Source organism: Variovorax sp. M-6, from assembly GCF_052114385.1.
Classification (GTDB): Bacteria; Pseudomonadota; Gammaproteobacteria; order Burkholderiales; family Burkholderiaceae_C; genus Variovorax.
Window position 1 is genome coordinate 54,037 of sequence record NZ_JBFREQ010000015.1, and the last position, 54,858, is coordinate 108,894.

At 67.8% G+C, this 54,858-nt stretch carries 54 protein-coding genes (1 of these 54 only partly in view); 28 read left to right on the forward strand and 26 right to left on the reverse strand.

The genetic code is table 11. The features are described 5' to 3' along the window. The 4 genes in view from AB4Z46_RS17930 to AB4Z46_RS17945 are tightly spaced (at most 16 nt apart) and all read right to left on the reverse strand, a layout consistent with a single transcriptional unit that may run on beyond the window. On the reverse strand, positions 1 to 501 hold the 5' portion of the coding sequence (locus AB4Z46_RS17930) for an aldolase (protein ID WP_442284964.1). It extends 282 nt beyond the left edge of the window; only the first 501 of its 783 coding nucleotides appear in the window; the start codon lies at positions 499 to 501; its stop codon lies off the left edge, out of view. After that, positions 498 to 1,139 (reverse strand): 2-dehydro-3-deoxy-6-phosphogalactonate aldolase, encoded by a 642-nt coding sequence (locus AB4Z46_RS17935; protein WP_442284873.1) that lies wholly within the window; start codon positions 1,137 to 1,139, stop codon positions 498 to 500. The genes AB4Z46_RS17930 and AB4Z46_RS17935 overlap by 4 nt, the downstream gene beginning before the upstream one ends. Beyond that, on the reverse strand, positions 1,136 to 2,032 hold the full coding sequence (locus AB4Z46_RS17940) for a 2-dehydro-3-deoxygalactonokinase (RefSeq protein ID WP_442284874.1): 897 nt from the start codon (positions 2,030 to 2,032) through the stop codon (positions 1,136 to 1,138). The genes AB4Z46_RS17935 and AB4Z46_RS17940 overlap by 4 nt, the downstream gene beginning before the upstream one ends. 16 nt (positions 2,033 to 2,048) lie before the next feature. Next, positions 2,049 to 2,441 carry a RidA family protein gene (locus AB4Z46_RS17945; RefSeq protein WP_442284875.1) on the reverse strand — a complete coding sequence of 131 codons (393 nt, stop codon included), beginning with the start codon at positions 2,439 to 2,441 and terminating at the stop codon, positions 2,049 to 2,051. Positions 2,442 to 2,552: 111 nt separating this feature from the next. Between AB4Z46_RS17945 and AB4Z46_RS17950 the strand changes: the two genes are divergently transcribed. The 14 genes from AB4Z46_RS17950 (at position 2,553) to AB4Z46_RS18015 (ending at position 17,848) form a co-directional block, all read left to right on the forward strand. Then, on the forward strand, positions 2,553 to 4,145 hold the full coding sequence (locus AB4Z46_RS17950) for an ABC transporter substrate-binding protein (RefSeq protein WP_442284876.1): 1,593 nt from the start codon (positions 2,553 to 2,555) through the stop codon (positions 4,143 to 4,145). A 17-nt stretch (positions 4,146 to 4,162) separates the two neighbouring features. Then, a complete protein-coding gene (locus tag AB4Z46_RS17955) occupies positions 4,163 to 5,113 on the forward strand; it encodes an ABC transporter permease (RefSeq protein ID WP_442284877.1) in 951 nt (316 codons plus the stop codon). Beyond that, complete coding sequence (locus tag AB4Z46_RS17960) at positions 5,110 to 5,976, forward strand: ABC transporter permease (RefSeq protein WP_442284878.1); 867 nt, start codon at positions 5,110 to 5,112, stop codon at positions 5,974 to 5,976. Before AB4Z46_RS17955 ends, AB4Z46_RS17960 begins: the two co-directional genes overlap by 4 nt. Beyond that, positions 5,973 to 7,013: an ABC transporter ATP-binding protein gene (locus AB4Z46_RS17965; RefSeq protein ID WP_442284879.1), complete on the forward strand. Its 1,041-nt coding sequence runs from the start codon at positions 5,973 to 5,975 to the stop codon at positions 7,011 to 7,013. The genes AB4Z46_RS17960 and AB4Z46_RS17965 overlap by 4 nt, the downstream gene beginning before the upstream one ends. Next, positions 7,010 to 7,999 (forward strand): ABC transporter ATP-binding protein, encoded by a 990-nt coding sequence (locus AB4Z46_RS17970; protein ID WP_442284880.1) that lies wholly within the window; start codon positions 7,010 to 7,012, stop codon positions 7,997 to 7,999. Before AB4Z46_RS17965 ends, AB4Z46_RS17970 begins: the two co-directional genes overlap by 4 nt. Before the next feature lie 16 nt (positions 8,000 to 8,015). Beyond that, complete coding sequence (locus AB4Z46_RS17975) at positions 8,016 to 9,287, forward strand: amino acid deaminase (protein WP_442284881.1); 1,272 nt, start codon at positions 8,016 to 8,018, stop codon at positions 9,285 to 9,287. A gap of 8 nt (positions 9,288 to 9,295) precedes the next feature. After that, positions 9,296 to 10,198, forward strand: a complete 903-nt coding sequence (locus AB4Z46_RS17980; protein WP_442284882.1) for a MurR/RpiR family transcriptional regulator — start codon at positions 9,296 to 9,298, stop codon at positions 10,196 to 10,198. After that, positions 10,198 to 11,685 (forward strand): N-acyl-D-amino-acid deacylase family protein, encoded by a 1,488-nt coding sequence (locus AB4Z46_RS17985; protein ID WP_442284883.1) that lies wholly within the window; start codon positions 10,198 to 10,200, stop codon positions 11,683 to 11,685. The genes AB4Z46_RS17980 and AB4Z46_RS17985 overlap by 1 nt, the downstream gene beginning before the upstream one ends. 155 nt (positions 11,686 to 11,840) lie before the next feature. Continuing rightward, the gene (locus AB4Z46_RS17990; protein WP_442284884.1) at positions 11,841 to 12,794 is read left to right on the forward strand and encodes a 2-hydroxyacid dehydrogenase; all 954 of its coding nucleotides are present in this window, start codon (positions 11,841 to 11,843) and stop codon (positions 12,792 to 12,794) included. 11 nt (positions 12,795 to 12,805) lie between these two features. After that, positions 12,806 to 13,552 (forward strand): FadR/GntR family transcriptional regulator, encoded by a 747-nt coding sequence (locus tag AB4Z46_RS17995; RefSeq protein WP_442284885.1) that lies wholly within the window; start codon positions 12,806 to 12,808, stop codon positions 13,550 to 13,552. A gap of 79 nt (positions 13,553 to 13,631) precedes the next feature. Further along, positions 13,632 to 15,008: an ABC transporter substrate-binding protein gene (locus tag AB4Z46_RS18000; protein WP_442284886.1), complete on the forward strand. Its 1,377-nt coding sequence runs from the start codon at positions 13,632 to 13,634 to the stop codon at positions 15,006 to 15,008. A gap of 19 nt (positions 15,009 to 15,027) precedes the next feature. Continuing rightward, on the forward strand, positions 15,028 to 15,903 hold the full coding sequence (locus AB4Z46_RS18005) for a carbohydrate ABC transporter permease (RefSeq protein ID WP_442284887.1): 876 nt from the start codon (positions 15,028 to 15,030) through the stop codon (positions 15,901 to 15,903). Next, entirely contained in the window at positions 15,900 to 16,757 is an 858-nt protein-coding gene (locus tag AB4Z46_RS18010) for a carbohydrate ABC transporter permease (protein ID WP_442284888.1), read from the forward strand. Before AB4Z46_RS18005 ends, AB4Z46_RS18010 begins: the two co-directional genes overlap by 4 nt. 20 nt (positions 16,758 to 16,777) lie before the next feature. Beyond that, a complete protein-coding gene (locus AB4Z46_RS18015; RefSeq protein WP_442284889.1) occupies positions 16,778 to 17,848 on the forward strand; it encodes an ABC transporter ATP-binding protein in 1,071 nt (356 codons plus the stop codon). A gap of 7 nt (positions 17,849 to 17,855) precedes the next feature. Here the strand turns inward: AB4Z46_RS18015 and AB4Z46_RS18020 are convergent, their stop codons facing one another. The 8 genes from AB4Z46_RS18020 to AB4Z46_RS18055 all read right to left on the reverse strand — a co-directional run bounded on the left by AB4Z46_RS18020 (position 17,856) and on the right by AB4Z46_RS18055 (position 27,749). Then, entirely contained in the window at positions 17,856 to 18,689 is an 834-nt protein-coding gene (locus AB4Z46_RS18020; RefSeq protein WP_442284890.1) for a hypothetical protein, read from the reverse strand. A 74-nt stretch (positions 18,690 to 18,763) separates the two neighbouring features. Further along, complete coding sequence (locus AB4Z46_RS18025) at positions 18,764 to 20,578, reverse strand: DEAD/DEAH box helicase (RefSeq protein ID WP_442284891.1); 1,815 nt, start codon at positions 20,576 to 20,578, stop codon at positions 18,764 to 18,766. 203 nt (positions 20,579 to 20,781) lie between these two features. Continuing rightward, on the reverse strand, positions 20,782 to 22,854 hold the full coding sequence (locus tag AB4Z46_RS18030) for a peptidase domain-containing ABC transporter (protein ID WP_442284892.1): 2,073 nt from the start codon (positions 22,852 to 22,854) through the stop codon (positions 20,782 to 20,784). 698 nt (positions 22,855 to 23,552) lie between these two features. Next, positions 23,553 to 24,719, reverse strand: a complete 1,167-nt coding sequence (locus AB4Z46_RS18035; RefSeq protein ID WP_442284893.1) for a JmjC domain-containing protein — start codon at positions 24,717 to 24,719, stop codon at positions 23,553 to 23,555. A gap of 43 nt (positions 24,720 to 24,762) precedes the next feature. Then, positions 24,763 to 25,179 (reverse strand): hypothetical protein, encoded by a 417-nt coding sequence (locus tag AB4Z46_RS18040; RefSeq protein WP_442284894.1) that lies wholly within the window; start codon positions 25,177 to 25,179, stop codon positions 24,763 to 24,765. A gap of 11 nt (positions 25,180 to 25,190) precedes the next feature. Then, the gene (locus AB4Z46_RS18045) at positions 25,191 to 26,453 is read right to left on the reverse strand and encodes an HlyD family secretion protein (RefSeq protein ID WP_442284895.1); all 1,263 of its coding nucleotides are present in this window, start codon (positions 26,451 to 26,453) and stop codon (positions 25,191 to 25,193) included. Between the two features lie 365 nt (positions 26,454 to 26,818). Next, positions 26,819 to 27,142: a hypothetical protein gene (locus AB4Z46_RS18050; RefSeq protein ID WP_442284896.1), complete on the reverse strand. Its 324-nt coding sequence runs from the start codon at positions 27,140 to 27,142 to the stop codon at positions 26,819 to 26,821. After that, positions 27,126 to 27,749: a tetratricopeptide repeat protein gene (locus tag AB4Z46_RS18055; protein WP_442284897.1), complete on the reverse strand. Its 624-nt coding sequence runs from the start codon at positions 27,747 to 27,749 to the stop codon at positions 27,126 to 27,128. Before AB4Z46_RS18055 ends, AB4Z46_RS18050 begins: the two co-directional genes overlap by 17 nt. A 580-nt stretch (positions 27,750 to 28,329) precedes the next feature. Between AB4Z46_RS18055 and ettA the strand changes: the two genes are divergently transcribed. The 6 genes from ettA to AB4Z46_RS18085 all read left to right on the forward strand — a co-directional run bounded on the left by ettA (position 28,330) and on the right by AB4Z46_RS18085 (position 35,880). Continuing rightward, on the forward strand, positions 28,330 to 29,991 hold the full coding sequence (gene ettA, locus AB4Z46_RS18060; RefSeq protein WP_442284898.1) for an energy-dependent translational throttle protein EttA: 1,662 nt from the start codon (positions 28,330 to 28,332) through the stop codon (positions 29,989 to 29,991). 50 nt (positions 29,992 to 30,041) lie between these two features. Then, entirely contained in the window at positions 30,042 to 31,355 is a 1,314-nt protein-coding gene (locus tag AB4Z46_RS18065) for a PQQ-dependent sugar dehydrogenase (RefSeq protein ID WP_442284899.1), read from the forward strand. Positions 31,356 to 31,540: 185 nt separating this feature from the next. Continuing rightward, positions 31,541 to 32,626 (forward strand): hypothetical protein, encoded by a 1,086-nt coding sequence (locus AB4Z46_RS18070; protein ID WP_442284900.1) that lies wholly within the window; start codon positions 31,541 to 31,543, stop codon positions 32,624 to 32,626. After that, entirely contained in the window at positions 32,617 to 33,768 is a 1,152-nt protein-coding gene (locus AB4Z46_RS18075) for a hypothetical protein (RefSeq protein ID WP_442284901.1), read from the forward strand. Before AB4Z46_RS18070 ends, AB4Z46_RS18075 begins: the two co-directional genes overlap by 10 nt. Positions 33,769 to 33,812: 44 nt before the next feature. Continuing rightward, positions 33,813 to 34,457 (forward strand): hypothetical protein, encoded by a 645-nt coding sequence (locus tag AB4Z46_RS18080; protein WP_442284902.1) that lies wholly within the window; start codon positions 33,813 to 33,815, stop codon positions 34,455 to 34,457. A gap of 4 nt (positions 34,458 to 34,461) precedes the next feature. Further along, complete coding sequence (locus tag AB4Z46_RS18085) at positions 34,462 to 35,880, forward strand: CsgG/HfaB family protein (protein ID WP_442284903.1); 1,419 nt, start codon at positions 34,462 to 34,464, stop codon at positions 35,878 to 35,880. 38 nt (positions 35,881 to 35,918) lie between these two features. Here AB4Z46_RS18085 and AB4Z46_RS18090 read toward each other — a convergent pair whose 3' ends face one another. After that, positions 35,919 to 37,292 carry a TAXI family TRAP transporter solute-binding subunit gene (locus tag AB4Z46_RS18090; RefSeq protein ID WP_442284904.1) on the reverse strand — a complete coding sequence of 458 codons (1,374 nt, stop codon included), beginning with the start codon at positions 37,290 to 37,292 and terminating at the stop codon, positions 35,919 to 35,921. Positions 37,293 to 37,494: 202 nt separating this feature from the next. Between AB4Z46_RS18090 and AB4Z46_RS18095 the strand changes: the two genes are divergently transcribed. Further along, positions 37,495 to 37,773: a hypothetical protein gene (locus AB4Z46_RS18095; protein ID WP_442284905.1), complete on the forward strand. Its 279-nt coding sequence runs from the start codon at positions 37,495 to 37,497 to the stop codon at positions 37,771 to 37,773. Here AB4Z46_RS18095 and AB4Z46_RS18100 read toward each other — a convergent pair. Next, positions 37,743 to 38,756 (reverse strand): P1 family peptidase, encoded by a 1,014-nt coding sequence (locus AB4Z46_RS18100; RefSeq protein ID WP_442284906.1) that lies wholly within the window; start codon positions 38,754 to 38,756, stop codon positions 37,743 to 37,745. The two genes, AB4Z46_RS18095 and AB4Z46_RS18100, sit on opposite strands and share 31 nt — an antisense overlap. A 90-nt stretch (positions 38,757 to 38,846) precedes the next feature. On the opposite strand from AB4Z46_RS18100, the gene AB4Z46_RS18105 reads away from it, so the two are divergent. Next, positions 38,847 to 39,320: a Cd(II)/Pb(II)-responsive transcriptional regulator gene (locus AB4Z46_RS18105; RefSeq protein WP_442284907.1), complete on the forward strand. Its 474-nt coding sequence runs from the start codon at positions 38,847 to 38,849 to the stop codon at positions 39,318 to 39,320. Between the two features lie 23 nt (positions 39,321 to 39,343). On the opposite strand, the gene AB4Z46_RS18110 is transcribed toward AB4Z46_RS18105, so the two are convergent. The 6 genes from AB4Z46_RS18110 to AB4Z46_RS18135 are packed head-to-tail and all read right to left on the reverse strand — an operon-like array spanning position 39,344 to position 43,893. After that, positions 39,344 to 40,360 (reverse strand): glycerophosphodiester phosphodiesterase, encoded by a 1,017-nt coding sequence (locus AB4Z46_RS18110; protein WP_442284908.1) that lies wholly within the window; start codon positions 40,358 to 40,360, stop codon positions 39,344 to 39,346. Then, the gene (locus AB4Z46_RS18115; RefSeq protein ID WP_442284909.1) at positions 40,357 to 40,932 is read right to left on the reverse strand and encodes a DUF1439 domain-containing protein; all 576 of its coding nucleotides are present in this window, start codon (positions 40,930 to 40,932) and stop codon (positions 40,357 to 40,359) included. Before AB4Z46_RS18115 ends, AB4Z46_RS18110 begins: the two co-directional genes overlap by 4 nt. Before the next feature lie 46 nt (positions 40,933 to 40,978). After that, positions 40,979 to 41,773 carry an amino acid ABC transporter ATP-binding protein gene (locus AB4Z46_RS18120; protein WP_442284910.1) on the reverse strand — a complete coding sequence of 265 codons (795 nt, stop codon included), beginning with the start codon at positions 41,771 to 41,773 and terminating at the stop codon, positions 40,979 to 40,981. Next, positions 41,757 to 42,410 (reverse strand): amino acid ABC transporter permease, encoded by a 654-nt coding sequence (locus tag AB4Z46_RS18125; protein WP_442284911.1) that lies wholly within the window; start codon positions 42,408 to 42,410, stop codon positions 41,757 to 41,759. Before AB4Z46_RS18125 ends, AB4Z46_RS18120 begins: the two co-directional genes overlap by 17 nt. Positions 42,411 to 42,417: 7 nt before the next feature. Beyond that, entirely contained in the window at positions 42,418 to 43,080 is a 663-nt protein-coding gene (locus tag AB4Z46_RS18130) for an amino acid ABC transporter permease (RefSeq protein WP_442284912.1), read from the reverse strand. 15 nt (positions 43,081 to 43,095) lie between these two features. Next, on the reverse strand, positions 43,096 to 43,893 hold the full coding sequence (locus tag AB4Z46_RS18135) for a transporter substrate-binding domain-containing protein (protein ID WP_442284913.1): 798 nt from the start codon (positions 43,891 to 43,893) through the stop codon (positions 43,096 to 43,098). A gap of 306 nt (positions 43,894 to 44,199) precedes the next feature. Here AB4Z46_RS18135 and AB4Z46_RS18140 point away from each other — a divergent pair, with 306 nt between their 5' ends. Continuing rightward, positions 44,200 to 44,358, forward strand: coding sequence for a hypothetical protein (locus AB4Z46_RS18140; RefSeq protein WP_442284914.1), 159 nt, complete (start codon positions 44,200 to 44,202; stop codon positions 44,356 to 44,358). Between the two features lie 219 nt (positions 44,359 to 44,577). Here the strand turns inward: AB4Z46_RS18140 and AB4Z46_RS18145 are convergent, their stop codons facing one another. The 4 genes from AB4Z46_RS18145 to AB4Z46_RS18160 form a co-directional block, all read right to left on the reverse strand. Further along, a complete protein-coding gene (locus AB4Z46_RS18145) occupies positions 44,578 to 45,036 on the reverse strand; it encodes a guanylate cyclase (protein WP_442284915.1) in 459 nt (152 codons plus the stop codon). A 20-nt stretch (positions 45,037 to 45,056) separates the two neighbouring features. Further along, positions 45,057 to 46,079 carry an NAD(P)H-dependent flavin oxidoreductase gene (locus AB4Z46_RS18150; protein WP_442284916.1) on the reverse strand — a complete coding sequence of 341 codons (1,023 nt, stop codon included), beginning with the start codon at positions 46,077 to 46,079 and terminating at the stop codon, positions 45,057 to 45,059. 120 nt (positions 46,080 to 46,199) lie between these two features. Then, the gene (locus AB4Z46_RS18155) at positions 46,200 to 47,165 is read right to left on the reverse strand and encodes a Bug family tripartite tricarboxylate transporter substrate binding protein (protein ID WP_442284917.1); all 966 of its coding nucleotides are present in this window, start codon (positions 47,163 to 47,165) and stop codon (positions 46,200 to 46,202) included. Between the two features lie 56 nt (positions 47,166 to 47,221). After that, entirely contained in the window at positions 47,222 to 47,662 is a 441-nt protein-coding gene (locus AB4Z46_RS18160; protein WP_442284918.1) for an OsmC family protein, read from the reverse strand. Positions 47,663 to 47,848: 186 nt separating this feature from the next. Here AB4Z46_RS18160 and AB4Z46_RS18165 point away from each other — a divergent pair, with 186 nt between their 5' ends. After that, positions 47,849 to 49,540, forward strand: a complete 1,692-nt coding sequence (locus AB4Z46_RS18165; RefSeq protein ID WP_442284919.1) for a long-chain fatty acid--CoA ligase — start codon at positions 47,849 to 47,851, stop codon at positions 49,538 to 49,540. 3 nt (positions 49,541 to 49,543) lie between these two features. Here the strand turns inward: AB4Z46_RS18165 and AB4Z46_RS18170 are convergent, their stop codons facing one another. Continuing rightward, positions 49,544 to 50,026 carry a RidA family protein gene (locus AB4Z46_RS18170; RefSeq protein WP_442284920.1) on the reverse strand — a complete coding sequence of 161 codons (483 nt, stop codon included), beginning with the start codon at positions 50,024 to 50,026 and terminating at the stop codon, positions 49,544 to 49,546. Further along, on the reverse strand, positions 50,023 to 51,384 hold the full coding sequence (locus AB4Z46_RS18175; protein ID WP_442284921.1) for an NAD(P)/FAD-dependent oxidoreductase: 1,362 nt from the start codon (positions 51,382 to 51,384) through the stop codon (positions 50,023 to 50,025). Before AB4Z46_RS18175 ends, AB4Z46_RS18170 begins: the two co-directional genes overlap by 4 nt. A gap of 166 nt (positions 51,385 to 51,550) precedes the next feature. Between AB4Z46_RS18175 and egtB the strand changes: the two genes are divergently transcribed. Genes egtB through AB4Z46_RS18195 form a run of 4 tightly spaced genes read left to right on the forward strand, consistent with a single transcriptional unit; the run spans position 51,551 to position 54,847 of the window. Then, a complete protein-coding gene (gene egtB / locus AB4Z46_RS18180; protein WP_442284922.1) occupies positions 51,551 to 52,798 on the forward strand; it encodes an ergothioneine biosynthesis protein EgtB in 1,248 nt (415 codons plus the stop codon). Then, positions 52,798 to 53,787: an L-histidine N(alpha)-methyltransferase gene (egtD, locus tag AB4Z46_RS18185; RefSeq protein WP_442284923.1), complete on the forward strand. Its 990-nt coding sequence runs from the start codon at positions 52,798 to 52,800 to the stop codon at positions 53,785 to 53,787. Before egtB ends, egtD begins: the two co-directional genes overlap by 1 nt. 41 nt (positions 53,788 to 53,828) lie before the next feature. After that, positions 53,829 to 54,110: a DUF427 domain-containing protein gene (locus tag AB4Z46_RS18190; RefSeq protein ID WP_442284924.1), complete on the forward strand. Its 282-nt coding sequence runs from the start codon at positions 53,829 to 53,831 to the stop codon at positions 54,108 to 54,110. Then, on the forward strand, positions 54,107 to 54,847 hold the full coding sequence (locus AB4Z46_RS18195) for a 2OG-Fe dioxygenase family protein (protein ID WP_442284925.1): 741 nt from the start codon (positions 54,107 to 54,109) through the stop codon (positions 54,845 to 54,847). The genes AB4Z46_RS18190 and AB4Z46_RS18195 overlap by 4 nt, the downstream gene beginning before the upstream one ends. The last annotated feature ends 11 nt before the right edge of the window (positions 54,848 to 54,858 follow it).

Below are 54,858 nucleotides of genomic sequence, written 5' to 3' on the forward strand. Positions count from 1 at the left end.
CTCGCCCTCGCGGTCGTCGAGCGCCAGGCCGTTGTAGTCGGCATCGATCGCGATGCGGTCCATGAAGCGCATCGCGTTCTGGCTCAGCGTCGGGTCGAGCGCGCGATCGACCGTCAGCGTGAGCGCGGTGGCATAGGGCATGTGGCAATGCAGCACCACCGCGTGCCCCGTGAGGCGATGCACCGCGCCATGGATGAAGAGGGCGGTGGGCTCGACCCGGTGGCGGCCGGCCAGCACCTCGCCATGGACGTCGATCAGGACGATGTCGTCGGCGCCGATCTCGCTCCAGTGCAGGCCGCGCGGGTTGATCAGGTAGCGGTCCTGGGCGCCGGGCAACAGGACGCTGAAATGGTTGCACACGCCCTCGGACAGGCCGTGGTGCGCGGCGGCACGGAGGGCGAGCGCGAGGTCCTCGCGCAGGGTGCGGATGGCAGGGCTGGCGTAGTCGGAATCTGCGGACATGGCGGGGCTCGTGAGAGAGTCGAGGGAAGGCGGCGTCAGGCGCGCTGGCTGCCCGAGAAGGCGGCCACGAATCGCAGCGCGTCCTCCCGCACCGCCGCGGCGCTCTTGCCCGGCTTGTAGAGCGCCGAGCCGATGCCGAAGCCGGCCGAGCCGGCCGCGCGCCAGCTGTCCATGTTGTCGGGCGTGATGCCGCCGACCGGCATCAGCGGCGTGCCCTTCGGCAGCACCGCGAGCAGCGCCTTGACCACCGCCGGCGAGGCCAGTTCGGCGGGAAACAGCTTGAGCCCGGTGGCGCCCGCGGCCAGGGCGCCGAAGGCCTCGGTCGGCGTCAGCACGCCGGGCAGGCTCACGAGGCCGAGCCGCGCGGCCTCGGCGATCACCTCGGCGTTGAAGTTCGGCGCCACGATCAGCTCGCCGCCGGCGGCATGCACCTCGCGCACCTGCTGCGCGCCGAGCACCGTGCCGGCGCCCACCAGCGCCTGCGGAAAGCGCCGCCGCAGCAGCGCGATGCTTTCGAGCGGCTGCGGCGAGTTCAGCGGCACCTCGAGCAGGCGGAAGCCCGACTCGACGATCGCGTCGCCCACCGCGGGCGCTTCGGCCGGCGTGAGCCCGCGCAGGATCGCCACCAGCGGCAGCGCCTGCATGGCGGCCGAGAACTTGGACGTGGGTGTGCTCATGGTCTTCTGTGGTTCGATGAATGGAGTGCATGCAGGCCGGCCCAGGTCGCTTCGGCGCCGAGCGTGCGGGCCTGGATGCCGGACGCCTGCAACGCCAGCAGGTAGCGCTGGGTGAGYGCGGGCGCGCCGATCAGCACCACCTCGACGGCGGCATGGACCGACTGGGTGCGCAGTTCCTCGCCGATCAGGAGACCCGAAAGGTAGCTCGACAGTTCGCGCGTCGGCATGCGGTCGAACAGGGCCAGGGTGCGCGCGCCGAACGCGTTGTGCAGCAGGCCCTGGCCGTTGTCGGACTGCGTCACGCCCTGCAGGAAGGCGGCCTCGTCGAGCGGCGCGGAGGCATCCAGCGTGCGCGCGAGGATCGAGTGCTGGCTCAGGAGCGCAAAGAACTCGCCGGTCATGAAGGTGCGGAAGCCGGTCACCATGCCGTTCTTCACGCGGGCCCACTTGTTGTGCGTGCCCGGCAGCACGAACAGGCCGTCGTGCAGGCCGGTCAGCGCCATGGCGCCGAAGATCTGCACCTCCTCGCCGCGCATCACGTCGGGCACGCCGTCGTGGGTGTCGCTGAGGCCCGGCACGATCGAGATCCGGCCGGGCTCGATCTCGAGGATCTTGCCGCGCACCTCGGCCAGGCCCGCGGGACAGGCGCAGTAGGGCGCCTCGACCCAGCCCTGCTTGCTGCCGGCCATGCCCGAGATCAGGCAGCGCGTTCCGGACGGGCGCAACCAGTCGGCGAACAGCGTCTCGAACACCTCGGTGAAGCCGCCGGGCTTGACGTTGAGGATGCCGCGCGGATGGGCCTGCTCGTCCAGCACCCGGCCGTCGGCGTCGAGCAGCGCACCGCGCAACGAACTGGTGCCCCAGTCGACGGCGACGAGTCGGTGGTGTGCCATGGATGTCTGCTCCGGCTCAGCCGCGCGGCTTGTAGGCCGTGACGTCGATCTCGACCTTGGCATCGATCATCAGCCGCGATTCGACGGTCGAGCGCGCCGGACGGTGGTCGCCCAGGCATTCCATGTAGACCCGGTTGAAGCTGCCGAAGTCGCGCGCGTCGTTGAGCCAGACGCTGACCTTGGCGATGTCGGCCAGCGTGCAGTCGGCCAGCGCCAGGGCCTGCTCGATGCGCTTGAAGACCTGGCGCGTCTGGGCTTCGATGCCGCCGACGATGACCTGGCCCTGGTCGTCGGTAGGGACCTGGCCGGAGACGAAAACGAAGTCGCCGGCGCGGGTGGCGGGGGACAGCGGACGGGCCTGGCGGTCCGAGGCGATGGGCGCTTGGCCGAGCATTTCAACGTGAGACATGGCGATGAGTGTGTAATAAATTTACAAATAAGATAAGGACAAACCCGGATTCGACCTCAATACGGCTGCAAATACGATCGTCGATGTAATGTTATTACTCACGGAGCCACGATGCAATCTCTCGCCCTCACTGTAGCGACATCTGCTTTGTTCAGGCGTGCGCCGGTCTGGCGCCACGTGGCGGGCGCCATCGCCGCCACGCTCGCGCTGGGCCTGGCCGCATCCGTGGCGTCGGCCCAGCCCGCCAGGGGCGGCGCCGCCAATCTCGCGATGGTCGGCGAGCCCCAGGGCCTGGACCCGATGGTCAGCACCGCCGACCTGGTCGGCACGATCATGCAGCACGTCTACGAGCCGCTCTACACCTTCGATGCCAACTGGAACGTGGCGCCGATGCTGGCCGAAGGCCTGCCGGTGGTGTCGAAGGACGGGCTGAGCTACACCATCGCGCTCCGCAAGGGCGTGAAGCTGCACAACGGGCGCGACCTCACGGCGGAGGACGTCGTGGCCTCGCTGCAGCGCTGGATGGAGCTGTCCCCGCGCGGCAAGGCGGTCGGCAAGGAAGTCGAGTCGCTGAGCGCCAAGGGCCCGCTCGCCGTGGAGCTCAAGCTCAAGAGCCCCTATGCGCCGCTGCTGGCGCAGCTCGCGCTGCCGAGCGGCATGGCGGCGATCATGGCCAAGGAGAGCATCGCGCCGCAGCTGAAGGAGTTCATCGGCACCGGACCCTACAAGTTCAAGGAGCGCCGTCCCGACCAGTTCACGGTGCTGGTGCGCCACGATGGCTACACCTCGCGCAAGGAGGCGCCGAGCGGCTATGCGGGCCGCCGCGAAGCCCTGCTCGACGAACTGCGCTTCGTGCCGGTGCCCAATGCCAACACCCGGGTCGAAGGTTCGCTCTCGGGCCAGTTCCAGTACGCCGACCTGCTGCCGGTCGAGGCCGTGGGCCGGATCGAGAGGGGCGCGCCGGCCGTGGTGCCGATCGTGACCAAGAACTTCGGCTTCCCCTACATCGTGTTCAACACCAAGGAAGGCGTGCTGGCCTCGCAGCCGCTGCGCCGCGCGGTGCAGACCGCGGTCGGGCAGGGCGAGCTGATGGCCGCGGGCTTCGGCGACAACCGCTTCTTCGTGGTCGAGCCGAACTTCTTCCCCAAGGGCACGCCCTACTATTCGGCCGCCGGCAGCAATGCCTACAACACGCGCAATCCTCAAACGGCCAAGGAGCTCGCGGCCAAGGCCGGCTACAACGGCCAGCCGATCCGGATCATGGCGAGCCGGCAGTACGAGTTCCACTACAACATGGCGCTGGTGATGGCCGAGCAGCTCAAGAAGGCCGGCTTCAAGACCGACCTCCAGGTGGTCGACTGGGCCACGCTGGTGCAGCGCCGCAACGACGCCAAGCTGTGGGATGTGTACTTCACGCACTCGGGCCTGTTCCCCGAGCCGATGCTCTCGCCGCCGCAGCTGGGCGACGGTGCGCCGGGCTGGTGGGAAACGGCGGCCAAGAAATCGACGCTGACGGCCTTCAACCAGGAAACCGACAGCGCCAAGCGCGGTGCGCTGTGGGGCCCGGTGCAGCAGACCGTGTATGACGAGGTGCCGTTCATCGAGGTCGGCAAGTTCAACAGCCTGTCGGCGCGCTCGGCCAAGCTGGAGGGCTACACGCCCGCGATCTGGCCCTTCTTCTGGAACACGGGCCTCGGCAAGTAAGAGAAGAGCGGATTCCCATGCTGCGCTTCCTGCTCACCCGCCTGGCCGGGGCCCTGGTGGTGCTCGCCATCGTCGCGGTGCTGGTCTTCGCCCTGACCCGGCTGGCCTCCGGCGACCCGGTCGCACTGCTGCTCGGCGACCAGGCGACCACCGAGGACATCGTCCAGGCCCGCATCCGGTACGGTCTGGACAAGCCGCTGCCGACCCAGTTCGTGCTGTGGGTGGGCGAGCTGCTGCAGGGCAACCTCGGGCAGTCGCTGTTCCTGCAGCGCCCGGTGGCGCAGGCGCTGCTGGAGCGCGCCGAGCCGACGCTGTTCCTGGCGCTGTTCGCGGTCGGCATCGCGGCGCTGATCGGCATCCCGGCCGGCATGGCGGCCGCCGTCTGGCGCGGCAGCGCGGCCGACCAGGCGGTCAGCGGCGTGGCGATGCTGGGCGCCAGCATCCCGAGCTTCTGGCTCGGCCTGATCCTGATCCAGTTCTTCGCGGTCAAGCTCGGCTGGTTCCCGGCCTCGGGCTATGGCGACCCCAGCGCCTCCTTCGCCGAGCGGCTGCAGCACCTGATGCTGCCGGCGCTGGTACTGGGCCTGCTGAACTCGGCGCTGATCATCCGCTTCACGCGCGCCTCGATGCTCGACATCCTCGGCGAGGACTATGTGCGCACGGCACGCGCCAAGGGCCTGCCCGAGGGCGTGATCATGGTCAAGCACGTGCTGCGCAACGCGCTGGTGCCGATCGTCACCGTGCTGGGCCTCACGCTGGCGCTGATGATCGGCGGCACCGTGGTGACCGAGACCGTCTTCAACCTGCCGGGCGTCGGCAACCTGGTGGTGCGCGCGGTGCTCCGGCGCGACTATCCGGTGATCCAGGGCACGCTGCTGGTGATCGCCGCGATCTACGTCTTCATCAATCTCGGCGTCGACTTCGTCTACACGCTGGTCGATCCGCGCATCCGGCTGGAGGGCAAATGAGAGCCGCAGTCGTGTCCTGGCTGTCCGGCGCGATGCCGGTCGCACGCCGCCTTTTCGGGCGCAGGATCGTGCTGGCCGCCGCGCTGGTGCTGCTGCTGGTCGTGGGCGTCGCCGTGCTCTATCCGCTGCTCTCCGACGCCGACCCCGGCGCCATCGAGATCGGCCAGCGCCTGCACGCGCCCTCGTGGACGCACTGGGCCGGCACCGACGAACTGGGACGCGACGTGATGCTGCGCATCGTGCACGGCGCGCGCTATTCGCTCTTGATCGGCTTCGTCACGGCCGCGGGCGCGGTGCTGTTCGGCACGCTGATGGGCATGCTCGCCGGCTTCTTCCGCCGGCTCGATGCGCCGCTGATGCGCGTGGTCGACGCCATGATGTCCTTCCCCGACATCCTGCTGGGCATCGCGCTGGTGTCGATCCTCGGTGTCTCGCTGTGGAACGTGATGCTGGCGCTGGTCATCGTCTACACGCCGCGCGTGGCCCGCGTGGTGCGCGCCACCACGCTGGTGCTGCGCGAACTGCTGTTCGTCGATGCGGCCCGCGCGCTGGGTGTGCGCACGCCTCGCATCCTGTACAGGCACATCCTGCCGAACCTGATGTCGCCGATCCTGGTGCAGGTGACCTTCATCTTCGCCTACGCCATCCTGGCCGAGGCGGGCCTGTCGTTTCTCGGCGTCGGCGTGCCGCCCGACATCCCGACCTGGGGCACCATGATCGCGGGCAGCCTCGACTATGCCGACAAGGCCTTCTGGACCATCTTCTGCCCCGGCCTCGCGATCGTGCTGACCGCGCTGTCGCTGCAGATGCTGGGCGACGGCGTGCGCGATCTGCTGGATCCCAAACTGAGGAAGGCCGCATGAACGCGAACGCCATGGCATCGCCGCGGCTCGAGGTGCGCGGCCTCTCGACCTCCTTCGCGACCGAAGCCGGCCGCATCCAGAGCGTGGCCGACGTCTCCTTTGCGATCCGCCCCGGCGAGACGCTGGCGCTGGTCGGCGAATCGGGCTCGGGCAAATCCGTCACCAGCCTCACGCTGATGGGCCTGCATGCCAAGACCTCGAATGCGCAGGTCGAGGGCGAAGCGTGGTTCGTGCGGCGCGACGGCCGGCGCGTGAACCTGCTCGACATGCCGGAATCGGAGAAGCGCGCGCTGCGCGGCAACGAGCTGGGCATGATCTTCCAGGAGCCCATGACCAGCCTCAACCCGGTGCTGACCATCGGCGAGCAGATCGCCGAATCGGTGCGCCTGCATCTGAAGCTGGACCGCAAGGCGGCCCATGCCCATGCGCAGCGGATGCTCGAACTGGTCGAGATTCCGGCCGCCGCGCAGCGGGTCGACGAATATCCGCACCAGCTCTCGGGCGGCATGCGCCAGCGCGTGATGATCGCGCTGGCAATGGCCTGCAACCCGACGCTGCTGATCGCCGACGAACCGACCACCGCACTCGACGTCACGATCCAGGCCCAGATCCTTGCGCTGATGGGCCGGCTGCAGAAGGAGACCGGCATGAGCATGCTGTTCGTCACGCACAACCTCGGCGTGGTGGCGCAGTACGCCGATGCGGTGGCCGTGATGTATGCCGGGCGCATCGTCGAATCGGCGCCGGTGCACGATCTGTTTGCGCGGCCCGAGCATCCGTACACGCGCGGCCTGCTGGCCTGCCTGCCGGGCGTGGCGCGGCGGCGCGGATCGCCAGTGCATGCCGGCGGGCGTCCGCAACTCGTGGCCATCCCGGGCCAGGTGTCGAGCCCGTTCGCGCCGCCGCCGGGCTGCGCCTTCGCACCGCGCTGCGGCTTCCGCCGCGCGGCCTGCGATGCGCGCATGCCGCTGCTCGAAACCACGGGCGGCGAGCGCATGGTGCGCTGCATCGGGTTCACAGAGGAGGTGGCCGCATGACAACCGAGACATTGGCGAGCGACCCCCTGCTCGAGATCCGCAATCTCAAGAAGTACTTCGGCAAGGGCAGCCATCCGGTGCGCGCGGTGGACGACGTGAGCTTCACGATCCGCAAGGGCGAGACACTGGGCCTCGTCGGCGAGTCGGGATCGGGCAAGAGCACCATCGGGCGCCTGCTCACGCGGCTGGTCGATCCGACCGGCGGCCAGATGCTGTATCAGCCGCAGGGCTCGGACGCGGCGCCGCAGGATCTGGCGCATCTCTCGCAGTCGCAATTCAGGCCGCTGCGCTCCAAGGTCCAGATCATTTTCCAGGACCCCTACGCCAGTCTGAACCCGCGCATGCGCATCCGCGAGGTGCTCGCCGAAGCACTGGACACCCACGGCCTGGCCAGGGGCGCGGCGCGCAAGCCGCGCATCGAGCAGTTGCTGCAGCAGGTCGGCCTTCGCCCCGAGCATGCCGATCGCTTTCCGCACGAGTTCTCGGGCGGCCAGCGCCAGCGCATCGGCATCGCGCGCGCCTTGGCGGTCGAGCCGCAGTTCATCGTGGCCGACGAGCCGCTGTCGGCGCTCGACGTGTCGATCCAGGCCCAGGTGGTCAACCTGCTGGGCGAGCTCAAGGATCAGCTCGGCCTCACGCTGCTCTTCATCTCGCACGACCTCGACGTGGTGGAGTACCTCTGCGACCGCGTGGTCGTGCTGTACCTCGGCCGCGTGATGGAGATCGCGCCGACCGAGGCGCTCTACGCCAGTCCGCGACACCCGTACACGCGTGCGCTGCTGGCGGCGGCGCCGATTCCCGATCCGGCCCAGCGGCGCGTGGTGCCGCTGCTGCAGGGCGATCTGCCCAGCCCCGCGAACCCGCCGTCGGGCTGCGTGTTCCGCACCCGCTGCCCGCTGGCGGAGGCGCGCTGCGCGAGCGCCGACATGCAGCTGCGCGAGGTGCAGCCCGGCCACTGGCACGCCTGCTGGCGCAGTGATCTTTGAGTAACCTCCACACACCATGACCCAAGATCTGATCCTCGATCACCGCAGCAAGAGCTATCCGCTCACGGCGGCGCCGTGCCGCGCCGCCGACATCGGCAGGAACAAGTGGAACCTGCTGGCCGACGACCTGGCCTATCCGCTGGCCGTGATCCGGCGCTCCGCGCTGGCCCACAACATCGCCTGGATGCAGGACTACGCCGAGCGCAAGGGCGTCAGCCTGGCGCCGCACGGCAAGACCACCATGTCGCCCGAGCTGTTCGCGCAGCAGCTGGCGGGCGGCGCCTGGGGGCTCACCTTCGCGACGATCTTCCAGCTGGCGGTCGGCGTGGAAGCCGGCGCCCGACGCGTCATCATCGCCAACCAGGTGGTCTGCGATGCCGACCTCGATGCGCTCGACCTGCTGCTGACGCGCCACGACGGCCTGCGGGTCTGGTTCCTGGTCGACTCGCTGGCGCAGCTGGCCCTGATCGAAGACTGGGCGGCGCGGCGCGGGTCGGGCCGTCGCTTCGACGTGCTGGTCGAGATCGGCATTCCGGGCCAGCGCACCGGCTGCCGCACGCGCGAAGAGGCCCTGGCGCTGGCCGCCGCCATCGCGCGCTCGACCGCCGCGCAGCTGGGCGGCATCGAGTGCTACGAGGGCGGGCTCGCGACCTGCGACAGCGCGCATGACGCGCGCGAAGTCACGGCGCTCGTGAACCGCGTGCTGGAAGTGGCGCAAGCCTGCGATGCGCAGCAGTTGTTCTGCGACCCCACCGTGATGCTGACCGCAGGCGGCTCGGCCGTGTTCGACCTGGTGCTGCCGCTGCTGCGCGCGCAGGGCCTGTCGCGCCCGGTGCAGGGTGTGCTGCGCTCGGGCTGCTACATCACGCACGACCACGGCAACTACGCGCGCTTCCTGAAGCAGGTCGAGCGGCGCGAGGGGCTGGATGCCTCGCTGCGCGCGGCGCTCGAAGTCTGGGCCATGGTGCAGTCGGTGCCCGAGCCCGGCCTGGCCTTGCTGACCTGCGGCCGGCGCGACATCTCCTACGACCTCGAGATGCCGATCCCGGTGCGCCATGCCCCGCGCGGCGCGCGCAGCCCGGACGCCGCACCGTCGGGCTGGAGCATCAGCGCCCTCAACGACCAGCACGCCTACCTGCGCTTCGACCCCGCGGGGCCGGCGCCGCGGGTCGGCGACCGCGTGGCCCTGGGCATCTCGCACCCGTGCACCACCTTCGACAAGTGGCGCTGGCTGGCGCTCGTCGAGGACGACGGCGCCGTCACCGGTGCGGTCAGCACCCGCTTCTGAAGGACGCAATGAACGGTTCCTCCGCTCAATTGTTGCAGCGCCTGCGCGAGCGCCTGCCCGAGCTGCCGGCCGCCCAGCGCAGCGTGGTGCAGTGTGTGCTCGAAGACCCGCGCGCGGCCGTGGCCGCCACCGTCGAGCAGCTCGCGCAGCAGGCCGGCGTCTCGATGCCGACCATCGTACGCACCTGCCGCAGCTTCGGCTTCGAGTCGGTGCGCGAGTTCATGCTGGCGCTGGCGCAGGACCTCGCGGTCACCGGCTCCTACCTGCACCGCAGCGTGCTGGCCGAGGACAGCGCGGGCGACGTCGCCAGCAAGATCATCCACGCGGCCGTCTCCTCGCTGACCGAACTGGGCCGCCGCATCGACGTCGACGTGCTCGACCAGGTCGCGAGCCGGCTGGCCGAAGCCAAGCGCATCGACTGCTACTCGGTGGGCGCGGCATCGACCTTCATGGCGAACGAACTGCAGAGCCGGCTGTTCCGGCTCGGCTGCACGGCCAACGCCTTCTTCGACTTGCACCAGCAACTGGTCTCGGCCAGCACGCTGGGGCCCGACGGCGTCGCCTTCGTGATTTCGCACGTGGGCCGCATGCCCTACACGCTGGAGGCTGCGCGGTTCGCGCGTTCGCAGGGTGCCACCGTGGTGGCGCTGACGCAGCCCGACACGCCGCTGGCCGAGATCGCCGACCTGGTGCTCGCGGTGTCGGTGCCGCAGGACGCGGTGATGCGCGTCGGCACCGAGGCCTACCTGGCGCACCTGGTCGTGCTCGAGATCCTGATGGTGCGGCTGGCGCAGAAGCTCGGGCCGGTCGCCACGCGCGGGCTGCAGCAGTTCAAGCATCTGCTGCACAAGCACGGCTTCGACAGTGCCGAGTTCTCGGGCGCCACGGAAAAACGCGACGATCGTTCATGATGAACAAGGACTTCGGTTGCCCCACGCTGCTCAAGGGCGGCACGGTCGTCGACGGCAGCGACAGTCCGGGCTGGAAGGCCGACGTGCTGCTGGCCGGCGAGCGCATCGCGTCGATCGCCGCCCCCGGCCGGACGCCGCCCGATCTGCTGGCCGGCCTGCGATCGCAAGGCCCGGTGCACGAGATCGATTGCAGCGGTCTGATCGTCGCGCCCGGCTTCATCGACGTCCACACGCACGACGACGCGGCCGCGATCGAGAAGGCCGACATGCTGCCCAAGATCTCGCAGGGCGTGACGACCGTGATCGTCGGCAACTGCGGCATCTCGCTGGCGCCGGTGGTGACCGATTCGCCGCTGGCGCCGCTGTCGCTGCTGGGCCGGCACCAGTTCCGCCACGCCACGATGCGCGCCTATGCCGACGCCGTGAATGCGGCACGGCCCGCGGTCAACGTCGCGGCCTTGCTCGGCCACACCGCGCTGCGCATGCGCCACATGGCGGCGCTCGACCGGGCCGCCGATGCGGACGAGCGCGCCGCGATGGCGGCCGACATGCAGGAGGCGATGGACGCGGGTGCGCTGGGGCTGTCGTCCGGTGTCTTCTACGAGGAGGCCTATGCCGCCGACGTCGAGGAACTGGTCGCGGTCGCCAGCGTGGCGGCACGCAACGGCGGCGTTTATGCCACCCATGTCCGCGACGAACTGGCCGGCATCCTGCCGGCGCTGCAGGAGGCGGCCCTCACGGCGCGTCAATCGGGGCTGCCGCTCGTGATCTCGCACCACAAGTGCGCCGGTCCGGCCAACTGGGGCCGCACGCGCGAGACCCTGCCGCTGATCGAGGAACTGGCGCGCGGCCAGGAGATCAGCATGGACGTCTACCCGTACACCGCGGGCTCCACGGTGCTGCGCGAAGACCTGGTCGACGGCATCATCGACATCCTGATCACCGGTAGCCAGGCGCACCCCGAGATGGGCGGGCGCTACCTGGCCGACATCGCCGCGGAGTGGGGCCTGTCGCAGCAGGACGCCGCACTGCGCCTGAAGCCTGCCAATGCCTGCTACTTCCAGATGCGCGAGGACGACGTGCAGCGCGTGATGACGCATCCGCTGTCGATGATCGGCTCCGACGGCCTGCCGCACGACGAGCGCCCGCACCCGCGCCTGTGGGGCGCGTTCCCGCGCGTGCTGGCCAGCTACTGGCGCGAGAAGGGACTGCTGCGCCTCGAGGAAGCGGTGCACAAGATGACGGGCCTGTCGGCCGCGCGCTTTCGCATCGGCGAACGCGGCCTGCTCAAGGTCGGCTACATGGCCGACGTGGTGGTCTTCGATCCGCTGCGCGTCAAGGATGGCGCCACCTTCGAGCGCCCGCGCGAGTTCAGCGAAGGCATCGAGCACGTCTGGGTCAACGGCGTGTCGAGCTACACGGCCGAAGGGCGCGCAACGGGTGCGCGCGCAGGGCGCTTCGTCAGGCGCGCGGCGGACAAGGCCTGAACCCTTGGGGCGGCCTGCGCTCCTCCCGCCAATCAGGGTTTGTCCTGCGCAAGCCGGATTTCAATCATCATATGATTTGAATCGACAGCGATCGGGTGACGGCGCTGCCGCAGGGCGCTTCGTGCGCATCGATGGTTCCAGCAGGAGACAGAGTGATGCCAGACAACGCAGGACGGCCCGAGCTGCTGCTCGTGGCGCCGCTGATGCCCTTCCTGCTGGAGCAATTGCGCCAGCACTACACGCTGCACGACCGCATCCACATCAGCGATCCCGCCGCCTTCGCGGCCGTGGCGCCGCGCATCCGCGGCGTGGTCGCCAACGGCGAGGCCAAGGTGCCGCGCGAGCTGATCGCCCGACTGCCGGCGCTCGAAGTGATCTCGGTCTTCGGTGTCGGCTACGACGGCGTCGATGTGGCGGCCGCGCACGAACGCGGCGTGCCGGTCACCAACACGCCCTCCGTGCTCAATGACGACGTGGCCGATCTCGCCATCGGCCTGCTGATCGCGACGGCGCGCCGCATTCCGCAGGCCGACCGATTCGTGCGCGCCAACGAGTGGACGCACGGCCCGATCGCGCTGAGCCGCAAGGTCACGGGCGGCCGGCTCGGGCTGGTCGGCATGGGCCGCATCGGCCAGGCGATCGCCGAGCGTGCGCTGGCCTTCAAGATGAGCGTGGCCTACACCTCGCGCTCGCCGCGCGCCGGCGTCGGCTACACCTACCATCCCGATGCGGTCTCGCTGGCCGCCGCGGTCGACTTCCTGGTCGTGATCACGCCCGGCGGGGCCGCCACCCGAGGCCTGATCGATGCCCGCGTGCTGAAGGCGCTCGGTCCCGACGGCTACCTCGTGAACGTCGCGCGCGGCAGCGTGGTCGACGAAGCGGCCCTGATCGACGCGCTGCGTCACGGCGCCATCGCCGGCGCCGGCCTCGACGTGTTCGCCGACGAGCCGAACGTGCCCGAGGCCCTGCGCGCGCTGCCCAACGTGGTGCTGACGCCGCACATCGGCAGCGGCACGAAGCAGACGCGCGAAGCCATGGGCCAGCTCACCTTCGACAACCTGCGCGCGCATTTCGCCGGCCAGCCGCTGTTGACCCCGGTCGACGCCTGACAAGGACGCTCATGGCCAAGAACACCCACGGCCGCACGCTCGACCTGCTGGGTGAGGCGATCGTCTCGCGCCAGTACGCGGTCGGTGCGCCGATGCCGGCCGAGCCCCTGCTGTGCGAAGCCTTCGGCGTCAGCCGCACGGTGGTGCGAGAAGCCGTCAAGTCGCTGGTGGCCAAGGGCCTGATCATCACCGGGCCCAAGGTCGGCACCCGCGTGCTGCCCGACGAGCAATGGAACTGGTTCGACCCCGATGTGATCACCTGGCAGGCGCGGGCCGGCCTCACGCCCGAGTTCCTGCGCGACCTGCAGGATCTGCGGCGTGCGGTGGAACCCGCCGCCGTCCGGCTGGCCGCCGAGCGCGCCACGCCGGAGGACATCGAAGAGATCGAGGCCGCCTACGCCGGCATGAAGCATGCGGTGGAATTCGGTGGCGACTACGTCACCTTCGACCTGCGCTTCCACAACGGCCTGTTGCGCAGTGCGCGCAACCGCATGCTGGCGCAGATGAGCAAGGCGCTGCATGCGTTGCTGCGCACCAGCTTCGAGATTTCCACCAGCAAGAAGGACGGTCCGGCGCAGTCGCTGCCGATGCACCGCGCGGTGCTCGATGCGGTGATCGCACGCAATCCGGCGCGGGCCGAGCGGGCCATCATCAAGCTGATCGACAGCGCGCGCGAGGACATCGACGACGTGCTGGACTCGCGCCGCCAGCTGCCCCGGCCGTCGCGGCCACCGCCGCGCCTGCGGACGGCGGCCTGAGCCGCACTGCGGATTCCCGTTTTCAACCCCCCGCTCGTGCATCGAGCCCTTCCGTTGCAAGAAAGAGGAGACAAGAGAAATGAAACTCAAAGCACTCGTGGTCCCGACGTTGATGGCCCTGGGTCTGACGGTCGCCGGCCAGGCCCTGGCGCAGGAGAAGCTCACCGTCTGGTGGGTCAAGGGCTTCTACAAGGCCGAGGACGATGCCTTGTTCGCCGCCATCAAGAAGTTCGAGGACAAGCACAAGGGTGTGAAGGTCGAGCTTTCGCAGTATCCGGTGCAGGACATGATCCCGAAGACCGTCTCGGCGCTCGATTCGGGCAGCCCGCCCGATGTCGCCTATGCCGACGTCTACGACTTCCAGGTCACGGGCAAGTGGGCCTACGACGACAAGCTCGAGGACATCAGCAGCGTGCTGGCGCCGATCGCATCGCGCTTCGCGCCGAACACCATCGAGACCACCTTCCTGTACGACGACAAGACCAAGGCGAAGGCCTACTACGCCTTCCCGATCAAGCAGCAGACGATGCACATCGAGTACTGGATCGACATGCTGACCGAGGCCGGCTTCAAGGAATCGGACATCCCGACGGGCTGGAAGGACTACTGGTCCTTCTGGTGCGAGAAGGTCCAGCCGGCCAGCCGCCAGAAGAGCGGCAAGCGCAACTTCGGCATCGGCATGCCGATGGGCGTGGACTCGAGCGATTCGTTCTATTCCTTCCTGACCTTCGCCGACGCCTACAACGTGAAGATGGTCAACGACAGCGGCAAGCTGCTGGTCGACGACCCGGCCGTGCGGGCCGGGCTGATCGGCGCGATGACCGACTACACCGCGCCCTACACCAAGGGCTGCACGCCGCCGTCATCCACCAGCTGGAAGGACCCGGACAACAACGTCGCCTTCCACAACAAGACGACCGTGATGACGCACAACGCGACGATCTCGATCGCCGCCAAGTGGCTCGACGACTCCAACAACGCCTCGCTCACGCCCGAGCAGCGCGAGGAGGCCAAGAAGAACTACACCGAGCGTATCCGCACCGCAGGCTTCCCGAACAAGCCCGACGGCAGCAAGATGGTCTACCGCACCGCCGTCAAGACCGGCGTGGTATTCAAGGAAGCCAAGAACAAGCAGCGCGCCAAGGAGTTCGTCGCCTTCCTGCTGCAGGAAGAGAATCTCACGCCCTATGTCGAAGGGTCGCTGGGCCGCTGGTTCCCGGTCACCAAGGCGGGGCAGGCGAGCCCGTTCTGGCAGGCCGATCCGCATCRCAAGTCGGTGTTCAACCAGTACGCGGCCGGCACCGTGACCTTCGAGTTCACCAAGAACTACAAGTTCACGGTGCTCAACAACGAGAACGTCTGGGCCAAGGCGATGAATCGCGTGGTGAGCGACAAGGTGCCGGTGGACAAGGCGGTCGACGAGATGATCGAGCGCATCAAGACGGTCGCACGTTGACCTGACGCGGCAGCCGACCATGAGTTCCACAGCAAGCGCCGTGACCGCGGCCGGCAGCGCCGCGACACCCGCCACCAAGCTCGGACGCTGGCAGTTCTGGGGCCGGCTGATGGTGGTCCCCTACCTGCTGGTGTTCGCCGTCTTCGTGCTCTACCCCGTGTGCTACGGGCTCTGGCTGGCGCGCCATCCGCAGAGCTACGTGCACCTGGTCGAGGACCCGATCTTCTTCCGCTCGGTCATCAACACGGTCGTGTTCCTGATCGTCGCCATCAACCTCAAGATGGCGGTGGCGCTGGTGCTCTCGGGCTTCTTCGTGCAGTCGCGCTGGTGGATCAAGGTCCTCGCGGGGATCTTCATCCTGCCGTGGGCCGTGCCGTCGATCCCGACCATCCTGTCGGTCCGCTTCATGCTCAACCCCGAGTGGGGCGTGATCAACAGCACCATCTTTCATCTGACCGGGCTCGACGGGCCCAACTGGCTCAACGAGCCGACGCTGGCGCTCGGCTTCGCGATGCTGATGCACATCTGGAAATCGCTGCCGTTCTGGACCCTGATCCTGGTGGCGGGGCGCCTGGCGATACCGGGCGAGCAGTACGAGGCGGCCTCGGTCGACGGCGCCAGCTCGTGGCAGAAGTTCCGCTTCATCAGCTGGCCGGCGCTGCGCACGCTCTACGTCACGTCGCTGATCCTGTCGATGATCTGGACGCTGGGCGATTTCAACAGCGTCTACCTGCTGACCGGCGGCGGCCCGGCCGACATGACGCATGTGCTCGCGACCATCGGCATCCGCTACCTGCGGCTCGACCAGGTCGACCTGTCGATGGCCTCCATCGTGGTCGCGATGCCGTTGATCCTGCCGCTGGTCTACTTCATGATGAAGAGGTTGTCGAAATGAGCCGCAAACGCTGGACCCTCAAGTCGGCAGGCAACGAAGCCAAGCTGCTGCTGATCGGCATCCCGGTGCTGATCTGGACGCTGATTCCGATCTACCACATGGTGCTGTTCGCCATCTCGCCGCGCGGCACCGCAACGAGTGGCAGGCTGTGGCCGAAGTCGCCGACCCTCGACAATTTCAGCACCGTGTTCCAGCAGAAGCACTTCTATCTCGATCACTTCTGGGTGCAGCTGGGCAACTCGCTGTTCATCGCGGTGGCGGTCGGTGCGATCACCCTGTTCGTGGCGACCACCGCGGCCTTCGCGATCAGCCGGCTGCGCGTGCGGGGAGGGCGTACCGTGATGAACATGGCGCTCTTCACCTACTTCATCCCGGCCGCGTTCCTGGCCGTGCCGATGTACAAGACCATGGGCAACTATGGCCTGCTCAACAGCCAGTGGGCGCTGATCCTCGCGATGGTGACCATTGCCTCGCCGTACTGCATCTGGGTGCTCAAGCAGGCTTCCGACAAGCTGCCCTACGAGCTCGACGAGGCGGCGCGCATGGACGGCGCCTCGCCGCTGCAGCTCTTCAGGCTGGTCTATCTGCCGCTGATGGTGCCTTCGCTGGTGGCGGTCGGCACCTATGCGCTGCTGCTGGCCTGGAACGAGTATCTCTATGCCTTCCTGCTGCTGTCCAACGACCGCAGCGTGACGCTGGCCGTGGCGCTCGGCAACTTCCTCGCGGCCGACGATTCGCCCTGGGAGCTGCTGATGGCGACCGGCCTCATCTATGCGCTGCCGCCCGCGGCGATCTACTACACGTTCAAGCGCTACATGGTCGGTGGAATTACGGCCGGAGCGGTCAAGAGCTGACCCAGAAGGGAACGACAAAAATGGCCTCAGTCACTTTTCGCGATGTCCAGAAGTCCTACGGCAAGACCCGGATCATCGAGCGCCTGGGCTTCGAGATCGAGGATGGCGAGTTCGTGGTGCTGGTCGGCCCCTCGGGCTGCGGCAAGTCCACGCTGCTGCGCATGCTCGCGGGCCTGGAGGACATCAGCGGCGGCGAGATCATGATCGACGGCCGGGTGGTCAACGAACTCGAGTCGAAGGACCGCGACATCGCGATGGTGTTCCAGAGCTACGCGCTGTATCCGCACATGACGGTCGGCGAAAACATGGGCTTCAGCCTGCGCCTGCGCAAGGCCGAGAAGGAGCTGACCGAGCGTCGTGTGGCCGACGCCGCCAAGATCCTGAATCTCGACGCCTTGCTGGGACGCTATCCGCGCGAGCTCTCCGGCGGGCAGCGGCAGCGGGTCGCGATGGGGCGGGCGATCGTGCGCGACCCCAAGGTGTTCCTGTTCGACGAGCCGCTCTCGAACCTCGACGCCAAGCTGCGGGTCGCGATGCGCGCCGAGATCAAGGCGCTGCACCAGCGGCTCAAGACCACCACGGTCTACGTCACGCACGACCAGATCGAGGCCATGACGATGGCCGACCGCATCGTTGTCATGCACGACGGCGCGGTCGAGCAGATCGGCACGCCGCTCGAGCTCTACGACCGGCCCGACAACCTGTTCGTCGCCCAGTTCATCGGCTCGCCGGCCATGAACGTGCTCGAGGGCATGGTGCGGCGCATCGACGGCCAGTGCCGAGTCGAGGCGCAGGGCGCCTCGTGGCCGGCGCCCGCGGGCACGTCGGCGGTCGATGGGCAGCAGGTTCACTACGGCGTGCGCCCGGGCGACATCACGCTGTCCGCCCCGGGCAGCGGTGTGCCGGCCCAGGTGATCGTGGTCGAGCCGACCGGCGCCGAGACCGAACTCGTGGTCCAGGTCGGCGAGGCCACGGTGACGCTGGCGGTGCATGGCCGCGTCGACGCCCAGCCGGATCAGGTCGTGGGCCTGGCGATCGGCAGCGACAGCGTGCACCTGTTCGACCGGCAGACCGGCCTGCGCCTGGCCTGAGCGGGCCTCAAGGCGACGCGATCGGCGCCAGCAGCCTTGCCGCCATGGCGCGCGCCAGGCGCCACGCCAGCCAGAGAAAGGCCACGGGCAGCAGCACGGTCTGCAGGATGAACAGCGAAATCAGGTTGACGATCGTGCGGCTCCAGTCGGCCGCGGCCTTCTGGATCGCTTCGTAGCCGGCCCGCAGGTCGGACAGGTCCGGCACCCATTGGCGGATGCGCGCTCCCAGCCCCTCGTCGGCGGCTGCGGACCGTCCAGCGGTCCGGTCCAGCACCGCGGCGGGCGAGCGTTCGATGCTGGCCAGTTCGGCGCGGTAGCCGTCTTCCATGAAGGCCCGATGCACGGCCCCATTGGCCAGGGCGGCCATGGGCACCGCGAACCGCATCACCAGCAGCAGCACCAGCGCCGGGCGCAGCCAGCGCACCGTGCGCGGCCGGCCGCGCCAGTTCAGGTACACCGCGGCCAGCACCGCCGCGCAGAGCAGGCCGGACACCGCCCAGTGCGTGCCGATCTCGAGCAGCAGCAGCTGGATGCCGAAGGACACGCTGGCGATCAGCATCACGGTGGCGAACTGGTCCACGAACTCGTTGAGCGGCTGCAAGGCCTGGCCGGGCGCGAAGCTGACGCCGACGCCGACCGGCTTGACGTCGAGCTGGGTGCCTTGCGCGACCGAGATCACCGCGCCGAGCGCGCGCGCCGCGGCGAAGACGGTCAGTGCGCGCGTCAGGCCGCCGGCGACCTGTTCGCGGGCGGCGCGGTCGGCGGGAACCCACCAGCTGCCGATCACGACGGCGGCGGCCAGCAGGACGAGGAGGGCGCGGCGAAGCTTCGAGGCGTGCATGGCCCGGAGCTTAAGGCCAAAGAAAAAGGGCGCAGCGCGCCCTTTTTTCGGAGGAGAGGAGTGGTCGCCGCGACTCAGCGGCCGAAGGAACGGCCACCGCCGCCGCCGTAGCCGCCACCGCCGCCATAGCCGCCACCCGAACGGCCACCGCCGCCCGAACGGCCGCCGCCACCGCCACCGCCGGAACGGTTGCCGCCGTAGCCGCCACCGCCGCCGCGACGGCCACGGCCGCCACCCAGGCTGTCGACGCTCGTGCGCAACGGATCCGGCTGGCCTTCACCGCCTGCGACCGCTTCGGCGCGCAGATGGGCCACCGCGTCGGCTTGCGTCGGGCTGTGGCTGTTGCCGTGATGGCGCGGCTGGCGCTCTTCGTGCGGCAGATGGTTCTGATGGTGCGCCGGTGCATGGTGCGGCGTGCGCGCGGGTCCCTGCGGGCCGCGTGCCGGGCCTTGGCCACGGCCGCCCTGGCCGCGCGGGCCCTGGCCGCCGCCGTTGGCGCTGCGGCCGGCCGGGGCGCCCTGGCCCTGTCCGTTGCCGCCGCCGCGACGCTGGCCACCGCCATTGCCGCCACCGCCACCGCCACCGCTGCGTTCGCCCTGGCCCGCTTTGTTGTCGCGGATGCGCTGCATCATTTCCGTGCGCGCGGCCTTGGCCGCCGCCTGCATCACTTCACGGCTCGGCGGACGGCCGGCGCCACCCCAGATGGTCTGGCGGCCCATGGCGATCGGTTCGGCGCGTTCGCCTTCCTCGGGGCCGAAGCCGTCGATGACCTGCACGGGAATCGTCTGCTTGGTGAAGCGTTCGATTTCCTGCATGAAGCCTTCCTCGTCGAGGCAGACGAAGCTCACGGCCTCGCCGCTCGAACCGGCGCGGCCGGTGCGGCCGATGCGGTGCACGTAGTCTTCGCTGACGTTCGGGATCTCGTAGTTGACGACGTGCGGCAGCTCGTCGATGTCGATGCCGCGGGCCGCGATGTCGGTGGCGACCAGCGCGCGGATGTCGCCGCTCTTGAAGCCGGCCAGCGCCTGGGTCCGTGCGCTCTGGCTCTTGTTGCCGTGCAGCGCCATCGCCTCGATGCCGTTCTTGGTCAGGAACTCGGCCACGTTGTTGGCGCCGAACTTGGTGCGGGTGAACACCAGCACCTGGCTCCACTTGTGCTCGTTGATGATGTGCGCGAGCAGCGCCTTCTTCTTGCCGCGGCCGACCGGGTGGATCACCTGGGTGATGCGCTGCACGGTGGTGTTGCGCGGCGTGACCTGGATGCTCTGCGGGTTCTTGAGCAGCGTGGCGGCCAGGTCGCGGATTTCGTCGCTGAAGGTGGCCGAGAACAGCAGGCTCTGCTTTTCCTTGGGCACCAGCGCGAGGATCTTCTTGACGTCGTGGATGAAGCCCATGTCGAGCATGCGGTCGGCTTCGTCGAGCACCAGCATTTGCACCTGCGACAGGTCGAGCATGCCTTGCTGCTGCAGGTCGAGCAGGCGGCCGGGGGTGGCGACCAGGATGTCGACGCCGCTCTTGAGCTTGCTGATCTGCGGGTTCATGCCGACGCCGCCGAAGATCACGGTGGAAGTCAGCTGAAGGTACTTGCCGTAGGTACGAACGGATTCTTCGACCTGGGCCGCGAGTTCGCGCGTAGGGGTCAGCACCAGGGCACGGATGCCGGTGCCGCCGAACTTGTTGGTGGCGCTGCGGCTCATCGTGAGCTTGTGCAGCATCGGGAGGGTGAAGGCAGCGGTCTTGCCGGTGCCGGTCTGGGCGCCGCCCAGCAGGTCATGGCCGTCGAGCACGGCCGGAATGGCCTGAGCCTGGATCGGCGTGGGGGTGTCATAGCCCTGCTCATGCACGGCCTTCAAGATGGCCGGGGCCAGCTTCAGTTCATCAAAGTTCATTGAGTTCAATAAGCGCCCTACACGGCGCAGTGGTATCCACCCGCTCGGGCGTCACATTGGACGACGAGCCAGTAAGGGCAGATGGGTCAGGAGTGGGAGCCTGACAGCCTGCAAAGGCCGTCTTCGTCCCCGGCGGAGAGCCGGCGTTGCGGGCAACTGGACCCGGCAACAGGCGTTATTGTCTCATGAGTTGGGGTTGGGCCTCATTCGGGGCCGTTGTGCGGGGCGATCGCGGCGGGAGCAAGCTCGATCACGCGTCCGGCCATCGCGATCGTTTCGGGGCGGTGCGCGATCGCGATGCGCGTGATTTGAAGCTTGCCAATTGCCTCGATGACCTCCTTTTCCTTGTGCACATCGAGATGGCTCGTCGCCTCGTCGAGCAACAGGACGCGGGGCTGTCGGTACAACGCCCGCGCCAGCAGGATGCGCTGCTTCTGGCCGCCGGACAGGCTGCTGCCCATGTCTCCGATCAGCGTGTGATAACCCATTGGCATGGCCAGCACCTCCGCATGGATCGCGGCAAGCCTGGCGGCGGCCTCTATGCGCTTCAGGTCGATCGATTCATCGAAACTGGCGATGTTGTCCTGGAGACTGGCCGAGAAGAGCTGGTCGTCCTGCATCACTGCGCCGACCTGCCGTCGCCAATTGCCCACGCCAAGCTGACCGAGCGGCACGCCGTTGACACGGACTGCTCCTTCAGTCGGTTCCAGCAGCCCGAGGACGATCTTCACAAGCGTGGTCTTGCCGCAACCGGTCGCGCCGACGATGGCGACATGCTCGCCTGGGCGGATCTCGATGTTGACGTGCCGCAGCACCCAGGGCGTTCCGCTCCCGTAGCGGAAGCTGACGTCGTGGAGAACGATCCGCGCGCCTTCCACCGTCTCCAACCGGGCGATGGAGCCCTCCAAACGCTCCGGCTCGGCGAGCACGATGTCCGAAAGACGCTCGACGTGCAGCCGCAGCATCCTGACGGCCATCAGGTTGTCGATGAAGCGCTGCATTCGCGAGGAGAACTCGTCCTTGTACGAAATGAACGCCATCAGCATGCCCACCGTGAGCGTTCCGCCGATGGCCATGGCCGCGCCGATGCCCAGCACCGCGATGCTCTCCATCCCGAAGACCAGGCTGTAGCCTGCGCCGAAGGCCAGGGTCATTCTTTGCGTGCTGGTTCGGCGGTTGGTGGCCTGCACGACCAGGTTCAGCCAGCGCGCGACGCGCTGTTCTTCGAGGCCCGCGATCTTGATCGTCTGGATGGCGCGCAGGCTCTCGAGAAACTGCGTTTGTGCCTTGGCGTCATGCGTCAGCACTTCGTCATTCGCGCGATGGAAGGCGCCGTGCGGCAGGACACGGATCGCCGCGTAAAGCAGCACCGCGGCGACCACCACGGAAGCCAGCTTCACGCTATACAGAAGCATGACCAGCAGTGTCACCAGCGCGAAAAGGCCGTCGAGCAGGATTTCGACCAGCTTGCCAGTGACGGCCTGCTGGATGCTCTGCATCGACTGGAAGCGCGACACCACGTCGCCGGCATGCCTCACTTCGAACCATTGCGCGGGCAGGCGCAGCAGATGACCCATGATCCGCGCTGCCCATTGCACGCCGAACTGCACCGAGGCGACGATGCCGAGCCAGCCGCGGGCCGCTTCCAGCGCCACCTTGATCAGGGTGGTGAGCCCGAAGCCGATGACCAGCAGCCACAGCAATTCGACATCGCCCGAGACGACGGCGCCGTCGACGATCCACTGCGTGAACAACGGCGCAACGAGCAACACGACCTGGAGGCTGGCGGCCAGGATGAAGAGCTGGCCCAGGCTGCGGCGGAGGCCATGAAGCGGGCCCACCAGTTGCCGCCATCCGATGGGGGCCTTGGGTGCGATGCGCTCGAACTCGGGCGCGGGCGTGAGTTCGAGGGCCACGCCGGTGAAATGAGGACTGGCCTCGGCGAGCGTCATGCGACGCTCGCCTGAGGAGGGGTCGTGAATTGTCAACTTGCCGCGCGCGCATCGAGTCAGAACGACGAAATGGCTCATGTCCCAGTGAAGGACGCAGGGGAGGGCAAGCTGGGACAGTTCATTCAAGTCCAGGCGCAGTGGCCGCGCTTGCAGGCCGATCGCTCTCGACAACGCAATGAGATCCGCGAGGCTCGAACCGCGCATGGAAATGGCGAACCGGGCTCGCAACTCGCTCATTTCGAAAGCCCGGCCGTGGTGGGCGGCGACATAACCTAGACAGGCCAGCCCGCATTCCGTCGAGGTTGTTTGAAGGTATGTGGGCATGCGAGCTGGTGGAGGGAGGGGCGCAGGGCGATTGCGTTTTCAAATATCGATCAAATGATGCGAGATACTGGATCCATGCCTCAATATAAGGAAACAAGCAAGACTGCGTCTTGCTTGTGATGATTAGCTTATTAAGTAGCTAATTATTCCGGATGCGATGCTAAAAATTATGGCGATTGTGAATATTGGACTGATTTTTCCTATTTGATTTTCCGAGGTTGCTATCTTCAATTTGTTGAGTATGATGACGACCGAAACGATGAATATGCCAATTGCGATCAGCATTTTTGAAATTTCGCTCATAATTGAGATGTTGATTTGATTAGCCTTGATCGCTTTCGAAAATACCGTTGTTTGCAAACCCATCGCCAATCATGAGGCCACCTATGTACGCAGCCAACCCGGCCCCTGCGGCGCCAACCCACCCAACAGGGGTCGCGGCGATCGCCACTGCCAAACCTACACTGGTAATGCCCGCCCCGACTTGACCCCAGTTTGCTGCTCCGCCGACCAATTCCATATCCGAAATTGTTAATTCTCTCATTTCATTTCCCCTTGAATATTTAGATGAATTGAATGGTTGATTTTGGGTGAGTTGGTGTATTCTCTAGTGCCTCCCTTTTTGTTTGGATGGATGACTTGCGAGATGGGGCTGTGGATGTATGGGTTATTGGAATTCGGATCTTTTCGTCTTCGGGTCATTTCGAATCAGTCGGAGGCAAAAAACTGGGAATAAGAGAGGCGACGTCTCGTGCCACGAGTTCCTCCATTAGTGTTTGTGCCTTGCCGCAATGTGTCGGGCACGGCGACGATTCAGCGGTGGATGTACTTGCCTGCGAAAAAAGGGCGGTCATGTGTTTACGGCTCGCTTCGTCCACCGAGATTGCGTGGCCGTTGACGCTGATTTTTGTGGACAGCCGTGTGGTCCTGTAGGCCGAGTTCAATCTGAACTGGCTACGTGATCTGGTTGCTCCCGGTCGGCCAAACGTTTCGATGCAAAACCTTGAAACCACCCGCTCGCCGGCAATGACTTCCTGTTTGAAGGCATCGAGGAACGACTCCGTGTGCAAGAGTTCCTGCACCGCCTTTGCGGCCCGCTCAAGGCTGGCAACGTCGTTGGTCTCGGCCTTAAGTGATCTGCGCAGATCAATGACGGAGGGCAGCGTCTTGAAGCAGGACCACGCGATGTAGTCCGTGAACCGCATCGGGTGCACGCCGACGGCAATGTGGAATGTCTCTTCGCCCTCCAGCGGAATCGCCTGGTGCCACCAGCCGCGGGGAATGTAGAGAACGTCGCCGGCTTCCAGATATCCATCGAACAGAGGCTCCCGAGGACATTCGTGGAGGTGCTCCTTGCTCTTCTGATGAGGCAATGGAAGAGGAAATGTGGKAGCGAAGACACGCCAGTGCTTGCGGCCGATAAGCTGCACGGCGAAAACGTCATGGGTATCCCAGTGTTTGGCGAAGATGCCCACGCCGCCGAATGCGGCATAGCCGTTGGCGACTGCTCTTTCGCCGACGAATCGGGCGATTTCCATGGTGAGATCGTGAACCGCTTCTGACTTCGCTTCCAAGCGGTTCAGTACTAGGGTCGCGCCATCGCGCAGCAACTCGTAGAAGATGTCCTTGACGATCTTCGAGCGTTGCCTCGTGAGATCTATGAATGTCTCTGTGTAGCGCTCAGCGGGGATGATCCCGTCCTTGAAGAGCTGAAGCAATCCGTCGTGGGGATCCCAGGCGAACAGGGCGGTGTTGATGTCTTTCCATGTTACGGACGGGCAGGCCAATGCACCCTTGCGTAACAGGAATTGTGTCTCGTAGTAATCCTTGAGAAACTGCTCGCTCGATATGCCAAGATCGATCATTCCTTGAAGCTCCCTGGTTGAAGTGAGATCGGCCTGTCGTCTCTCAGCAAACGACTCTGGAAATCTGCTCAATGAATTCCGACATCCGCCTTTTGGTGAGCACGTCGCCGTTCATCGTCGAGACGTAGCGGTCCTCGCGTTGCAGAAGTTGGACGACTTCGGGAAGCCGGCCGCCGCCGAGTTGGCTCAATACGCAGGCGGCATAAACCTTGGCTGCGCCCGTCGCGGGCGTTGACTTCACGATTTGAAGGAAGATCGCTTCCGCGTCCGGCGCCTGCAGCAGCCGTTCGAAAGCAAGCTCGCCGGCGGACACGTGGCCGGCAAAACCGATCAAGCCTCTGAGGTAATGCTCGGATCGTTCGAGAATTCGGATGTCTTCTGAGGCGGCAGGCGCAGATGAATCATTTCCGAACGCAGAACCGGTGAGCACGAAAAAGAGCGCGATGAGGTGTTTCTGCATTGCCATTCCATCTAGAAGACGTACTTCCGCAATCCGATCAACGGCTCCAGCACCCACTCGATCAGGCGCCGGCGTTCCTGCTCGATATCCGCTTCGAGCGCCATGCCCGGCATCAGCGGTACCGACCTGCCATATGCGACGACGCTTTGCGAATCCAGTCGCACCGTCACTCGATACACGCCCTCCTGATGGGGCAATGCGACCGGTGGCATGGCGGTGAAGTCGCTGGGTTGCAGCGGGCTGCGCGAGACCTCGGTGACCGTCCCGGTGTATTGGCCGAACTTTTGATAGGGATAGGCTTGGTAGCGAATGCGCACCGGCTGGCCCGGCTCGACGAACCCCACCGCACGCGAAGGGGCGAAGATTTGGGCAACCAGTTCGGCGCCTTCGGGCAGCAGCGTGGCGAGTGCTTGGCCGCCCGCGGGTTGGCCGACCTGCGCCGTAATGGCGGTGACGATGCCGTCGAGGGGCGCGGTGACGGCGAGCCGATCACGGGTGTGTGCTTCGGCAGCTTCCTGATCCAGCGCGGCGAGGCCGCGTTCCAGTTCGCCGATCTGGTTGTCGGTGCGTGTGGAGGTCTGGCTCAACTCGCTTTGCGCCGAGACGATGCTGTTCGTCAATTCAGCCTGTAGACGCTGCGCCGAGATCAGTTGCGCCCGCAGCATTTCGAGCTGGTCCTCTTTGTCCTGCAGCGCGACTTCCGAGATGAAGCGCTCGCGCTCGAGAACCCGATGGCGATCGAGCATCCTTTCCGCCACCACGACGCGACGCGCATGCAAGTCGATCTCCTGCTGGCTGCGTCGGCGTTGCTCCAGCAATGCTTCCAGTCTGCCGCGCAGGCCTTGTTTCGTCTGCTCGCGCAGGAGCTTTGCCGACTCCACGGCGCGGAGCAAGCTGGCGTGGCGCTGCGCCAGCGATTCGGCTTGTACATCTGAAAGCCGTGCGTGCCCTGGCCGGTCGGCGGCTCGTCGCTCGTCGGCGAGTACGAACAGCACTTCACCCCGGCGCACGTGCTGGCCCTCTTCGACGTGTCTTCGGGCCACCACGCCGGGCGCCGTGGCAAGGATGCGTATAGCACCTTGCGTGGGCACTAGGAGCCCCGCAGCAGTGGCTCGCTTGGTATAGCTGCCGCTCACGAGATAGCCGCAAATGAACAGTGCGATCAGCGCGCCCGCCAGAGCGAACGCCCAGCTTGGCCATGGCCGCGCGAGCATGATGGGGCCGTGCAGAGCCCCGGTCTCTGACTTCAGCGCTTCGGTACGGAACAGGCTCATTGGCCCACCGCCAAAATCGGAAGCCGCGTCAGCGGTTGGCTGGCGCTCAGCAGCGAAGAATGTCTTGACCTCATGTTCCCTGCCATGGTTTGGGAGGTTTGAGTAGCGGAACTCACTCTAGAGAGGTTCGCGTGCTGCGCCTGCAGGATCGATCTGGCGCGTCGAAAGAAGCTCGGAGAATGTTGCTGGGAAATTTCTGAAAGTCTCGAGCGCGACGATGGGCAGTCGCCCACAGGACGTGGGTCGAAAAAAAGCCAAGCCGCGCGCCACGATGCCTTAAACCCTTGCCTTGTCGGTATTGCCAGAAGGAGGTGTCGGTCTACTCTATTCGGATCGCGATGTGGGCACGGCGCTGCGTGCGCGGCTCAACGGGGTGATCGGCGGCGCGCACGGCGCCGGCGGGCGGTGTCGGTCGTCGCGACCAGGAGAGCCGCAGGGTAGAAGAGCAGCCACAGTTTCGGCCAGCGCTGCGCGAGATACATGCCTGCAACGTCGAATGAAAACTGCATGCCGAGGACCACGTAGGCCGACAGCCCTTGGCCCGCCAGCGTCAGCAGAAACCAGAACGAGTACCAGAAACCCAGCTCGATCTCAGGCGCGAGCCGCCGCCACCACCTCGGGCGTCGCTCTTCCGTCGGCAGTGGCCAGGGCAGAGGCGTGTCGGGTTCGTGGTCAGGAGAGTTGCGCAAGCTGGTAGTCCCGTCCCGCGCCCGGAAGCCGCTTCAAGGCTTCCGTCTTGTCCATCTCCCCGGCGCTGTCGCCCAGCCGTAGCCTGGCGACGCCGCGGCCATAGAGGGCACGCATGTGATTCGGCTGCTGCAGCAGCACGGCGTCGAAGTCGGCCAAGGCTTCGGCGTCGAGGCCGAGCGCCAGCCTGGCCTGGCCCCGTGCGATCAGGCCATGGCCGCGCTGATCGCCTTGCGCCAGCGCCTTGCTGCAGTCCGCGAGTCCGGCATTGACCTGGCCGGCGATGACGCGGCCTACGCATCGCGCGCCCAGATAGCGCGGGTGATCGGGTGCCAGCGCCACGCCCTTGTCGAAGGCAGCCAGGGCGGCAGTCGTCTCTCCGGCGTTGAGCATCAGCTGTCCGCGGTCGAAATGCGCGCTCGCGTTGTCCGGGTCGAGCGCAAGGGCCTTCTCGAGGAGCTTGCTGCCTTCGTCCGGCTTGGCCTGCTCGATCAGCACATGGCCCTGTCGCGCCAGCGTCGCGGCCATCTGTGCGGGTGTGGGCGGCGCGTAGGCCACGCAACCGGCGGCCAAGGCGCAAGCAAGAATGAGTGAGGAAGAAGTCTTCATGAGTCCGACCTGAGTGAAGTGGAAGAGCTGGCTGGGTCGACGCTGGTTGGCGCTGCCTGGCTGTGATGCGGTGCGAACGGCGGCGGGTGCATTCAGCAACCGGCCTCCGAGATCTGCTGCACGACCAGCGACAGGGGCCTGGCGGACATCTGATCGCCGTGCATCGTTGACACGATGCTCCGATCGCGCCCCAGCGCTTGGACGATCCCCGCGAGATGCCGGCTGCCCAGGCGGCTGGAGAGCCCCACTCTAGGGAGCCCCGCATCCCGTGTCTGCAGGAAGAGTTTCAAGGCGGCAGCCGATGTTTCTGGTGCCGCGCGAGAAGCGTCGGCTGCCGAGCCGATGAAAATGACTGGCGGCGTTGTTGAAGCCGCCGTTACCAGCCCCAAATGAGGCCCTGAGTTAAACTCGGCAGGCATATCGCGCCAGCGCGCAGCAGCAGCGAGCGCCTGTCACGCCGAAACTCCCTTCGATCCAGCGCACGGGTGAGGTGACTCACCCGATTTCCGAACCGGACTTGCGCGCCGGGTCGAGGCCGGTTTCCCCTTTTCCAGCAGCCCATCACCGAGTAGAAATAGACATGGCCCAGTACGTCTACACCATGAACAAGGTCAGCAAGACCGTGCCGCCCAAACGGCAGATCTTGAAGGACATTTCGCTGTCGTTCTTCCCCGGCGCCAAGATCGGCGTGCTGGGCCTGAACGGCTCGGGCAAGTCGTCGCTGCTCAAGATCATGGCCGGCATCGACAAGGAGATCGAGGGCGAGGCGCTGCCGATGCCCGGTCTCACGATCGGCTACCTCGAGCAGGAACCCAAGCTGAACCCCGACCACACGGTGCGCGAGTCGGTCGAGGAAGCGATGGGCGCGGTCTACAAGGCCAAGGCACGCCTCGAAGAGGTCTACGTGGCCTATGGCGCCGAAGACGCCGACTTCGACGCCCTGGCGGCCGAGCAGGCCGAACTCGAAGCCATCATCGCGACCGCCGGCACCGACTCCGAGCACCAGCTCGAGATCGCGGCCGACGCGCTGCGCCTGCCGCCGTGGGACGCCAACATCGGCGTGCTGTCGGGCGGCGAGAAGCGCCGCGTCGCGCTGTGCCGCCTGCTGCTGAGCAAGCCCGACATGCTGCTGCTCGACGAACCGACCAACCACCTGGACGCCGAATCGGTCGAGTGGCTCGAAGTCTTCCTGCAGCGCTTCCCGGGCACCGTGGTGGCGATCACCCACGATCGCTACTTCCTCGACAACGCCGCCGAGTGGATCCTGGAACTGGACCGCGGCCGCGGCATTCCCTGGAAGGGCAACTACAGCACCTGGCTCGAGCAGAAGGGCGAGCGCCTGGCGCAGGAACAGAAGAGCGAGGAAGCCCACGCCAAGGCCCTGAAGAAGGAACTCGAATGGTCGCGCCAGAACCCCAAGGCGCGCCAGGCCAAGAGCAAGTCTCGCCTGGCCCGCTTCGAGGAACTGAGCGACTTCGAATACCAGCGCCGCAACGAGACGCAGGAAATCTTCATCCCGGTCGCGGAGCGCCTGGGCAACCAGGTGTTCGAGTTCAAGAACGTCAGCAAGTCCTTCGGCGACCGCCTGCTGATCGACAACCTGAGCTTCGAGGTGCCCGCGGGCGCGATCGTCGGCATCATCGGCCCGAACGGCGCCGGCAAGTCGACGCTGTTCAAGCTGATCGCCGGCAAGGAGCAGCCCGACAGCGGCGAGGTGGTGGTCGGCTCGACCGTCAAGATGGCCTTCGTCGACCAGAACCGTGACGCCCTCGGCAACGAGAAGACGGTCTGGGAAGACATCTCGAACGGCCTCGACATCATCAACGTCGGCAAGTTCCAGATGGCCAGCCGGGCCTACGCCGGGCGCTTCAACTTCAACGGCGCCGACCAGCAGAAGAAGGTCGGCACGCTGTCGGGCGGCGAGCGCGGGCGGCTGCACCTGGCCAAGACCCTGATCGCGGGCGGCAACGTGCTGATGCTCGACGAACCGTCGAACGACCTCGACGTCGAAACCCTGCGCGCGCTGGAAGACGCGCTGCTCGAGTTCGCCGGCTCGGTGCTGGTGATCAGCCACGACCGCTGGTTCCTCGACCGGATCGCGACCCACATCCTGGCGGCCGAAGGCGACAGCCAGTGGACCTTCTTCAACGGCAACTACCAGGAGTACGAAGCCGACAAGAAGAAGCGCCTGGGCGAAGAAGGTGCCAAGCCGCACCGGATGCGCTTCAAGGCCCTGAAGTAGGCAAGCGTTAGACCCGGGCGCGTCGCGGCGCCCGTCCGAAGGAGCATGCAATGGCAGCAGCGACTCGGTACTTTCTTGCGATGGCCCTGGCCGCCCTGGCCGCCCTGGCCGCCGCCGGTTGCGGGGGCGGCGGTGGGGGCGCCAGCGTCTCGGTTGCCGCCTTCGGCGTCAGCGCCATCGCGACGCCGACCCCGGCCCCGCCGGCCGGCAGCGTCGCCACGCCGCCTGCCGTACCTGCACCGCCCGTGGCGTCGACGATGTCGGTCAAGGTCACCGAGGTGGCGACCGGTCTCGACACCCCATGGGGCCTCGCCTTCCTGCCCGATGGCCGGATGCTGATCACCCAGCGCGGCGGCCAGCTGCGGTTGCGCAATGCCGACGGTTCGCCGGTCAACGGCGGTGCCGACCAGGTCGCCGGCGTACCGCCGGTTGCCGCGGTGGGGCAGGGCGGCCTGCTCGACATTGCGGTGGACCCTGCCTTCGCGAGCAATCGCCGCGTCTATTTCAGTTTCTCCGAGCGCGACGGCACGAGCCCCAGCCTCAACGGCACCGCGGTCGCCCGCGCCGAACTCGATGCGGCCAACCGCGTACTCGCCAACCTGACCGTCATCTACCGGCAGTCGCCCAAGGTCGACAGCACGGCGCATTTCGGTTCCCGGCTGGTGTTCGACCGCAACGGCTATCTGTTCGTCACGATGGGCGAGCGCCTGCTCGACACCCAGCGCGGCTTCGCGCAAGACCTCTCGCGGGGCAACGGCAAGGTGGTGCGCATCACCACCGACGGCGCGGCCGCGCCGGGCAACCCTTTCACCGCCACCGCCGGTGCTCAGCCCCACATCTGGAGCTATGGCCACCGCAATCCGCAAGGGGCGGCGCTGCATCCCGTGACCGGCGAACTCTGGACCAGCGAGCACGGCCCCCAAGGCGGCGACGAGCTCAACCTGACCCTGGCCGGCCGAAACTACGGCTGGCCCGTGATCAGCTATGGGCAGGAGTACGGCACCCTCACGCAGGTCGGCGTCGGCACGGCCCAGGCCGGGCTCGAACAGCCGCTCACCTACTGGGAAAAGATCGACGGCTCGGCCTGGACGCCGGGCACGCCGAAGTCGTCGATTGCACCGAGCGGCATGGCCTTCTACACCGCCGATGCGCTGCCGGACTGGAAGGGCAATCTCTTCATCGGCGCGCTGGCGGGTACCGCGCTGTGGCGGCTGACGCTGGACGGCAATGCCGTGATCGCCCGCGAGCGGCTGCTGGCCGACCGCGGCGAACGCATCCGCGACGTGCGGCAGGGGCCCGATGGCTGGCTCTACCTGCTGACCGACAGCAGCAGCGGCAAGCTGCTGCGGCTGGAGCGCCAGTGAACACAACCCAAATGGAAAGTTGTTGTTTTTCGGTGTAACAGTTGATGACGTAAAATCGACGCACTTTTTTAGTGCGGGCGGATGTCGGTATGGGGACAGGGATGGGAATGGCGCGGCGTTGCCGCAGCCTGGTGTTGGCTTTTCTGGGAATCTTGGGGGTTGGCGGTCCGGCATTCGCAGTCACTGTGTCCCTGGCAGGGTTCGCGTACTCGGGCGACGCGCAAAGCATCCCGAGCCGCTTTCCGTATTCGCAGCGCTTCGCGGCCTCGCTCGGGGCGACGGGTGTCAATGACCTGATTCGTCAGGCGGTGGCGACGCAGCCGCCCAGGGCCTTCGAGCTGGACACCGTCAACCTGGCCGAGCTCAAGGGGCGGGACCAGTCGATCACGGTGGCGCTGGTGATGAGCGGCGAGACGGTCTCCACCGAGCAGTTCGGCGGCTACTCCAAGCTCTTCGTCCAGCTGCGCGCGCAGGCGATGTTCTTCGACTTCAAGACGATGACCGTGCTGCGTGCCTATCCGTTCAGCGTGGCCTATGTGGACCTGCTGGACCATGCGCCCACGGAGGACGAGCTCGCCAGCCGCGTCCGCACGCTCTATCTCGGTGCGGGCACGACGCCCGGGATCGTCACGCGTTTCGCCGATGCGCTGGGCCGCGCCACGCTGCCGACCCAGGTGCCGCGCTTCCTGCAGGTCTCCCAGGCCACGGTGAGCGACGAGGCGCGCAAGGCGCTGCCTGCCGCACTCGCCGCCCAGCCGGGCGTGGCGGAGACCTGGGTCGCGGACATGCTGAGCGAAGCGATCTCGAGCCGCACCGGCGTGCCGATCCTTCCCTATGCGAAGGGCCATGCGATCGGCCAGGTGATGTCGATGCGCATCGCGGACGGTTCCGTGTACGAACTCAAGCTGCCGGAGCCCGACTACGCCATCGCGGTCGACGTGTCGCGCTTCGGTCGCTTCGAGCATGCCAAGGTCGCCGCGGGCACGAGCTACATCTACGCCTCGAAGGTGCAGCTGAAGATCCATCAGCCGCTCTCCGGCCGCGTGTACCTCGATTCCGAATTCAAGAACGGCGAGGTCAAGACGGTTCCGGCCTCGCAGCAGAGCGTGGACGATTTCCCCGCCTACAGCGACAGCCTGCGCGGCCTGTTCACCAAACTCTCGAACGTCCTGGCCGGCAGCGGCGAACCCTGGCTCAGGGATGCCGCGGCGAACAAGGACATCGACAAGCAAATCACGGCCACCAAAGAGGTACTCAATCTATGCAAGTAATCCGCAACGTCTTCCTGATGCTGCTCATGGCCGCGGCCGCCTTCACGGCGCAGGCGCAGGTCGCCAACGCGCGCGGCAAGGCCTCCGTGACCTACCAGGGTTCGGTGTTCGGCAGCAAGGCTTCGGCCGACGACAAGCAGAAGGCCTTGCGCGAGGCGCAGGTCAAGGCGGTCGAGTTCTACTACGCCGAGGCGGGGCAGGCGGAGTCGGCCAACTTCGATGCGATCCGCGATCGCGTGGCCGCCAATCTCGACAAGTTCATTCTCGAGACGACGGTGCTGGACGAACAGGACCAGACCGACAAGCACGTCTACACCGTCACCGTGCGCACCTCGATCAACGTGGCGCAGCTGCGCAATGCGGTCAAGGCCGGCTCGGCCACTCAGGCCGTGGCGAAGGGCGACAAGTCGAAGCTGACCTTCCTGTTCGTCTCGCGCCAGGTCGACTCGGAGAAGAGCTTCGACGACCGCGTCTACCAGCGCGTCGATCGCGGCGTGAAGATCGACGCGAAGGGCTCCGACGATCGCAGCGGGGTCGAGGGCGAGTCGATCGGCAATGGCCGGATCGGCACCAATGCATCGGTCAAGCGCTCGACCTCGATCGAAGCCAAGCGCACCGACACGATCGAGACCGGCGGCAGCACGACGCGCAAGTCCAGCGAATCGACCTGGCGCATCTTCCCGAGCGCGAACCTCAACTCGGTGTTCACGGGCGTCTTCGCCTCGGCGGGCTTCAAGGTGCTCGAAGCCGCCTTCGTCGAACCGTACACCAACGGCCTGCTGAAGATCAAGAACGTCGAGAACGACTACAAGAGCGGCAACGACCTCGACCCGGCCACGCTGCGCGACGTCGTGCGCGGCCTGCAGGCGGCCCAGGTGCCGTACCTTGCCTTCGGCACGCTCGACGTCGGCCTCGCCGACACCGATCCCGCCACCGGCCTGAAGCGCGTGGCCGTGACCGTCACCGGGAAGATTCTCGACCTGAGCAGCGGCATCCCCGAAAACCTGTCGACGGTCGGCCCGGTGCAGTACGCCGGCGTCGGCCCGACCGAAGCCGAAGCACGCGGCAATGCCCTCAAGAAGGCGGCCGACAGCGCCGCGCGCGAACTCGTGAGCCAGGTCACCAACATCGGCCTGCGCTGATGCGCCGGTCTTTCTCCTTTCTTTCTCTTTCTCTCTCGAACGTCATGAAATTCAACGCCATCGCTCTTGCTTGCGTCCTCGTCTCGTCCTCGGCCTTCGCCCAGTTGTCCCTGCCTTCGATCGGCGGCCTGACCGGCGGCGGTTCGTCGTCGGCGGCCGCGGGCAACGAAGGCGCCCAGCAGGACCAGCTGGTGCGCGCCTATGTCGCCGCCAACAAGGAGGTGCTGGTGGCCCAGTCGAAGATGGCCGAAGCCGTCGGCCTGAAGGAATCGGCCGCCAAGCTCAAGTCGACCGCGGACGCGCTCGGCGACGGCGCCACCAAGGGCAATCTGTCGGATGCCGACAAGATCCAGAGCGACTCGTCGAAGGAAATCAGCGAGCGCCTGAAGGACGGCAACCTCAAGATGGATGCCGAGTCGCAGGCGCTCTACAGCTCGGGCATCGCATCGCTCGGCACCGGCGTGATCAAGTACATCGGCCTGCGTCCGCACGTCACGGCATTCGGCAACACGCTCAAGGCATCGCCCATGCTGGCCATGACCAAGCTGAACGCGGGCGCCTACGTGGTGACGAGCTTCCCGGGCAACGTCAAGAACGTGTACGACACGCTGAGCGTCTCGACCGCCTATGCGAAGAGCCACGACATCCCGGTGCCGGCCGACGCCACCAAGGCGCTGGGCGCGTTCTGATCCCATGAAGCTCTCCCGGATCGCACTGGCCGCGCTGGTGGCTCTTTCGGTGGCGGCCTGCGACAAGGCCAAGCCGCCCGAAGCCCCCGTGGCCGCCACGCCGCCGGCAACGCCGGCCGCGCCGGTGGCGCCGATGCCCGATGTGGGCAAGGTCGGCACCGTCACGGTCAACGCGAAGGGCGCCGGCGCGTCCGCGGCCGAAGCCGTCGACGAAGCCATCCGCATGGCGCTCAAGCAGGCCAACGGCCAGACCGTGGACCTGAGCTCCGAGCAGCTCAAGGTCACGCTGTCGCTGGCGCACGGCAAGAATGCCGAAGCGCTGCGCGCCAACGCCTTCGCCGAGCACATCGTGCAGAGCGCCGGTGGCGCCATCACGGGGTTCAAGGTCAACCAGCTCGACGGGCCGGACAGCCGCGGCTTCTACAAGGCCGACATCGACGCCGAGGTGGCCAAGTTCACGCCGGCGGCGGCCGACAGCAAGAAGCTGAAGATCGTGATCGCGCCGCTGCGCTTCGACACCGACTCTTTCGCGGTCGGCGGACGCAGCGTGCCGGCCGACAAGGTGGCCGAGGACCTGCGCCAGCAGATTCTCGCGGCACTGACCAACACCGGCCGATTCACGGTGCTCGACCGCGACCTGGGCGGCGAGGTGGCACAGGAGCTCGACCTGATCTCGTCGGGCCAGGCGCCGCGCGCCGAGTTCGGCAAGCTGGGCCAGGCGATGAGCGCCGACGTGGTGTGGGTCGGCAAGATCAGTTCCTTCGCCTACAACCGCCACGCGCGCAAGCTGCAGACCAGCGACCGCGAACTGGTGAGCTATTCGGGCGGCTGGGCCGTCTCGCAGAAGCTGGTGAACGTGGCGACGCGCCAGGTGATGCTGTCCGAGTCGCTGCGCGGCGAGGCGCCGAGCGTGGCCGCCACGACGCTGGGCACCGGCGTCGACGGGGCCCAGGTGAGCGAGGGCATGCAGAACGACATCGCCAGCCGCATCGTGTCGGGCATCGTCTCGCGCACCTTCCCGGTGACCGTGATCTCGCGCGAGGGCGATGCCGTTGTGCTCAGCCAGGGCGGCCAGGCCGTGCGCGAAGGTGCGCGCTACCGGCTGGTCCACATGGGCAAGGAAATGTTCGACCCGCAGACCAGCCAGTCGCTCGGTCGCGTCGAGTCCGACTGCTGCGAAGTCGTGATCGACCGCGTGACGCCCAGCATGGCGCAGGGCCGTCTCGAGCGCGTGCAGATGAATCTCGAAGGCCTGCAGCCCGGCGCGCTTCAGTTGCGCGGGGTGGTGCCGGCACGCGTTGCCGCGGCGACGGGCAGCTCGGCCCAGACCGATGCGCCGACGGTCAAGCCGAAGCAGGCCGCGCCGCGGGCCGCGACTGCGCCTGCCGCGGCGAAAGCGCCCGCCGTCGACGACAAGTGGTGAGTGGGTGAGTCGCCGGCCCTCGGGACATCGCCCGAGGGTCAGGCGGCTTCCGAGGCCAAGGGCCGTCCGCGTTGGGCGTCGCCCGGCGCGCTCGCCAGCACCCGCTTGCGGACCGTGTGGATGTTGTTGCGCAGCGCATAGAGCTCGTCGGCATACGAGAGCGGCACCGCGACCTTGTTGACCACGCGGTCGAGTTCGGCCAGTTCCTTCAGCAACGCGTCGGCGTCGCCGGTGCGGGCGTCGAGCTTGTGCTCGACCTCGCGCAGCCGTGCGTACCAGCGGAACACGCGGCGCCGCACCCGGAACTGGTAGAGCGGCGGCACCACGCGCGACAGCGGCAGCATCAGCACCAGCAAACCGCCCAGCACCAGCCACATGCGCTCCACCAGGTTGCTGGCCCAGAAGGGCAGGTAGCGCTGCCAGAACGCCGGCGTGCCGTTGATCGCACGGTCGCCCTCCGGGCTCACCGGCAGTTCGCTGGTGCGCGTGTTGGGGAAGTCGCGCGCCCGGTTGAACCAGCCCGCACCGCCGTGCAGGGTCTGGGCGGTCTGCGCGAACAGCTGGCGCAGCGCGGGATGGGTCTCCTCGCGCGACAGCAGCGAGGTGGTGGCGGCAAGCAGCGAGACGTCGTGCGAGGGCAGGTCGGCGGCCAGGTCGACCACGCCGCGCGGCAGCGTCACGGGCTGCAGGAAGGCGAAGCGCCGCGAGTAGGCGTCGCTCTGGGCGAAGTCCATCAGCTGGATGTCGGGCGCGCGCAAGAGCTTCTGGACCAGCGGCGACTGCGGTGCCGAGGCCAGCACGACGACATCGAGCAGGCCGGCCTGCAGCGCCTCGGTGGCGGGGGTCTGCTCGAGATTCGACAGGTTCAGCGCGGCCGGGTCCATGTGGTTGGCGCGGAACATCCGGTCCATGATGTCGGGCACGCCGCTGCCGGCCTTGTCGACGTTGATGCGCAGGTCCTTGAACTGCGTCAACGACGTCAGCGTGCCGGTCTTGCGGTCGATGCGTTTCGCCGCATCGGTGCGGTAGAAGAACCACAGCGGCTCGAAGAACAGACTGCCGAGCGAGGTCAGGCCACCCTGCTCGTCCTTCACCGGGTCGGCGCTGCCGCCGCGCACGAAGGCGACGTCGGCCCCGTCGCTGCGCAGCAGTTCCAGGTTGTCGAGCGAGCCGTCGGTGGGCTTGAGTTCGACCTCGATGCCGTTGGCCTTGAGCGCCTCCGCATAGCGTTTGCCGAATCCGGCATAGGCGCTGCCCGCAGGCCCGGTGGCGAGCACCACGCGTTGGGGCGGCTGCGGCTGCAGCCACCAGTAGGCGGCGACCAGCAGGGCGATGACGAGGAAGATGACGGGCCCGGCGGAGGCGATCAGGTCGCGGATCGAGAGCAGGAACAGGCGGATGGCTTGGGGCATGCGGCGGCAGGTAGGAACGGGGCTCGTGAACGCCGCGGGCGCGGCAGCGCATTTTCTGTGCTTTCCGGTCCGGGCTGGTTACAAAGCGCGTGCGACACATGCACATGCACATGCACATGCGAGGGCCACGGGCCTAGCAAGGCTTTGGCGATGCGTCAATCCATCCGCCAGGTTATTGTTGCCCGGGCTGCACACGCGCCCAATGCATGGACTGAAGACCTCGTTTCGCCGGACCATGAAGAACCTCAAGACCCGACTGCTGTTCGCGGGCAAGCTGCTCGTGGCCTTGCTCGCGATCGCCGTGCTGCTGCTGATCGCCGGGCGCGACCTGTTCACGCTCATCTCGCCGGTGAAGCTGCTGCTGTATTCGGGGCTGGGCGCGCTGCTGCTGATCGGCGTCGTGTCGGTGCAGGCCGCGGCCCTTTGGACTATGTCTCCCGCCGAGTGCGCTCAGGGCAAGTCCACGGCTGCGGGAAAGTAGCTCTCGCCGATGCGCAGCGAGCGCGCGGCCCGCACCGCGCGCACGGTCGCCAGTGCCACCACTTCGGCTGCCATCGTGCTGAGCACCGTCATGCCCGGCGCGTCGTCGCCCTCGAGCGGCACGCGGCCGGTGGCCAGCGCGAACAGCGTATCGCCGTCGCTCATCGTGTGGACCGGATTGATCGCGCGCGCCAGGCCGTCGTGGGCGACGGTGGCGAGCCGGTTGGCCTGCACCTTGGTCAGCACCGCGTCGGTCGCGACCACGCCCAGCGTGGTGTTGGTGCCGGCCAGCAGCGGCTTGGGCAGCACGCCGCGCAGCAGCGCGCGGCGGGTGTCGAGCAGGGCGCTGCCGTCCTCGGTGCGCGCGCCCGCAACGACCTGCGCGGTGTCCGGATCGATCACGTCGCCGAGCGCATTGCAGGCGATCAGCGCACCGACCGTGACGCCCTTGACGGTGATCGACGCGGTGCCGATGCCGCCTTTCATGGCCCGGTCGATGCCGAACAGCTTGCCGACCAGCGCGCCGCTGCCGGCGCCCACATTGCCTTCGGCCGGCGCCGCCCGCGATGCCGCCTCGCAGGCGGCGTAGCCGGCGTCGGCATCGGGCCGGATGCGCGCATCGCCGACCGGCAGGTCGAACAGCACGGCGGCCGGAATGATCGGCAGGGTGCCGAAGCGCACGTCGAGGCCGATGCCGCGCTCCTCCAGCCAGCGCATGGCGCCGTCGGCCGCGGCCAGCCCCCAGCCGCTGCCGCCCGCGAGCATGACGCCGTGGACCTGCTGGACCAGGTTGCCCGGCGCGAGCAGGTCGGTCTCGCGGGTGCCGGGCGCCGCGCCACGCACGTCCACACCCGCGACCGCGCCTTCGCGCGCGAGGATGACGGTGCAGCCGGTGGGCCGGCGAGGATCGGAGTAGTGGCCGACTTCGATGCCGGCGACGTCGGTGATGGCGCCTGGCGCCGCGGGTGAGGATTGATCAGACATCGGCTGCGATTATCGGGCGCGCTGCGCGGCTTGCCGATCCCGGTCGCCGCTGCGATGATTCAAACCCTGAAGTCACTTGAAGGTCATCCGATGACGACTGCGAATTTCCCCGGAACGCCCGCCTATCGTATCGGCGATGCGGCGGCGCGCAGCGGCGTGACCGCGGCCAACATCCGCTATTACGAAAAGGAGGGGCTGATCGCCCCGCCCGGCCGGGGCGACAACAGCTACCGTTTCTACAGCGACGGCGACGTGCACCGCCTGCGCTTCATTCGCCTCTGCCGCGCAATGGACATGTCGCTCGACGAGGTGCGCACCCTGCTGGCGCTCGACCTGCGCAGCAAGGCCGATTGCGACGCGGCCTGCGTCGCGCTCGATGCCCACCTGGGCCATGTGCGCGAACGGCTGCGCGAACTGCGCTCGCTCGAGAAGGACCTGATCGCCCTGCGCGACTGCTGCGACGGCACCGATGCCAAGTGCCACATCATCGAGACGCTGCATGCGCGCGCCGATCGCCAGCCCGCGGCACCCGCGCAGCGTGCACGCGCCGCGCGCCATGTCTGAAACCGCGCCGTCGGCGCAGCAGCTCAGCGTCGTTTGGCCGGCAGCGGGAAGCCGCGCTCGCCGAGCAGGTCGCGCAGGATCGCCGGGTCGTCCGTGATGATTCCGTCCACACCCCAGTCCAGCAGCCTCGTCATGTCGACGCGCTGGTTCACGGTCCAGGGCAGCACCGCCAGGCCGAGCGCATGGGCTTCCTGCACCAGCGCCGGCGTGAGCTCGCCGTACGCCGGCGACCAGATCACCGGGCCGCCGCCGTCGCCGGCCGCGGCCTTCACGAGCTTCGGCACCGAACCGAAATCCTCGAACTTCAATCCCGCGGTCCAGCGGCTGTCCTTGAGCGTCCGCGCGCTCGTCAGATAGGCGCGCGGCAGCCCGGGCGCGTCGCGGCCGACGAGGGCCAGCGAGCGCCAGTCGAAGCTCTGGACCGTCACGCGCTGCGCCATGCCGGCCTTGTCGATTTCGGCCAGCAGGGCGCGGACCATCTGTTCGGGGGATGCGGTCTCTTCCGGGCGGTCCGGGTCCAGCTTGGTCTCGATATTGAAGCGGACCGCGGTCGCGCCGAGTTCGTTGACGCGCGCGAACAGCGCGGCCAGCGTCGGAATGCGTTCGCCGTCGGCCCAGAGCTGCTTGGGGAAGGGCTTGCCGTAGCTGCTCGCGGGATCGATCCGGCCGACGTCGTAGGTCTGCAGCTGCGCCAGCGTCATCGAGCGGATCGACGGTCCCTTGGCCTTGAGAAAGGCGCCGCGGGCGTCGCGCGTATGGTCGGGGTTCAGCACGGTGTCGTGCGAAATGACCACCACGTTGTCGGCACTCAGGCCGATGTCGAGTTCGAGCGTGGTGACGCCGATCTCGATCGCGTGGGAGAACGCGCTCAGCGTGTTCTCGGGCGCCAGCGCGCGGCCGCCGCGGTGCGCCTGCAGGTCGATCTGCCGTGGGTTGACGGGCGCGGGCGCGGGCGCGGGCGCGACGCAGCCGGCCATCAGCGCCGCTGAAACGAGCCAGGGTGCGAAGCGGCCGCAACCGCGCATGGCCCGGCGCGTCATTTCAGTTCCACCGTGATGCCGTCGTCCTGCACCGTGATGGCGCCGATCTCGTAGGTCTTGCGCCCGACGGTGAGTTCTTCGGGCTTGAAGGTGCGCAGCGGCTGGTCGCGCAACAGCTCCTGAGCGACCATCGCGCCGATCTGCTGCAGCCGCTCGGCATCGCGGCCGCCCAGGCCCTGCAGCTCGATCCGGTCGGCCTGCGGCCGGTCGAGCCGCACGGCGCGCGCGGTGGCGTCGTACTTGAGCGCGCTGCTCACCGAGACCAGGCCTTCCACCGAGGGCGGAAGCAGCAGCGGGCTGGCGATCGAGAGCACCGCGGTGATCGCCGCCCGGTTGTTGCGGGCGTCGAGCGACAGCTGCGGATCGCGCAGCGCCACCGTGAAGATCTCGGCATAGCGCTGCTGCACCGGGAAGCGCTTGGCGACCTGCGCCTGCAGTTCGTCGCGGCTGGCGGTGTATTCGCTGGTGAAGAAGTTGAAGCCGGCCAGCGCGGCGAGCGGGGCGGGCAGGGCCGCGGCGCCCAGCAGGGCGCGCAGCAGCCGTCGACGGGAAAAGTGCGAGCGAAGTGGCATACCGCTCGGAGCTTGCCACAGGCCGCGGGTTCCCGGCCGCGAAACCTCAATCGTGCAACGATGAAAGAAACTGTTGCAGCTCGGGCGTGCGCGGATTTCCGAACAACTCCGCCGGCGGTCCCATCTCGTGCACCCGGCCCTGGTGCATGAAGATCACGCGGTCGCTCACCTTGCGGGCGAAACCCATCTCGTGCGTGACCATCAGGAGCGTCATGCCTTCGACCGCGAGCGATTCCACCACCCGAAGCACCTCGCCCACGAGTTCGGGGTCGAGCGCCGAAGTGATCTCGTCGCACAGCAGCACCGCGGGCTCCATCGCCAGCGCGCGGGCGATCGCCACGCGCTGCTGCTGGCCGCCCGAGAGCTGGTCCGGCATGGCGTCGAACTTCTCGGCCAGGCCGACGCGGGCGAGCAGCTTGCGCGCCTGCGAGGCGGCCTCGATGCGGCTGCGCTTCTTGACCAGCGTCGGCGCCAGCATCACGTTGCGCCCGACCGTCAGGTGCGGGAACAGGTTGAAGCTCTGGAAGATCATGCCGACGTGCTGGCGCAGCTCGCGCATGGCCATCGCGCTCTCGTGCAGCAGCGGCTTGCCGTCGACCGTGAGCGAACCTTCCTGGAACACCTCGAGGCCGTTGATGCAGCGCAGGAGCGTGCTCTTGCCCGAGCCGCTCTTGCCGATGATGGCGATCACCTCGCCGCGCCGGACCTCGAGGTCGATGCCCTTGAGCACCTCGTTGCTGCCGTAGGACTTGCGCAGCGCGGTGACGCGAACGATGGGCGCGGCCGACACCCTGGCGGCGGGTGCGGCTTCGGCTGCGGAGGCTTCAGCGACGAGCGACATTGATTCTCCTCTCGAGGTTCCGGGCGTACAGGCTCACGGGAAAGCACAGCACGAAATAGAGCAGGGCGACGCAGCTGAACACCACGAAGGGCTTGAAGGTCGCGTTGGAGATCATGCTGCCGGCCTTGGTGAGCTCGATGAAGCCGATCACCGAGGCCAGCGCCGTGCCCTTGATCACCTGGACCAGGAAGCCGACCGTCGGCGCCACCGCGATGCGGCTGGCCTGCGGCAGGATCACGTGGCGCATCTGCTCGCCGAAACTCAGCGCCAGGCTGCCCGAGGCCTCCCACTGGCCCTTCGGGATCGAGGCCACGCAGCCACGCCAGATCTCGGCGAGAAAGGCGCTGGTGTAGAGCGTGAGCGCCACCGAGGCCGCGGTCCAGGCCGAGACGTCGATGCCGAACAGCGCGATGCCGAAGTACGCCAGGAACAGCTGCATCAGCAGCGGCGTGCCCTGGAACACCTGCACGTAGAGGCCGATCAGCCGATCGACGACGGGCCCGCCCGACAGCCGCGCGAACAGCAGCAGGCCGCCGACCACGCCGCCGCCGACGAAGGCGATCAGCGACAGCGCCACCGTCCAGCGCAGCGCCAGCAGCAGGTTGCGCAGGATGTCCCAGAGCGAGAAGTCGGTCATGGGCGCCTCACCGTCCGAAGAAGTACTTTGGCCCGGCCCAGTTGAGCAGGCGGCGCGCGCCCACGGACAAGGCCAGGTAGATCACCGTGGCGACGATGAAGGCCTCGAAGGCGCGGAAGTTGCGGCTCTGGATCAGGTTGGCGGCGTAGCTCAGTTCCTCGGTCGAGATCTGGCTGCAGACCGCCGAACCCAGCATCACGATGATGATCTGGCTCACCATCGCGGGCCAGACCTTCTTCATCGCCGGCGGCAGCACCACGCGCATGAACACCTGCACCTTGTCGAGCGCCAGGCTCACGGCGGCTTCGATCTGGCCGCGCGGCGTGGCCTCGATGCCGGCGCGGACGATCTCCGTGGCATAGGCGCCGAGGTTCAGCACCATCGCGATCACCGACGCCACTTCGGGCGACAGCTTGAAGCCGGCCGCCGGCAGTCCGAAGAAGATGAAGAACAGCTGCACGATGAAGGGCGTGTTGCGGATCAGCTCCACATAGCTGCCCACCACCCAGCGCAGCCAGGTCGGGCCGCTGGCGCGGGCCCAGGCGCATCCCACGCCCACCCCCATGCCGATCACGGTCGCGATCGCCGTGAGCCCCAGCGTCCACAGCACGCCCCTGACGAGCAGGGCCCATTGGCCGAGGACGGCGCCGAAGTCGAATTCGATGCCCATGGGAAGCCGTCGCGGTCAGACCGGCAGGTCGCCGGCCGGGCGGCCCAGCCATTTCTTGGCCATGGCGTCGAGCGTGCCGTCCTTCTTGGCGTTGGCGATGATCTCGTTGACCTTGGCCTTCAGGGGCTCCTCGCCCTTCGCGATGCCGATGAAGCAGGGACTGTCCTTGAGCAGCAGCTTGTACTCTGCGCCGAGCTGCGGATTCTTCTGCATCATGTCGCCGGCGACCGCGGCGCTGGTGGCCAGGGTCTGCGTCTGGCCGGCCACGAAGGCGGCGATGGTGGCGTTGTTGTCCTCGAAGCGCTTGTATTCGAGGCTGGCCGGCGCGACCTTGGCGAGCTCCTGGTCCTCCATCGCGCCGCGCGTCACGGCGACCGTCTTGCCGCCCATGTCGGCGAAGCTCTTGACGTTGAGGCTCTTGGCCGCGTAGACCGCCTGGAAGAAGGGCGCATAGGCGGCCGAGAAGTCGATCACTTTCTCTCGCTCCGCGTTCTTGCCGAGCGTGGAGATCACCAGGTCGGCCTTGCGGGTCTGGAGGTAGGGGATGCGGTTGGCGCTGGTCACCGGCACCAGCTCCACCTTGACGCCGAGCTTGCCCGCAATCAATTGCGCCATCTCGACATCCAGGCCCTGCGGCGTCATGGTCCTGTCGACCGAGCCGTAGGGCGGGTAGTCGGTCGGCACCGCGATCTTGATGAGCTTCGCCTTCATCACCTGGTCGAGCGCGCTCTGGGCGTGCGAGACGCCGGTGGCGAGCAGTGCGGTCGCGGCGAGGGCGAGGGCGAGCGCGAGGCTGCGCTTGGAATGCTTCATGACAGGGCTCCTGGGTCGGTCGATGGATGGTCGGGTGAAGGAACGGCCGCGGCCGCCTTGCATCCCCTTTGGAGGAGCCGGTATGCAAGAGCTGTGCCTTGCGCTGCGCCCGCAGCGTTTCGACGCTGCTTGCCTGCCGGTCCGCCAGCGCCGACGGGTGACCCAAAAAAAAGGCCCGCACGAGGCGGGCCGAACCTTGATTGCACTTGCAGCAATGACTAGCAACTCGATTTTCGCGCTGTCCGGCCCGTTCGGGTGTGAAATTTTCGACAGTCCCCGACTGTTACCTGGCCCTGCTACAAGCCCATGAGCTCGGAGATCCTGCGCACCACGGATTTCGAGACCGGCCTCGGTCGGAGCGTCGGAAGCGGTGGCGGGGCCCGGCGGGCAGCCAGCGACTCCAGCGCTTCGGCCACCCGGATCGAAGCGCCGTCGGCCCGCCGCCTCCAGGCCCTGGCGACCTGAACCAGTTCCGTGGGGCTCAGCGGCCGCGGAGGGCGGTCCTCGGCGGAGGGCAGTCCCTGCCTGCGCGCAGAGGCTTCGGGCAGCAAACGGGGCCGCCGGCGTCCAAAAAGGCCGTCGGGCGCGGGATCGGGCCGCCGGGAAAAGTGCAAGGACTCCATGTAACCCATTTTTACTACATTTCGCGCGCGATGGAAGCGCGCGAAAGGCATAGGGCGTTGATCAGATGTCGGCCAGCACGGGGGCCAGCAGCTTCGCCGCCCCTTCGAGAAGCGCGAACTCCTCGTCGGACAGAGGCAGCGGCGCGGCGTCGAAATGGCTCAGCGTGCCCCACAAGTCGCCGGCCAGGGAGACCAGGGGGACGCTGTGATAGGAGACGACCACGCCCCGGTAGGCATGGCCTTCCAACCTCGCGTCGACGGACGAGTCGTCGGTGCGGAAGGCGCCGTCGCGCAGAACGAACTGGCAAAAGCTCTTGTCGAAGGGCACCGCGGCGAGGAAATCCGGCCTCATCTTGCCCGCCTTGTCGTGCAGCAGGACATTCCTCAGCACCGGACCGGCAAAGCGATAGACCGCGGTGTACCGATGGGGGACGCCGGCATTGAGGTAGGCCAGGGCCTGCGACGGCCCCTCGGCATCGAGGACTGCTGAAAACGCTTGCAGGTCGCGAGCCATGGCCATGCCGCGTCGTTGCGCAGGTGCTACTTCGCTTCCATCGACGCCAGGGACTGCCTGCTGTTCTCCGCCAGGAAGCCGGGCGCCGCGCTCAGCAAACCGGCGGCCTCTTCGACCAGGCGACGGATCAGCTCACCGGCACGCGGGACGTCGTGAATCAGGCCGGATGCCTCGCCCGCGATCACGGCGGCCGTGTCGAAATCGCCCGAGACTCGTGCTGCGGCGTATCGCTCGCCTTCCGTGCCCAGCGCACGCATCAGATCGAGTTCCCGTCCCGCCCAGCGCCGCAGGTGCTCGTTGTACAGGCATCGGCCCGTGAACGGCGCGGGCCAGACGTTGCGGCGCGAGATGTCGAAGACGACGCTGCGCAGGCTGTCGTCGCCGCTCGCCTCGACGATGCGGCGCTTGGCGGCGTCGAAGCCTGCAGCCTCCACCGTGGCGTAGAAGCGCGTGCCGAGGGCCACGCCGCTGGCGCCGAGCATCAGGGCGGCCGCCAGGCCGCGCCCATCGGCAATACCGCCAGCCGCCACGACCGGCACATCCGGTCCCGCGAGGTCCACCAGCGCCGGCACCAGCGCCAGGCTGCCGCGGCTGACGCCATGGCCGCCGGCCTCGGCGCCTTGAGCCACCAGGATGTCGGCGCCGGCGTCCAGCGCCTGGCGGGCCATGGCCTCGGTCTGCACCTGGCAAACCAGCTTCGCGCCCGCGGCCTTGATGCGCGGCGCGAACGGCGCCGGGTCGCCGAACGACAGCCAGACGGCGCTCGGGCCCTGTTCGAGCGCGATCTCCAGCAGGCGGGGCTGGCGCGCCAGGCTCCAGGTGATGAAGCCGACGCCGAACGGGCAATGGGTCTTTCTGGCCGCGGGCACGAGGGCTGCGAGTTCGCGCAGCAGCCATCCTTCCTCACCATAGCCTCCTCCCAGAAAACCGTAGCCGCCGGCCCGGATGACGGCCGCCGCCAGCGGGGCATCGGCCACCAGGTCCATGGGGGCCAGCAGGACGGGGTGCTCGATGTCGAGCAAGCGCGTGACGGCGGTCTGGAGTTGCATGCGATCCCTCGGATGGAAGCCCTCAGCTTAGTGGCCGGCTCGTGTTTCTGGAAGCGAGAGACCGAAGCGCGGGACGCCTGACATCCCCAATCCGGAGGAGGCCGCCGCGCGGCGCGCGCTTCAGTCCATCTTGGCGCCCGAAGCCTTCACGGCCTTGTCCCAGCGCGGCGTTTCCGCAGCCAGGAACCTGGCGAAATCCTCGCTGCCGAGGAAGGCCGGGTCCGCACCCTGGCTCACCATGCGTTCGCGCACCTCGGGACTGGTCAGTACCTGCCTGAAGGCATCGCTGAGCTTGGCGACCACGTCCTTCGGGGTGCCCGCGGGCGCCAGGAAGCCATAGAAGCCGACCACCTCGAAGCCCTTGATGCCGGCCTCGATCACGGTCGGCACGTCGGGCAGCGCCGGGTTGCGCGCCGCGCTGGTGACGGCCAGGGCGCGCACCTTGCCCTGCTTGTGGTAGTTGGCCGCCTGCGGGATCGACTCGGCCATGAACTGCACCTGGCCGCCCATCAGGTCGGTGAAGGCCGGCGCGCTGCCGCGGTAGGGGATGTGGACCATGAAGAGGCCGGTGGCGCTCTTGAACATCTCGGGCACCAGGTGGCTGATGCCGCCGTTGCCGGCCGAGCCGTAGTTGATCTGGCCCGGGCGGGCGCGGGCGTAGTCGACGAACTGGCGCAGGTCGTTCACCGGCAGCTTGGGCGTCACCAGCAGCGCGAGCGGTTGCATCGCGGTGCGTGCGATCGGCGTGAAGTCCCGCAGCGTGTTGTAGGGCAGCTTCGCGTAGAGCGCGCCGTTGATCACCGCCACGCCGGTGTTGGCCAGCATCAGCGTGTAGCCGTCGGGAGCGCTCTTGGCCACCGCCTCGGCGCCGACCGAGCCGCCAGCGCCCGGCTTGTAGTCGACGATCACGGGCTGGCCCAGCACCGCCTGCAGCCGGTCGGTGAGCAGGCGCGCGTGCTGGTCGAGCGGGCCGCCGGCCGGAAAGCCGATGACGACCTTGATGGGCTTGTCGGGAAAGGCGGCCAGGGCGGCGGCCGAAGCCGTCAGCCACAGCAGCGCGGCGATGCCTTTTCGGGCGATGTTCATGGGTGTCTCCTCGTTGCGAGGGGATCATAAACAGCGCCGCTGCGGCGGCCGGGGCTTCAGGACTTGAGCGTGGCCTTGAAGGTGATCTCCGGCACGCTGGCCAACGCCTTCGACAGCGGGCAGCCTTCCTTGGCGCCGGCCGCGAGCTGCTGGAACTTCGCCTCGTCGACGCCCGGCACCACGGCCTCGAGTTCGAGCTGGATGCGGTCGATCTTGAAGCCCGGGCCGTCCTTGGCCAGGCGCACGGCTGCCTTGGTGTCGATCGAGGTGGCCGTGAGGCCGGCGCCTTCGAGCGCGAAGGCGAAGGCCATCGTCAGGCAGCCGGCGTGCGCCGCCCCGAGGATCTCCTCGGGGTTGGTGCCGCGCTTGTCGTCCTCGAAGCGGCTCGCGAAGCCGTAGGGGTAGTCCTTCAGCGCACCGGTCTCGGTGCTGATCTGGCCCTTGCCGGTCTTGCCGGCGCCTTCCCAATGAACGCTTGCGTGCTTGTCTGCGGGCATGGAAGCTCCTCGTCGAATGGGTTGAGAGCCTGCTCTTTTACGGCAGATCGCGCGCGGCGTCTGTCGGCCGATGGCGGTAGTCGCGCCGGCCCGGTGGCCGAAGTCGCTCAGGTGACGCGCGTCGGGGCTTCCCCGATGCGGCAAGGCCACGGGGCATCGTAGGCTCGCACGCACTTAGGAGACTGTATGGATCGCCCGCATTTCAAGTTCTGGCCCCAGCGCCTGCCCCGTTCGATCACCGTGCCGGCGACCTCGCTGTGGCACAACCTGGCGGTCAACGCCGCGCGCTATCCGGCCAAGCCCGCGCTGGTCTTCTTCGGCAGCGAGATCGGCTACGGCGAGTTCGCCGCGCAGGCCGAACGGCTGGCGGGCACGCTGCATGCACTGGGCGTGCAGCGCGGCGACCGGGTGATCCTCGACATGCAGAACTGCCCGCAGCTGGTGATCGCGCATTTCGCGATCCTGCGCGCCAACGCCGTCGTGGTGCCGGTCAACCCGATGAACCGGGCCGAGGAGCTCAAGCACTACATCACCGACCCCGACGCGAAATTCGCGATCACCACAGCCGACCTGGCGCCCGAGCTGGCCAAGGCCAGCAACGCGCTCGATCCCAAGGACCGGCTGGCGCACATGATCGTCACCCAGTTCACCGACACCTTCGACCCCGAGGTGACGGGCGACGAGGCGCCGGCGCCGGCCTGGCGCGACTGGCTCCTGACCCGGCACCCCATGCCGACGCTGGAAGGCGGTGCGGTGATGACCTGGACCGATGCGCTGGCCGCCGGCCATGCGCCGCCCGAGCACGTGGTGGGCGCCGACGACATGGCGCTCCTGCCCTACACCAGCGGCACCACCGGCCTGCCCAAGGGCTGCGTCCACCACCATTCGAGCCTGATGCACAACGCCTGCGCCAGCCAGCTGTGGGGCCTGGGCTCGGCCGAGGTGGTGGTCCTGGCCGTGGTGCCGATGTTCCACATCACCGGCGTGGTCAGCATGATGCACACGACGGTGCTGGTCGGCGGCACGCTGGTCATCATGCCGCGCTGGGACCGCGACGTCGCCGGGCGCCTGATCTCGCGCCGCAAGGTCACGAGCTGGACCAACATCCCGACCATGGTCATCGACCTGATGGCCAGCCCCAATTTCGCTAGCTACGACCTGAGCAGCCTGAGCTACATCGGCGGCGGCGGGGCCGCGATGCCGCAGGCCGTGGCGCAGCGCCTGTTCGAGCAGTTCGGCCTCAAGTACCAGGAAGGCTACGGCCTCACCGAGACTGCCGCGCCCTCGCACGCCAACCCCTTCGAGAACCCCAAGCAGCAGTGCCTGGGCATCCCCTACATGAGCACCGACGCGCGCGTGGTCGACCCCGACACGCTGGTCGAGGTGCCGGTCGGCGAATCGGGCGAGATCATCATCCACGGCCCCGAGGTGTTCCAGGGCTACTGGAAGCGCCCCGACGCCACCGCCGCCGCCTTCGTCGAATTCGAGGGCAAGCGCTTCTTCCGCTCCGGCGACATGGGCCGCATGGACGAGGACGGCTACTTCTTCATGACCGACCGCCTCAAGCGCATGATCAACGCGAGCGGCTTCAAGGTCTGGCCGGCCGAGGTCGAGCTGCTGATGTTCCGCCACCCGGCGATCCAGGAAGCCTGCGTGATCGGCATCAAGGACGCCTACCGCGGCGAGTCGGTCAAGGCGGTGGTGGTGCTGCGCGCCACCCACAAGGACACGACCGAGCAGCAGATCATCGACTGGTGCCGCGAGAACATGGCGGTCTACAAGGTTCCGCGCGTGGTGCAGTTCGTCGACGTGCTGCCCAAGAGCGGCAGCGGCAAGGTGATGTGGCGGCTGCTGCAGGAGGCCGAGAGCGGCGGCTAGGGCCTAGTCGAACTCGACCTCGGCCTCGATCTCGACCGGGATGTCGAAAGGCAGCTCGGCCAGGCCGACGGCGCTGCGCGCGTGGGCGCCGGCCTCGGGCCCGTAGAGCTCGAGGATCAGGTCGGAAAAGCCGTTGATCACCGCCGGCATCCGGTTGAAGCCCGGCGCCGCGTTGACCATGCCGAACACCCGCGTCCAGGCCGTCACACGATCGAGGTTGCCGAGGGTGCGCTGCAGGCTCGCGAGAATGCCCAGCGCGGTCAGGCGCGCCGCCTCGTAGCCCTGCTCGACGCTGAGTTCGCGCCCGACCTTGCCCAGGGGCAAGGCGAAGCCGCCGTCGCTCGCGATCGGTCCGTGGCCCGAGACCAGGGCGCGGCGGCCGACCAGCCGCACCCAGGGGAAGGGCAGCACCACGCCGGGCGGCAGCTTGGCGGACGGCGGCAGCACCAGTCCCAGGGCCTGCAGTTTCTGTTCGATGCGTGTCATTGGATCTTCTCCTTGGCGCGGACGTCCGCCACCACCCGGGCATGTCGCTGAAAGCTCCAGTAGGCGCTGGCCCAGTCCATCAGCACCACGAAGCGGTTGCGGAAACCGATCAGGAAGTAGATGTGCGCGAACAGCCAGAACAGCCAGGCCGCCTTGCCCGCGAAACGCAGCGCCCCGAAGGGGGTGCCGAGGTCGACCACGGCCGAATTGCGCCCGATGGTGGCGAGGTTGCCGTAGTCGCGGTAGCGGAAGGGCTCGGTCGGCTGGCCCGCGATCCGCCGCAGGATGTTCGAGGCCGCGGCGCGTCCCATCTGCTTGGCGCCGGGCGAGACTCCGGGCACGGGGGTCGGCTCCTTGCCGGGCAGATGGCTCATCGCCGCGGCGAGGTCGCCGACCACGCTGATGTCCGGGCGGCCGGGAAGGCTGAGGTCGGGCAGCACCTTGACGCGGCCGGCGCGGTCGGTCTCGGCGCCGGTGGCCGCGGCCAGCATCCGGCCGAGCGGCGAGGCGGCGACGCCGGCGGCCCAGATCACGCAGCCGCAGTCGATGCGGTGGCTGCCGAGGCCGGCGCCGCCATCGCTGAAGGGCGAGGCGATCTGCAGCCCGGTGGCGTCGATGGCGGTGACGCGGGCGTTGAGCCGGACCTGCACGCCGAGCTTCTGCAACTGTTCCAGCGCGCGCTGGCTCAGCGCCTCGGGCATGGCCTGGAGAACGCGGGCACCGCCCTCGATCAGCAGCACCTCGGCGCTGCTCGGGTCGATGTTGCGGAACTCGCCTTCCAGCGTGTGGCGCGCGATCTCGGCCAGCGTGCCGGCCATCTCGACGCCGGTGGGTCCGGCGCCGATGACCGCGAAGGTCAGCAGCGCGCGCCGCCGCACCGGATCGGTCTCGATCTCGGCGGCCTCGAAGCTCACCAGCACGCGGCGGCGGATCTCGAAGGCGTCGGCCAGCGTCTTGAGGCCCGGCGCCATCGGCTCCCAGGCGTCGTTGCCGAAGTAGCTGTGGGTGGACCCGGCGGCGACGATCAGGTGGTCCCAGGAAAGCTGGCTGCCGTCGGCCAGCCGCACCGTGCGCGCCACCGGATCGATCTGCGTCGCTTCGCCGAGCAGGGTCGTGATGTTGGGCTGGCGCCGGAACAGCAGGCGTATCGGCGCCGCGATCGAAGGCGCCGCCAGGCCGGCGGTCGCCACCTGGTAGAGCAGGGGCTGGAACAGGTGATGGTTGGTCTTGTCGACGATCGTGACGTCGACGTCGGCCCGCTGCAGCTTGCGCGCGGCTTCCAGGCCGCCGAAGCCGCAGCCGATGATCAGGACATGGGGGCGACCGGAAGGCGGCGGCGAGGTCGGGGGGCTGCTCATCCGCCGGATGATACGCAGGCCCCTGGCAGGCGCCCGCGACTTGTGCCAAAGTGGCACCTCCCGCCGCGCCGGCACCCCGGTCCAGCGCCCTGGCGCGCCCTTGTCCTACGGCGTTTCCCCGCCCGCGTGGGCTAAAAGACGCGTTCGCTTCCAAATTGGAGACCCCATGAACCTGATCCGTCCGGAACTGCCGGCGGCGGAGGCATTGCGCGATCGTTTCGTGGCGGTGCGCGCGCACAGCCTCGAGCTGACCGCGCCCCTGTCGGCCGAGGACCAGTGCATCCAGTCGATGCCCGACGCCAGTCCGACCAAATGGCATCTCGCGCACACCACCTGGTTCTTCGAGACGGTGCTGCTGCAGCCGCACGCGAGCGGCTACAAGGTGTTCGACCCGCGCTTCCACTATCTCTTCAATTCCTACTACGAGGCGCTGGGCCCGCGCCACCCCCGGCCGCAACGCGGCCTGCTGACGCGGCCCTCGCTGGACGAGGTGCATGCCTTCCGCCGCCACGTCGACCGCGCGGTGCTGGCGCTGCTCGGAAAGGTGGGCGGGGCCGACTGGGCCGCCATCGAGCCGATCGTCACGCTGGGGCTGCAGCACGAGCAGCAACACCAGGAACTGATCGTCACCGACATCCTGCATGCGCTGTGGTGCAACCCCTTGCTGCCGGCTTATCGTGCGCCGGCCGGCCCGGTGCTGCGGCTGGCTTCGACGGCGCCGGCAATGACATGGCTGCCGCGGCCGGGCGGCGTGGCCGAGGTGGGCCATGGCGAGCCGGGCTTCGCCTTCGACAACGAGACGCCGCGGCACCAGGTGCTGCTGCGGCCCCATGCGATCGCCAACCGGCTCGTGAGCTGCGGCGACTACGCGCAATTCATCGCCGACGGCGGCTACCAGCGGCCGGAACTCTGGCTGTCCGAGGGCTGGGCCGCGGTGCAGGCGCAGGGCTGGCGTGCCCCGGCCTACTGGCTGGCGCCCGACGATCCGCGCCTGGCGCACGAGGGCGTGCCGGGCGGCTGGCAGGTCTTCGGCCTGCATGGCGTGCGGCCGCTGGAGCCCGAGGCGCCGGTGGCGCAGCTGAGCTTCTTCGAAGCCGCGGCCTACGCCGAATGGGCCGGTGCGCGGCTGCCGACCGAGTTCGAATGGGAGGCCGCGCACGATGCGCCCGGCATCACCCAGATGAGCGGCCACGTGTGGCAATGGACCCGCTCCTCGTACGACCCGTACCCGGGCTTCCGGCCGCTCGCGGGCATCGCGGCGGAATACAACGGCAAGTTCATGGTCGGCCAGCTGGTGCTCCGGGGCGGCAGTGTCGCGACACCGGACGGTCACACGCGGGCCAGCTATCGGAACTTCTTCCCGCCGGCCGCGCGCTGGCAGTTCTCGGGGCTGCGGCTCGCGAAGGACCTCTGATGGGCACTCCTGCATTCAACCGCCACGCTTTCCGCGCGGCGCAGCGCGCCGCGCCGCTGTCCGACTTCGCCCGCGAGCTGTTCGCGGCCCTGAGCCTCGACGCGCGCAGCATTTCGCCCAAGTTCTTCTACGACGCCCCGGGCTCGGCGCTGTTCGATCGCATCTGCGAACTGCCGGAGTACTACCCGACGCGCACCGAGCTGCGCATCCTGACCGAGTGCGCCTGCGAGATCGCGGCGCAGATCGGACCCGATGCCGAGATCATCGAGTTCGGCGCCGGATCGCTGACCAAGGTGCGGCTGCTGCTCGACGCGCTCGAGTCTCCCAGGCGCTACGTGCCGATCGACATCTCGGGCGCGCACCTGGAGGCGGCGGCCGCGCGGCTGCGCGCCGACTATCCACGACTTGCCGTGCAGCCGGTGGTGGCCGACTACACGATGCCGCTGGTGCTGCCGCCTGCGCGCGGCAAGGGCATCGGCCAGCGCGTGGGCTTCTTCCCGGGCTCGACCCTGGGCAACTTCACGCCGGACGAGGCCTTGGCCTTCCTCCAACTCGCGCATCGCCTGCTGCGCGGCGGTGGCCTGCTGCTGGGCGTCGATCTGGTCAAGGATCCGGCCTTGCTGCACGCCGCCTACAACGATGCGCAGGGCGTGACCGCCGCCTTCAATCTCAACCTGCTGCGCCGCGCCAATGCCGAGCTCGGGACCGATTTCGACCTCGATGGCTTCACGCATGCGGCTTTCTACAACTCGCCGCTGCGGCGGGTCGAGATGCATCTGGTGAGCCGCCGGCCGCAGGAAGTGACGCTCGACGGCCAACGGTTCAGCTTCGAGGAAGGCGAGACCCTGCACACCGAGAACTCGCACAAGTTCACGGTCGAGGGCTTGCGCGCGCTGGCCGTGGAGGCGGGCTTCAGGCCGGCCGCGGTGTGGACCGATCCCGACCGCCTGTTCAGCGTCCACTGGCTGCAGGCGCCGGCGGCACAATAGCGTGCTGCCCCAACTTTTTTGGCGGGCACCGGAGAATCTTGATGAAAGCAGTTTGGAACGGCGTCACCGTGGCCGAGAGCGACGACACGGTGCTGGTCGAAGGCAACCACTATTTCCCCATGGATTCGCTCAACCGCGACCATGTGACTTTCAGCAACCACAAGACCACGTGCGCCTGGAAGGGCACGGCGAACTACTTCTCGCTGCTGGTCAACGGCGAACTCCACGCGGATGCGGCCTGGTACTACGCCGACCCGAAGCCCGAGGCGGAGATGGTCAAGAACCGCGTGGCCTTCTGGAAGGACGTGAAGGTGACGGAGTGAGCACCGGATTCAATCCGCCTTTCACTCCGCCCGATCGACTCGTTCCCACCTTGCGCCAGGATGGCTACGCCGTCCTGAGTCCGCAGGGCGTGGCCGACTGGCTCGGGATGCCGCTGGCCGCGCTCGACGCACTGCATGCCGACTGGGCCCATCTGCCGCCCGACGAGTATCTGAAGGACGGCGGACGCTATCGCACGCGGCGCCATGCCTGTTTCACGATCGAGGGCGCGGCCATCGAACAGGCGCCCCACCGCGCCCATTGGCAGCCGGTCGAGTACAACGCGCTGCATGGGGGCATGCAGCGCTGGTTCGCGCCGATGGAGGCGGCGACCGTCGCGCAACCGGTCTGGCAGCAACTGATGCGCGGTCTCGGCGAGGTGGCGAGCGGCTTGCGCGGCGCGCAGCGCTGGTATGTCGAGGCGCACCAGTTCCGGATCGACACGGCCGATGGCATCGGGCGGCCGACGCCCGAGGGCGCGCATCGCGACGGGGTCGACCTGGTGGCGGTCGCGCTGGCCGGGCGCCACAACATCAAGGGCGGCGAGACGCGGGTGTTCGAGGCATCGGGCCGGCGCGGCGAGCGCTTCACGATGACCGAACCGTGGACGCTGCTGGTGCTCGACGATGCCCGCGTGATCCACGAGTCGACGCCGATCCAGCCCCTCATCGACGGCGAGCCGGGCTGGCGCGACACGCTGGTCGTCACCTGCCGATCCGGCGGCTTCCAGGGGGACTGATCGGAATTCCC

Coding starts and splice junctions, on each gene's coding strand:
- AB4Z46_RS17935 (WP_442284873.1), bottom strand. CDS start 1,139: ATGAGCACACCCACGTCCAAGTTCTCGGCCGCCATGCAGGCGCTGCCG.
- AB4Z46_RS17945 (WP_442284875.1), bottom strand. CDS start 2,441: ATGTCTCACGTTGAAATGCTCGGCCAAGCGCCCATCGCCTCGGACCGC.
- AB4Z46_RS17950 (WP_442284876.1), top strand. CDS start 2,553: ATGCAATCTCTCGCCCTCACTGTAGCGACATCTGCTTTGTTCAGGCGT.
- AB4Z46_RS17955 (WP_442284877.1), top strand. CDS start 4,163: ATGCTGCGCTTCCTGCTCACCCGCCTGGCCGGGGCCCTGGTGGTGCTC.
- AB4Z46_RS17960 (WP_442284878.1), top strand. CDS start 5,110: ATGAGAGCCGCAGTCGTGTCCTGGCTGTCCGGCGCGATGCCGGTCGCA.
- AB4Z46_RS17965 (WP_442284879.1), top strand. CDS start 5,973: ATGAACGCGAACGCCATGGCATCGCCGCGGCTCGAGGTGCGCGGCCTC.
- AB4Z46_RS17970 (WP_442284880.1), top strand. CDS start 7,010: ATGACAACCGAGACATTGGCGAGCGACCCCCTGCTCGAGATCCGCAAT.
- AB4Z46_RS17975 (WP_442284881.1), top strand. CDS start 8,016: ATGACCCAAGATCTGATCCTCGATCACCGCAGCAAGAGCTATCCGCTC.
- AB4Z46_RS17980 (WP_442284882.1), top strand. CDS start 9,296: ATGAACGGTTCCTCCGCTCAATTGTTGCAGCGCCTGCGCGAGCGCCTG.
- AB4Z46_RS17985 (WP_442284883.1), top strand. CDS start 10,198: ATGAACAAGGACTTCGGTTGCCCCACGCTGCTCAAGGGCGGCACGGTC.
- AB4Z46_RS17990 (WP_442284884.1), top strand. CDS start 11,841: ATGCCAGACAACGCAGGACGGCCCGAGCTGCTGCTCGTGGCGCCGCTG.
- AB4Z46_RS17995 (WP_442284885.1), top strand. CDS start 12,806: ATGGCCAAGAACACCCACGGCCGCACGCTCGACCTGCTGGGTGAGGCG.
- AB4Z46_RS18005 (WP_442284887.1), top strand. CDS start 15,028: ATGAGTTCCACAGCAAGCGCCGTGACCGCGGCCGGCAGCGCCGCGACA.
- AB4Z46_RS18010 (WP_442284888.1), top strand. CDS start 15,900: ATGAGCCGCAAACGCTGGACCCTCAAGTCGGCAGGCAACGAAGCCAAG.
- AB4Z46_RS18015 (WP_442284889.1), top strand. CDS start 16,778: ATGGCCTCAGTCACTTTTCGCGATGTCCAGAAGTCCTACGGCAAGACC.
- AB4Z46_RS18020 (WP_442284890.1), bottom strand. CDS start 18,689: ATGCACGCCTCGAAGCTTCGCCGCGCCCTCCTCGTCCTGCTGGCCGCC.
- AB4Z46_RS18025 (WP_442284891.1), bottom strand. CDS start 20,578: ATGAACTTTGATGAACTGAAGCTGGCCCCGGCCATCTTGAAGGCCGTG.
- AB4Z46_RS18030 (WP_442284892.1), bottom strand. CDS start 22,854: ATGCCCACATACCTTCAAACAACCTCGACGGAATGCGGGCTGGCCTGT.
- AB4Z46_RS18040 (WP_442284894.1), bottom strand. CDS start 25,179: ATGCAGAAACACCTCATCGCGCTCTTTTTCGTGCTCACCGGTTCTGCG.
- AB4Z46_RS18045 (WP_442284895.1), bottom strand. CDS start 26,453: ATGAGCCTGTTCCGTACCGAAGCGCTGAAGTCAGAGACCGGGGCTCTG.
- AB4Z46_RS18055 (WP_442284897.1), bottom strand. CDS start 27,749: ATGAAGACTTCTTCCTCACTCATTCTTGCTTGCGCCTTGGCCGCCGGT.
- ettA (WP_442284898.1), top strand. CDS start 28,330: ATGGCCCAGTACGTCTACACCATGAACAAGGTCAGCAAGACCGTGCCG.
- AB4Z46_RS18065 (WP_442284899.1), top strand. CDS start 30,042: ATGGCAGCAGCGACTCGGTACTTTCTTGCGATGGCCCTGGCCGCCCTG.
- AB4Z46_RS18075 (WP_442284901.1), top strand. CDS start 32,617: ATGCAAGTAATCCGCAACGTCTTCCTGATGCTGCTCATGGCCGCGGCC.
- AB4Z46_RS18080 (WP_442284902.1), top strand. CDS start 33,813: ATGAAATTCAACGCCATCGCTCTTGCTTGCGTCCTCGTCTCGTCCTCG.
- AB4Z46_RS18085 (WP_442284903.1), top strand. CDS start 34,462: ATGAAGCTCTCCCGGATCGCACTGGCCGCGCTGGTGGCTCTTTCGGTG.
- AB4Z46_RS18090 (WP_442284904.1), bottom strand. CDS start 37,292: ATGCCCCAAGCCATCCGCCTGTTCCTGCTCTCGATCCGCGACCTGATC.
- AB4Z46_RS18095 (WP_442284905.1), top strand. CDS start 37,495: ATGCATGGACTGAAGACCTCGTTTCGCCGGACCATGAAGAACCTCAAG.
- AB4Z46_RS18100 (WP_442284906.1), bottom strand. CDS start 38,756: ATGTCTGATCAATCCTCACCCGCGGCGCCAGGCGCCATCACCGACGTC.
- AB4Z46_RS18105 (WP_442284907.1), top strand. CDS start 38,847: ATGACGACTGCGAATTTCCCCGGAACGCCCGCCTATCGTATCGGCGAT.
- AB4Z46_RS18110 (WP_442284908.1), bottom strand. CDS start 40,360: ATGACGCGCCGGGCCATGCGCGGTTGCGGCCGCTTCGCACCCTGGCTC.
- AB4Z46_RS18115 (WP_442284909.1), bottom strand. CDS start 40,932: ATGCCACTTCGCTCGCACTTTTCCCGTCGACGGCTGCTGCGCGCCCTG.
- AB4Z46_RS18120 (WP_442284910.1), bottom strand. CDS start 41,773: ATGTCGCTCGTCGCTGAAGCCTCCGCAGCCGAAGCCGCACCCGCCGCC.
- AB4Z46_RS18125 (WP_442284911.1), bottom strand. CDS start 42,410: ATGACCGACTTCTCGCTCTGGGACATCCTGCGCAACCTGCTGCTGGCG.
- AB4Z46_RS18130 (WP_442284912.1), bottom strand. CDS start 43,080: ATGGGCATCGAATTCGACTTCGGCGCCGTCCTCGGCCAATGGGCCCTG.
- AB4Z46_RS18135 (WP_442284913.1), bottom strand. CDS start 43,893: ATGAAGCATTCCAAGCGCAGCCTCGCGCTCGCCCTCGCCCTCGCCGCG.
- AB4Z46_RS18140 (WP_442284914.1), top strand. CDS start 44,200: ATGAGCTCGGAGATCCTGCGCACCACGGATTTCGAGACCGGCCTCGGT.
- AB4Z46_RS18145 (WP_442284915.1), bottom strand. CDS start 45,036: ATGGCCATGGCTCGCGACCTGCAAGCGTTTTCAGCAGTCCTCGATGCC.
- AB4Z46_RS18150 (WP_442284916.1), bottom strand. CDS start 46,079: ATGCAACTCCAGACCGCCGTCACGCGCTTGCTCGACATCGAGCACCCC.
- AB4Z46_RS18155 (WP_442284917.1), bottom strand. CDS start 47,165: ATGAACATCGCCCGAAAAGGCATCGCCGCGCTGCTGTGGCTGACGGCT.
- AB4Z46_RS18160 (WP_442284918.1), bottom strand. CDS start 47,662: ATGCCCGCAGACAAGCACGCAAGCGTTCATTGGGAAGGCGCCGGCAAG.
- AB4Z46_RS18165 (WP_442284919.1), top strand. CDS start 47,849: ATGGATCGCCCGCATTTCAAGTTCTGGCCCCAGCGCCTGCCCCGTTCG.
- AB4Z46_RS18170 (WP_442284920.1), bottom strand. CDS start 50,026: ATGACACGCATCGAACAGAAACTGCAGGCCCTGGGACTGGTGCTGCCG.
- AB4Z46_RS18175 (WP_442284921.1), bottom strand. CDS start 51,384: ATGAGCAGCCCCCCGACCTCGCCGCCGCCTTCCGGTCGCCCCCATGTC.
- egtB (WP_442284922.1), top strand. CDS start 51,551: ATGAACCTGATCCGTCCGGAACTGCCGGCGGCGGAGGCATTGCGCGAT.
- egtD (WP_442284923.1), top strand. CDS start 52,798: ATGGGCACTCCTGCATTCAACCGCCACGCTTTCCGCGCGGCGCAGCGC.
- AB4Z46_RS18190 (WP_442284924.1), top strand. CDS start 53,829: ATGAAAGCAGTTTGGAACGGCGTCACCGTGGCCGAGAGCGACGACACG.